Source organism: uncultured Stenotrophomonas sp. (assembly GCF_913778665.1).
Taxonomy (GTDB): Bacteria; Pseudomonadota; Gammaproteobacteria; order Xanthomonadales; family Xanthomonadaceae; genus Stenotrophomonas.
The window spans coordinates 275,889-332,368 of record NZ_CAJYVQ010000002.1; the positions used below are offsets into that span (position 1 = coordinate 275,889).

The 56,480-nt window shown below is 66.1% G+C and carries 52 protein-coding genes (2 of these 52 cut by a window edge); 32 read left to right on the forward strand and 20 right to left on the reverse strand.

The window, feature by feature from the left end; translation table 11 throughout:
• Positions 1-194, forward strand: the 3' end of a protein-coding gene (locus tag QZ853_RS02150; protein ID WP_295570366.1) for a GNAT family N-acetyltransferase. Its footprint begins 271 nt before the window's first position; 194 of the gene's 465 nt are visible here — the last part of the coding sequence; its start codon lies off the left edge, out of view; its stop codon occupies positions 192-194.
• Entirely contained in the window at positions 191-481 is a 291-nt protein-coding gene (locus QZ853_RS02155; RefSeq protein WP_295570367.1) for a hypothetical protein, read from the forward strand. The genes QZ853_RS02150 and QZ853_RS02155 overlap by 4 nt, the downstream gene beginning before the upstream one ends.
• Positions 482-563: 82 nt before the next feature.
• On the opposite strand, the gene QZ853_RS02160 is transcribed toward QZ853_RS02155, so the two are convergent.
• The 3 genes from QZ853_RS02160 to QZ853_RS02170 form a co-directional block, all read right to left on the reverse strand.
• A complete protein-coding gene (locus tag QZ853_RS02160; protein WP_295570368.1) occupies positions 564-4,148 on the reverse strand; it encodes a M1 family aminopeptidase in 3,585 nt (1,194 codons plus the stop codon).
• 12 nt (positions 4,149-4,160) lie between these two features.
• Complete coding sequence (locus QZ853_RS02165) at positions 4,161-5,063, reverse strand: ABC transporter ATP-binding protein (protein WP_295570370.1); 903 nt, start codon at positions 5,061-5,063, stop codon at positions 4,161-4,163.
• A gap of 130 nt (positions 5,064-5,193) precedes the next feature.
• Entirely contained in the window at positions 5,194-6,225 is a 1,032-nt protein-coding gene (locus QZ853_RS02170) for a LacI family DNA-binding transcriptional regulator (protein ID WP_295570371.1), read from the reverse strand.
• Positions 6,226-6,516: 291 nt separating this feature from the next.
• Between QZ853_RS02170 and QZ853_RS02175 the strand changes: the two genes are divergently transcribed.
• From QZ853_RS02175 to QZ853_RS02200, 6 genes are all read left to right on the forward strand, one after another.
• Positions 6,517-7,095: a single-stranded DNA-binding protein gene (locus QZ853_RS02175; protein WP_049430409.1), complete on the forward strand. Its 579-nt coding sequence runs from the start codon at positions 6,517-6,519 to the stop codon at positions 7,093-7,095.
• Positions 7,096-7,605: 510 nt separating this feature from the next.
• The gene (locus QZ853_RS02180; RefSeq protein WP_295570372.1) at positions 7,606-8,148 is read left to right on the forward strand and encodes a fimbrial protein; all 543 of its coding nucleotides are present in this window, start codon (positions 7,606-7,608) and stop codon (positions 8,146-8,148) included.
• An 81-nt stretch (positions 8,149-8,229) separates the two neighbouring features.
• Positions 8,230-8,985, forward strand: a complete 756-nt coding sequence (locus QZ853_RS02185; RefSeq protein ID WP_295570373.1) for a molecular chaperone — start codon at positions 8,230-8,232, stop codon at positions 8,983-8,985.
• A 70-nt stretch (positions 8,986-9,055) separates the two neighbouring features.
• Positions 9,056-11,557 carry a fimbria/pilus outer membrane usher protein gene (locus tag QZ853_RS02190; protein WP_295570374.1) on the forward strand — a complete coding sequence of 834 codons (2,502 nt, stop codon included), beginning with the start codon at positions 9,056-9,058 and terminating at the stop codon, positions 11,555-11,557.
• Positions 11,554-12,903 carry a fimbrial protein gene (locus QZ853_RS02195; RefSeq protein ID WP_295570376.1) on the forward strand — a complete coding sequence of 450 codons (1,350 nt, stop codon included), beginning with the start codon at positions 11,554-11,556 and terminating at the stop codon, positions 12,901-12,903. Before QZ853_RS02190 ends, QZ853_RS02195 begins: the two co-directional genes overlap by 4 nt.
• Entirely contained in the window at positions 12,893-13,609 is a 717-nt protein-coding gene (locus QZ853_RS02200) for a molecular chaperone (RefSeq protein ID WP_295570377.1), read from the forward strand. Before QZ853_RS02195 ends, QZ853_RS02200 begins: the two co-directional genes overlap by 11 nt.
• A gap of 6 nt (positions 13,610-13,615) precedes the next feature.
• Here QZ853_RS02200 and QZ853_RS02205 read toward each other — a convergent pair whose 3' ends face one another.
• A complete protein-coding gene (locus QZ853_RS02205) occupies positions 13,616-13,981 on the reverse strand; it encodes a hypothetical protein (RefSeq protein WP_295570379.1) in 366 nt (121 codons plus the stop codon).
• A 104-nt stretch (positions 13,982-14,085) separates the two neighbouring features.
• Between QZ853_RS02205 and QZ853_RS02210 the strand changes: the two genes are divergently transcribed.
• The 5 genes from QZ853_RS02210 to QZ853_RS02230 all read left to right on the forward strand — a co-directional run bounded on the left by QZ853_RS02210 (position 14,086) and on the right by QZ853_RS02230 (position 18,841).
• Positions 14,086-14,256, forward strand: coding sequence for a hypothetical protein (locus QZ853_RS02210; RefSeq protein WP_295570380.1), 171 nt, complete (start codon positions 14,086-14,088; stop codon positions 14,254-14,256).
• 642 nt (positions 14,257-14,898) lie between these two features.
• Positions 14,899-15,795: a TIM barrel protein gene (locus QZ853_RS02215; RefSeq protein ID WP_295570382.1), complete on the forward strand. Its 897-nt coding sequence runs from the start codon at positions 14,899-14,901 to the stop codon at positions 15,793-15,795.
• A 27-nt stretch (positions 15,796-15,822) separates the two neighbouring features.
• Positions 15,823-17,508 carry a GMC family oxidoreductase gene (locus QZ853_RS02220; protein ID WP_295570384.1) on the forward strand — a complete coding sequence of 562 codons (1,686 nt, stop codon included), beginning with the start codon at positions 15,823-15,825 and terminating at the stop codon, positions 17,506-17,508.
• Positions 17,508-18,083 (forward strand): gluconate 2-dehydrogenase subunit 3 family protein, encoded by a 576-nt coding sequence (locus QZ853_RS02225; RefSeq protein WP_295570385.1) that lies wholly within the window; start codon positions 17,508-17,510, stop codon positions 18,081-18,083. Before QZ853_RS02220 ends, QZ853_RS02225 begins: the two co-directional genes overlap by 1 nt.
• On the forward strand, positions 18,083-18,841 hold the full coding sequence (locus tag QZ853_RS02230; RefSeq protein ID WP_295570387.1) for a DUF1080 domain-containing protein: 759 nt from the start codon (positions 18,083-18,085) through the stop codon (positions 18,839-18,841). The genes QZ853_RS02225 and QZ853_RS02230 overlap by 1 nt, the downstream gene beginning before the upstream one ends.
• A gap of 10 nt (positions 18,842-18,851) precedes the next feature.
• Here the strand turns inward: QZ853_RS02230 and QZ853_RS02235 are convergent, their stop codons facing one another.
• From QZ853_RS02235 to QZ853_RS02255, 5 genes are read right to left on the reverse strand one after another with little or no spacing between them, the layout of a single operon-like run.
• Positions 18,852-19,148, reverse strand: coding sequence for a cytochrome c (locus tag QZ853_RS02235; RefSeq protein ID WP_295570389.1), 297 nt, complete (start codon positions 19,146-19,148; stop codon positions 18,852-18,854).
• Between the two features lie 19 nt (positions 19,149-19,167).
• Complete coding sequence (locus QZ853_RS02240; protein WP_295570390.1) at positions 19,168-20,034, reverse strand: sugar phosphate isomerase/epimerase; 867 nt, start codon at positions 20,032-20,034, stop codon at positions 19,168-19,170.
• A gap of 19 nt (positions 20,035-20,053) precedes the next feature.
• Positions 20,054-21,178: a Gfo/Idh/MocA family oxidoreductase gene (locus tag QZ853_RS02245; RefSeq protein ID WP_295570392.1), complete on the reverse strand. Its 1,125-nt coding sequence runs from the start codon at positions 21,176-21,178 to the stop codon at positions 20,054-20,056.
• Entirely contained in the window at positions 21,179-22,408 is a 1,230-nt protein-coding gene (locus QZ853_RS02250) for a nucleoside permease (RefSeq protein WP_295570394.1), read from the reverse strand. It abuts the gene before it with no gap.
• A gap of 27 nt (positions 22,409-22,435) precedes the next feature.
• Positions 22,436-23,488 carry a sugar phosphate isomerase/epimerase family protein gene (locus tag QZ853_RS02255; RefSeq protein ID WP_295570395.1) on the reverse strand — a complete coding sequence of 351 codons (1,053 nt, stop codon included), beginning with the start codon at positions 23,486-23,488 and terminating at the stop codon, positions 22,436-22,438.
• Positions 23,489-23,583: 95 nt separating this feature from the next.
• Between QZ853_RS02255 and QZ853_RS02260 the strand changes: the two genes are divergently transcribed.
• Positions 23,584-24,591: a LacI family DNA-binding transcriptional regulator gene (locus QZ853_RS02260; protein ID WP_295570397.1), complete on the forward strand. Its 1,008-nt coding sequence runs from the start codon at positions 23,584-23,586 to the stop codon at positions 24,589-24,591.
• 16 nt (positions 24,592-24,607) lie between these two features.
• On the opposite strand, the gene arsB is transcribed toward QZ853_RS02260, so the two are convergent.
• From arsB to QZ853_RS02275, 3 genes are read right to left on the reverse strand one after another with little or no spacing between them, the layout of a single operon-like run.
• Positions 24,608-25,633: an ACR3 family arsenite efflux transporter gene (arsB, locus tag QZ853_RS02265; protein ID WP_295570399.1), complete on the reverse strand. Its 1,026-nt coding sequence runs from the start codon at positions 25,631-25,633 to the stop codon at positions 24,608-24,610.
• 14 nt (positions 25,634-25,647) lie between these two features.
• On the reverse strand, positions 25,648-26,154 hold the full coding sequence (locus QZ853_RS02270) for an arsenate reductase ArsC (protein WP_295570400.1): 507 nt from the start codon (positions 26,152-26,154) through the stop codon (positions 25,648-25,650).
• 14 nt (positions 26,155-26,168) lie between these two features.
• Entirely contained in the window at positions 26,169-26,498 is a 330-nt protein-coding gene (locus QZ853_RS02275; RefSeq protein WP_295570401.1) for a metalloregulator ArsR/SmtB family transcription factor, read from the reverse strand.
• A gap of 17 nt (positions 26,499-26,515) precedes the next feature.
• Here QZ853_RS02275 and arsH point away from each other — a divergent pair, with 17 nt between their 5' ends.
• The 5 genes from arsH to QZ853_RS02300 all read left to right on the forward strand — a co-directional run bounded on the left by arsH (position 26,516) and on the right by QZ853_RS02300 (position 30,431).
• Entirely contained in the window at positions 26,516-27,247 is a 732-nt protein-coding gene (gene arsH / locus QZ853_RS02280; RefSeq protein ID WP_295570402.1) for an arsenical resistance protein ArsH, read from the forward strand.
• Positions 27,248-27,364: 117 nt separating this feature from the next.
• A complete protein-coding gene (locus QZ853_RS02285) occupies positions 27,365-28,417 on the forward strand; it encodes a sensor domain-containing diguanylate cyclase (protein ID WP_295570403.1) in 1,053 nt (350 codons plus the stop codon).
• A gap of 6 nt (positions 28,418-28,423) precedes the next feature.
• Complete coding sequence (locus QZ853_RS02290; protein WP_295570405.1) at positions 28,424-28,702, forward strand: hypothetical protein; 279 nt, start codon at positions 28,424-28,426, stop codon at positions 28,700-28,702.
• 138 nt (positions 28,703-28,840) lie between these two features.
• Entirely contained in the window at positions 28,841-29,866 is a 1,026-nt protein-coding gene (locus QZ853_RS02295; RefSeq protein ID WP_295570406.1) for an AI-2E family transporter, read from the forward strand.
• 133 nt (positions 29,867-29,999) lie between these two features.
• The gene (locus QZ853_RS02300) at positions 30,000-30,431 is read left to right on the forward strand and encodes a pyridoxamine 5'-phosphate oxidase family protein (RefSeq protein ID WP_295570408.1); all 432 of its coding nucleotides are present in this window, start codon (positions 30,000-30,002) and stop codon (positions 30,429-30,431) included.
• Between the two features lie 34 nt (positions 30,432-30,465).
• Here QZ853_RS02300 and QZ853_RS02305 read toward each other — a convergent pair whose 3' ends face one another.
• Complete coding sequence (locus QZ853_RS02305) at positions 30,466-31,485, reverse strand: DUF2867 domain-containing protein (RefSeq protein ID WP_295570409.1); 1,020 nt, start codon at positions 31,483-31,485, stop codon at positions 30,466-30,468.
• Positions 31,486-31,748: 263 nt separating this feature from the next.
• Here QZ853_RS02305 and QZ853_RS02310 point away from each other — a divergent pair, with 263 nt between their 5' ends.
• The 6 genes from QZ853_RS02310 to QZ853_RS02335 all read left to right on the forward strand — a co-directional run bounded on the left by QZ853_RS02310 (position 31,749) and on the right by QZ853_RS02335 (position 37,774).
• Entirely contained in the window at positions 31,749-32,216 is a 468-nt protein-coding gene (locus QZ853_RS02310; protein WP_295571125.1) for a DUF2975 domain-containing protein, read from the forward strand.
• The gene (locus tag QZ853_RS02315) at positions 32,216-32,440 is read left to right on the forward strand and encodes a helix-turn-helix transcriptional regulator (RefSeq protein WP_295570410.1); all 225 of its coding nucleotides are present in this window, start codon (positions 32,216-32,218) and stop codon (positions 32,438-32,440) included. The genes QZ853_RS02310 and QZ853_RS02315 overlap by 1 nt, the downstream gene beginning before the upstream one ends.
• Positions 32,441-32,483: 43 nt before the next feature.
• Positions 32,484-34,022, forward strand: coding sequence for a TerC family protein (locus tag QZ853_RS02320; RefSeq protein WP_295570412.1), 1,539 nt, complete (start codon positions 32,484-32,486; stop codon positions 34,020-34,022).
• A 103-nt stretch (positions 34,023-34,125) separates the two neighbouring features.
• Entirely contained in the window at positions 34,126-35,262 is a 1,137-nt protein-coding gene (locus tag QZ853_RS02325) for a metallophosphoesterase (RefSeq protein WP_295570414.1), read from the forward strand.
• A 160-nt stretch (positions 35,263-35,422) separates the two neighbouring features.
• On the forward strand, positions 35,423-36,436 hold the full coding sequence (locus tag QZ853_RS02330) for a hypothetical protein (protein ID WP_295570416.1): 1,014 nt from the start codon (positions 35,423-35,425) through the stop codon (positions 36,434-36,436).
• Positions 36,437-36,514: 78 nt separating this feature from the next.
• The gene (locus QZ853_RS02335; protein WP_295570418.1) at positions 36,515-37,774 is read left to right on the forward strand and encodes an MFS transporter; all 1,260 of its coding nucleotides are present in this window, start codon (positions 36,515-36,517) and stop codon (positions 37,772-37,774) included.
• 4 nt (positions 37,775-37,778) lie between these two features.
• Here QZ853_RS02335 and QZ853_RS02340 read toward each other — a convergent pair whose 3' ends face one another.
• The gene (locus QZ853_RS02340) at positions 37,779-38,726 is read right to left on the reverse strand and encodes a nucleoside hydrolase (protein WP_295570420.1); all 948 of its coding nucleotides are present in this window, start codon (positions 38,724-38,726) and stop codon (positions 37,779-37,781) included.
• Between the two features lie 155 nt (positions 38,727-38,881).
• Here QZ853_RS02340 and QZ853_RS02345 point away from each other — a divergent pair, with 155 nt between their 5' ends.
• Complete coding sequence (locus QZ853_RS02345; RefSeq protein WP_295570422.1) at positions 38,882-39,205, forward strand: hypothetical protein; 324 nt, start codon at positions 38,882-38,884, stop codon at positions 39,203-39,205.
• A gap of 126 nt (positions 39,206-39,331) precedes the next feature.
• Here the strand turns inward: QZ853_RS02345 and QZ853_RS02350 are convergent, their stop codons facing one another.
• Positions 39,332-41,524: a TonB-dependent siderophore receptor gene (locus tag QZ853_RS02350; protein WP_295570424.1), complete on the reverse strand. Its 2,193-nt coding sequence runs from the start codon at positions 41,522-41,524 to the stop codon at positions 39,332-39,334.
• 246 nt (positions 41,525-41,770) lie between these two features.
• Positions 41,771-43,459 (reverse strand): malate dehydrogenase (quinone), encoded by a 1,689-nt coding sequence (gene mqo, locus QZ853_RS02355; protein ID WP_295570426.1) that lies wholly within the window; start codon positions 43,457-43,459, stop codon positions 41,771-41,773.
• A 207-nt stretch (positions 43,460-43,666) separates the two neighbouring features.
• Here mqo and QZ853_RS02360 point away from each other — a divergent pair, with 207 nt between their 5' ends.
• Together QZ853_RS02360 and QZ853_RS02365 are read left to right on the forward strand one after the other, a co-directional pair.
• Complete coding sequence (locus QZ853_RS02360; protein WP_295570428.1) at positions 43,667-44,773, forward strand: PAAR domain-containing protein; 1,107 nt, start codon at positions 43,667-43,669, stop codon at positions 44,771-44,773.
• A 62-nt stretch (positions 44,774-44,835) separates the two neighbouring features.
• Complete coding sequence (locus tag QZ853_RS02365; RefSeq protein WP_295570429.1) at positions 44,836-45,258, forward strand: hypothetical protein; 423 nt, start codon at positions 44,836-44,838, stop codon at positions 45,256-45,258.
• A gap of 54 nt (positions 45,259-45,312) precedes the next feature.
• On the opposite strand, the gene QZ853_RS02370 is transcribed toward QZ853_RS02365, so the two are convergent.
• The gene (locus QZ853_RS02370; RefSeq protein ID WP_295570430.1) at positions 45,313-45,759 is read right to left on the reverse strand and encodes a GNAT family N-acetyltransferase; all 447 of its coding nucleotides are present in this window, start codon (positions 45,757-45,759) and stop codon (positions 45,313-45,315) included.
• Between the two features lie 91 nt (positions 45,760-45,850).
• Positions 45,851-46,756, reverse strand: coding sequence for a LysR family transcriptional regulator ArgP (locus QZ853_RS02375; RefSeq protein ID WP_005412604.1), 906 nt, complete (start codon positions 46,754-46,756; stop codon positions 45,851-45,853).
• Positions 46,757-46,894: 138 nt separating this feature from the next.
• On the opposite strand from QZ853_RS02375, the gene QZ853_RS02380 reads away from it, so the two are divergent.
• Both QZ853_RS02380 and QZ853_RS02385 read left to right on the forward strand, forming a co-directional pair.
• The gene (locus tag QZ853_RS02380; RefSeq protein WP_295570432.1) at positions 46,895-47,530 is read left to right on the forward strand and encodes a LysE family transporter; all 636 of its coding nucleotides are present in this window, start codon (positions 46,895-46,897) and stop codon (positions 47,528-47,530) included.
• A gap of 166 nt (positions 47,531-47,696) precedes the next feature.
• On the forward strand, positions 47,697-49,658 hold the full coding sequence (locus QZ853_RS02385; RefSeq protein WP_295570433.1) for a prolyl oligopeptidase family serine peptidase: 1,962 nt from the start codon (positions 47,697-47,699) through the stop codon (positions 49,656-49,658).
• 55 nt (positions 49,659-49,713) lie between these two features.
• On the opposite strand, the gene QZ853_RS02390 is transcribed toward QZ853_RS02385, so the two are convergent.
• Together QZ853_RS02390 and QZ853_RS02395 are read right to left on the reverse strand one after the other, a co-directional pair.
• Positions 49,714-51,468: an oligopeptide:H+ symporter gene (locus QZ853_RS02390; RefSeq protein WP_295570434.1), complete on the reverse strand. Its 1,755-nt coding sequence runs from the start codon at positions 51,466-51,468 to the stop codon at positions 49,714-49,716.
• A gap of 97 nt (positions 51,469-51,565) precedes the next feature.
• On the reverse strand, positions 51,566-52,714 hold the full coding sequence (locus QZ853_RS02395; RefSeq protein ID WP_295570435.1) for a heparan-alpha-glucosaminide N-acetyltransferase domain-containing protein: 1,149 nt from the start codon (positions 52,712-52,714) through the stop codon (positions 51,566-51,568).
• Between the two features lie 199 nt (positions 52,715-52,913).
• Here QZ853_RS02395 and QZ853_RS02400 point away from each other — a divergent pair, with 199 nt between their 5' ends.
• Together QZ853_RS02400 and QZ853_RS02405 are read left to right on the forward strand one after the other, a co-directional pair.
• Entirely contained in the window at positions 52,914-54,878 is a 1,965-nt protein-coding gene (locus QZ853_RS02400) for an oligopeptide transporter, OPT family (protein ID WP_295570437.1), read from the forward strand.
• Between the two features lie 199 nt (positions 54,879-55,077).
• Positions 55,078-56,480: the 5' portion of a S9 family peptidase gene (locus QZ853_RS02405; RefSeq protein ID WP_295570438.1), read on the forward strand. It continues 676 nt past the right edge of the window; the window shows 1,403 of its 2,079 coding nt (coding positions 1-1,403); its start codon is at positions 55,078-55,080; its stop codon lies beyond the right edge, outside the window.

Genomic DNA, 56,480 nt, shown 5'->3' on the forward strand with positions numbered 1-56,480 from the left:
GCGGTCGCGGTTTGGCCAGCGACTTGGTCGAGCAGGCGTCGGCGCAGGCCGCGCGGATGGGTGTTTCGCATCTGTACCTGCAGACGGAGGCGCTGGATGGTGGACTGTACGCGCGGCTTGGCTGGAAGCCGCTGCAGGAAGCCGAAAACCGCAGCTGTCGTGTATTGGTGATGGTGCGCAGGTTGGCCGCATGAGCGTCTCCACAGCACACCATTCCCGCTCCGCGTTGATCTTCCTGATCGCGGCCATCGTCGCTGCACTGGTGGCCATGCCGCTGCTGCGCGCGGTAGGCATCGCGCAATGGCCGGTGTTTGTCATCGCCTGGCTGATCAACCTGGGCGCAGCCTGGCATCTGGCGCAGTGGGCACGCCAACGGGGCCGCTCGGCGTGGGTGTTCGGGGTGTCGGCGGCGCTCGGCACCGTCGCCTCGATCGTGGTCTTCGTGCTGCTGGCGGTGCTGGGGCCGAAGGCCGCGCGCTGAGCCCGCGCGGCCCGCCCGGGCCCTATGCCGAGCATGGCCCGGCACTACAGCAGAGCCGAACCATGCTCGGCTGCTTTGGACCTCACATCGTCACCCTGCGCCGGTTGTCGTCGCTCACCCGGTCGATCAGCTTGTTGTACGGGTCGAAGCCCGCCTCATCCGGCTTTTCATCCACGGTCACCGTGATCTTCGGTTCCGCACTGGTGATGTGGTGGCGCTGCAGGTACAGCACCTTCTGGTCGCGTTCCTTGCCGGAAGGACCGTTGGCGAACACGCCGATCTCGATCCAGTCATCCATGCTGCCGTCGCTCTCCTGGCCCTTGCCGTCGGCGTATTGCTTGACGGCGTGCAGGTCCAGGGTCACGTCGTAGCGGCCGTCATCGCGCTTGCGGGCGCTGGCGGCCATCACCCGATTGTCGTAGAAGCTGATCTTCTCGAACAGGTCGGTGACCAGCTGCTGGCGCTCGGCCGGGGTCTCGGCGCGGATGTAGGCCAGCAGTTCGCGCGAGGTGGTGTAGGGCGGTTGCTGGTAGCCCTTGTCCTGCAGGAAACGCTTCAAGGCGCGGTTCAGGGCCTGCTCGCCGATCTCCTCGCGCAGGCGGTAGAACACCAGCGAACCCTTCTGGTAGTGGATGTACTGCTGGTTCTCCACGCGCTCCAGCGGCTGCTCCTCGATGGCCTCACCGCCGCGGCCGGACAAGTAGCCATCCAGTTCGCGCTTGAGGAACTGGCGCATGTGCTGGCGGCCGTATTCCTGTTCCATCACCATCAACGCCGAATACTGCGACAGCGACTCCGACAGCACGGTGGCACCCTGCACGTTGGCGCCGATCACCTGGTGCGCCCACCACTGGTGCGCGATCTCGTGCGCGGTCACGTAGAACACGTAGTCCACCTTGTCCGGATCACGCAGGTCGGCGATGAAGCCAATCGCTTCGGAATACGGGATGGTGTTGGCGAACGACTGCGCGAAGCGGGCATAGCCGGGGAATTCGATGATGCGCACCTGGCGATGCTGGTAGGGCGTGAAGTTCGCTTCGTAGTACGCCAGTGACTTCTGCACCGCTTCGATCATCCGGTCCACGTTGTAGCCGTGCGCCGGGTCGAAGTAGACCTCGATCGGGATGTCCTTGTACGTCGCCTTGCGCACGTCCCAACGCGCCGACAGGTAGGCGTAGAAGTTCAGCATCGGCCGGTCCATGGCATAGCTGAAGCAGCGCCGGCCATTGACCGTGGTCTCGTGCTGCAGGTAGCCCGGGGCCAGCGCGACCTGGTCCGGCGCAGTGCAGATGGTGGAGCGGAAATCGAGCCAGTCGGCATCGTTGGAGATGTAGGTGTTGGCGCGCGCCGCTTCGTCTTCCAGTTTGGGCATGCGCCGCGGCTCGCCGAGATCACGCTTGCGCCGCTCGTTGCGGTCGGTGATTTCGGCGCCTTCGTTGTAGCCGAACGACGGCAGCACGCGGCTGTTGAAGAACGTGCCGTTGTCCACGATGTTGCTCGGCGCCTGGCCGGCGGTGATGCCGTTGGGCCTCTGCGCTACCCGGAAATGCACGCTGCGGCTTTCGCCCGGTTGCAGCGGCGTGTCCAGCCGGTAGATGCGGTAGCCGAGATCCCTGTCGTGGAAGGTCAGCTGCTGTCCGCCAAGATCGGCCGCCAGCAGCTGCTTGTCGTCGCCCATCGAGACATGCAGTTCCTGGATGGGCTGCGCGTGCAGGTTGCGGATCGTCCAGTTCGCATCGATCACCATCGACTGCGATTCCGGGAACAGGTCCACGCGGTTGTCTACCGCCACGATGCGCGGCTGCGGCAGGTTGCGGTACTTCGACAATTCGCGCTCGTAGCGGGCCTGCAGGTCCAGCTGCTGGTCGGGCGATATGAATTCGTTGCGGATGTTGGTGCTCCAGTACAGCCAGCCGCCCACGCCGACGAACGCCACCGCTGCCACCGCCGCAACGGCCCCGGTCGGCCCGCGCAGGCGGCGGCCGGCCAGGACCAGGCGCTGGCGCAGCCCCTGGCTGACACCGCGCACCCAGAAGGCGGAGGCTACGCACATCAACGCGAGCAGGAACAATGCCCAGTAGCCCTGGAACGCCAGCTGTCCGGTGAGGAAGTGGCCGTAGCCATTCATGTCCGAATAGGGAGCGATCGGCCAACTGCCGAAGTTGTAGATGTTCTGCGTGTAGTCGAGCATGCCCAGCACGCCTTGGCCGATCATCACCACGATCAGCAACGCGTAGCCGACGAACTTGTTGTTGGTCAGCACCTGCAGCACCAGCGCCATGCCGCCCATCAGTACGTACACCACCGAATCCAGCGCCAGGCTGCGCAGGTACAGCAGGGGCTCCAGGTGGGTGTAGCCCTTGGCCAGCTGCACGCCCATCGCGGTGAGGGCGCCAGCGGCCTGGAAACAGGCGATCACCGCCATCAGCGCGGTGAACTTGGCCAGCAGCGGCACCCAGTTCGGCACCGGCATGGCATCGGTCACTTCATTGATGCGTGCGCCGCGTTCCTTCCAGACCAGCTCGCCTGCGAAGAACAGCACGATGATGATCAGCAGCCAGCTGAAGGCGCCCTGCAGGCCCATGATCATCTGCGAGGTGACCGGCCAGATCGAGGTGCCATACAGCGTCTGCCGGAACAGGGCGCTGGGCAGGAAGTTGACCAGCCCCAGCACCAGCAGCACGATGAACGGGACGCTGCGCAGCACGCCGCCGGTGTCGAAACGCACCTGGCGCAGGAACTGTTGCCATGCGGTGCTGCCGGTGAACGCCGGTACCACGTGCGGCAGGGCTGCGCGCGCAGGGCGGACGGTCACCGCATCGGCGACCGCCAGCGTCGGCTTGCGTCCCCAACGCCGGCGGCCGCTGCCAGTGCGTTCGGTGCGGAACAGCGCGAACGTGGCGGCGAACAATACCGCGGCCACGCCCAGCCACAGGGCACGGTTGGCCAGCAGGTAGCCGGTCAACGCCGGAATGCCGCTGTTGCGTTCGGCGGTGGACCAGTAGCGGATGGTGCGGCCCAGTGCACGCATGCCGAGCGGCTCACTCAGCACCGCGATCCAGGTATTGTCGATGTCGCGCAGCAGGGCTGCGCTGGCACCGTACAGGACCAGGTAGGCCACCAGGCCGATGTAGACCCACAGGATCGAGCGGGTCACTGCGGCCAGCAGCGACAGCAGCGCGGTGGTGAACAACAGGTTGGGAATGACGATGACCGCAAAGGTCCAGGCATAACCCTGCCAACTGATCGGGCCCATGCGTTCGGGATCGACCCAGGGCATGAACGGCGCCAGCCACAGGCCGAACGCGATCACCACGTAGACCAGCAGTCCGGCCGCCAGTGCGGCGCCGATGCGCCCGGCCAGATAATCGCGGCGCTTCACCGGGCTGGCGAAGATCAGCTCGGCGGTGCCCAGTTCGAAGTCACGCAGCAGTGCGTTGCTGACGAACAGCGCGGTGACCAGCATGCCGAGCAGGGTGAAGATGCCCAGCATCTGCGCGATCACGGTGGGCGCGTTGCTGTGCACGTTGCCGGTACCGCCACCGATCTGCACGGCGTCGCTGGAGGCGGCGGCGAAGGCAAGCAGGGCGAACAGCCCGGCCAGCAGCCACAGCAGCGGGGAGCGCAGCTGCTCGCGCAGCTCGAAGCGGAAGAAGTTGAGGATCATGGCGTGCTCCGCTCAGGCTGCCGCGCGGGTACGGGCCTGCAGGCGCAGACGCTGGAAGTACACGTCCTCAAGGTCGGGAGCCACGGCCGCGAAGCCGTCGCCGGGGTCGTCGGCGCTGTGCACGTGGATGACCGGACGGCCCCCGACCAGGCGCGTGGACAGCACCACGTAGCGCGCTTCGTGATCGGCCAGTTCGGAAGGGTCGACCTGCTTGCGCCAGACCTGCTGCTGCAGCGCGTCGATGGCATCGGCGGGGCGCCCGGTCAGCAGCACCTGGCCCTTGTTCATGATCGCCATGGTCGGGCACAGGTCGGTGACATCCTCGACGATATGCGTGGACAGGATCACTGCCACGTTCTCGCCGATCGCCGCCAGCAGGTTGAGGAAGCGGTTGCGTTCCTCCGGGTCGAGGCCAGCGGTGGGTTCATCAACGATCACCAGCCGCGGGTCACCCAGCAACGCCTGGGCAATGCCGAAGCGCTGGCGCATGCCGCCGGAGTACGTGCCAAGCTTGCGCTTGCGCGCGTCCCACAGATTCACCTGCTGCAGCAGCCCATCGACCACCTCGCGGCGCTGCGCGCGCTGGGTCAGGCCCTTGAGCACCGCGAAATGCTCCAGCAGGTCCAGCGCGCTGACCTTCGGGTACACGCCGAAATCCTGCGGCAGGTAACCCAGCCGGCGGCGCACCGCATCCTTGTCGCGCAGCACGTCGATCGGAGTTTCGCCGGGAATGCTGAGCACGGCCGAGCCGCTGTCGGCTTCCTGCAGGGTGGACAGGGTGCGCATCAACGAGGATTTGCCCGCGCCGTTCGGCCCGAGCAGGCCGAACATGCCACGCGGAATGTCCAGAGTGACCGCGTTCAACGCGTGCACGCCGTTGGCGTACGTCTTGGACAGCGAATCGATCTTCAGCATGCGACGTACACCTTTCCTTGAGCGTGTCTGCGCGTTATCCGCGCATCCGCGGCCGGGCGCATCCGCCGTTGGTCATGGGGGGGGAGAATCCCGCCGTCGTGCGTTGGCCGCGGCGCCAGCCCCCTGGCGCTCACCCTCGCAGCGACGATTCGCGTACCACCAGCTTCACTGGGATGCTCTGGCTGTCCACCGGCTGCCGGCCGATCAGCGCCAGCAGGCGTTCAACCAGCAGCTGCCCGGCCTGCTTGGTGTCCTGCTGCACCGTGGTCAGCGCCGGGGATACCGAGGCTGCCAGCGGGATGTCGTCGAAGCCGGTGACTGCCACGTCCTGCGGCACGCGCAGGCCGACTTCGCGCAGCGCACGCATCGCCCCGATGGCGATCAGGTCGCTGGCCGCGCAGATCGCATCGATGCGTTCGCCGCGTGCCAGCAATGCCTGGCAGGCTTCCTGACCAGAGGCCTCGGTGGTGATCGCATCGTGCTGCAGCGCCGGGTCGGCGGCGAGGCCATGCGTGCGCAGCGCCTCGACGTGGCCGCGGTAACGCTCCTGGAACTCCGGGTAGTGGCTGGAAGCATGGCCAAGGAAGGCGATGCGGCGGCAGCCCTGCTGCAGCAGGTGGGTGGTGATGTCATGCCCGCCCTGGAAGTTGTCGCTGCCGATCGAGACGCCGGGCTGGCCGGGTAGGGCAGCGCCCCAGCGCACGAAATGGGTGCCCTGTTCGACCAGCCGCTGCAGGCGGTCGCGCGACTCGTGGTAGTCGCCATAGCCGAGCAGGATGATGCCGTCGGCCTTGTTGCTGTCCTCGTAATCGGCCTGCCAGTCGGTGGACAACTGCTGGAAAGAGACCAGCAGGTCCTGCCCGTGCAGGGCGCAGGCACGGGTGATCGAGCCCAGCATCGAATGGAAGAATGGGTTGATCAGGGAATCGTCGTTGGTCGGGTCCTCGAAGAACAGCAGGGCCAGCGTGCCGGCGTTGCGCAGGCGCAGGCTGGAGGCGTTCTTGTCGACCTTGTAGTTCAGCTCGCGGGCGATGCGCAGGATGCGCTCGCGGGTTTCGGCATTGACCATCGGGCTCCCACGCAGGGCCCGCGACACGGTCGGCTGGGAGACCCCGGCCAGGTGGGCGATGTCCAGGGAGGTGGCTTTGCCTTTGATCGTCATGGGCACGCGGAAGAGACAGGGGGAAGGTGCCTGGGCATGATGCCATGGGCAGACGCGGATACCCCTGCAGGCGTCCGTCGCGGCGAGGGTAAGTCATTGCCGGACAAGGAAATCAGCCTGATCCTTCGATGCGTTCGGGATCTCCTGACCGGGCGGATGACGGCGGCAATGGTAAGATGCGTCGTTCTCGCATTCCCCCAAATTTCACCGGGGGCGACCCAGCGTACTGCACCCCGCCCGGGGCTGTGCTATCACTGGCGGTCTGCCCCTGGACAACGGACGAAGGTACCTATGGCGCGCGGCATCAACAAAGTCATCCTGGTCGGCAATCTCGGCAACGACCCGGACGTTAAGTACACCCAGGGCGGCATGGCGATCACCCGCATCAGCCTGGCCACCACCAGCGTCCGCAAGGACAAGGACGGCAACCAGCAGGAGCGCACCGAATGGCACCGCGTGGTGTTCTTCGGCAAGCTCGGCGAGATCGCCGGCGAGTACCTGCGCAAGGGCAGCTCGGTCTACGTCGAAGGCAGCCTGCGTTACGACAAGTACACCGGCCAGGACGGCGTGGAGAAGTACTCCACCGACATCATCGCCGATGAAATGCAGATGCTCGGCGGCCGCGGTGAAGGCGGCGGCGGTGGTGGCGGTGGTGGCAACTACGGCGGCGACCGCCCGCAGCGCCAGCAGGCCCCGCGCCAGGAGTACGGCGGCGGTGGCGGCGGCCAGCGTGGCGGCCAGGGCGGTGGTTACGGCAACCAGGGCGGCAACCAGGGCGGCGGTTACGGCAACCAGGGTGGCAACCAGCGCCCGCAGCCGCAGCAGGCGCCGCCGATGGACGACTTCGCGGACGACGATATTCCGTTCTGAAATAGACCTGTGTAGTCGATCGTTAGGCAAACCGTAGAGGAGCCCTTTTTGCAGGGCTCCTCTCTTTTTCAAACGATCGTTGGATTATTTTCGCCACACAAACGGTACGGCGAGAACCGGGGGTGGCATTTGCTGGGCAGCAAGGCGCCACTGAGGGTCTCCCGGCACGGCGTTCGTTTTACTGTCCGGCAAAGTGCTTCAAGGGTGAATGTGAACGCCCATTCCCTCGCGCAGCCGAAGGCGGCTGCAAAGGTGGTGTCCTGTGATTTCGATGCTTCCACATGAACTCGCCCGATCCACGAAGTGGGCATGATGCATCCCGGCGACACATGGGACGCCGGGGGTTGCCCTGCCGCCACTCCTGGGCCGTGGGCGGCGAGCCAAAAGCGAGGGGGGCACTACGTGGGGCACCTGGGAACCCAAAGGGCATTTTAAGGATCGTCTGAGTGACCTGAGAAGGCTTCTTCTGCATCTTATGTGCAGCCCTTCCCCCAGCCACAGGTCGCCGCAATGTACCTTCGCGCCATCGCTTTCGCAGCAGTTGCAATCCTGGCCGTTCCCGGCCCGGCCCTTGCGGCCAATACCATCACGTTCAGCGGTGAAGTCACCGACCAGACGTGCTCCGCAATTATTGACGGCAACACGGAACCCACGGTCGTCCTGCAGAGCGTCCCAGCCAGCCAGTTGACCGGCGGTGCAGGCAAGACCACGGGGGAGACGAGATTCACGCTCCGTCTGACCGGCTGTGCGCCGAGCGACACGGATGAGCAGTTCACGACCCTGTTCCAAGCGACCAACCCGACCTCGCTGGGCAATTTGACCAATACCGCCACCAGCGGCGCGACCGGTGTTGCTTTGCAGTTGCTTGACGCAACTGGCGGGAGTCCTGTGAACCTTGCAGGAGGTGCGGCAGTCAGCGCCGGCAAGATCGTGCTGACTTCAGGCCAGTCGTCCACGAGCCATGACTACGCCGTGCGCTACGTTTCCGAGGCTGCCACCGTGACCGCCGGTCCCGTCCTGGGTGCTGTCACCTATACCCTCCGCTACGAGTAAGCCGCCGCCGCGCAATCTGCTTCCTTTCCCGCAGCCGCCACGGTCACATCGTTCTTGACGGCTCGTATTCGAGGTATCGGGATGAACACTTGGCCACTTCGCCAACTCCGGCCGGCCATCGTTGCGTTTACCCTTACGCTTTGGTTCATGGTTGTTGCCACTGCGCAGGCCAGCGTAGTGGTGACCGGCACCCGCGTGATCTTCCGTGGCGATGCCAAGGAAGCAACGCTGCAGCTCACCAACGAGGATGCCTTCCCCAATGTGGTGCAGGCCTGGGTAGATGCCGGTGATTCTTCCTCCCTGCCGGACACCGCCAAGGCCCCGTTCCTGGTTAGTCCGGCAGTGTCGCGCCTGGCTCCCGGCAGTGGACAGTCTCTCAGGCTCATCTATACCGGTGCAGAACTGCCACAGGACCGCGAGTCGGTCTTCTATCTGAACGTGCTGCAGATTCCGCCGCGCAACATGGCCGACGCGGCTAGAAGCGAGATGCTGCTGATGTTGCGGAATCGACTCAAGCTCTTCTACCGCCCTGCTGCCATCGCCGGTAGCGTTGACCACTTGCCCGAACGGCTGCGCTTCAGTCTCGAGGGGCAGGGTGTGAGCTGGCATGTCCTTGTCGATAATCCAACAGGCTTTCATGCCTCGTTTGGAGCCGCGGTGATCACTATGGGCGGGCAGCAGATAAAGCTGCGCGCTACCATGGTGCCGCCCTACGGCACTGCACGCTGGACGCCCGAGGTCGCCGGAGTGCTCAAGGGAGGCGCTCCTGAACTCCAGGCGCAGCTCATTAACGACTATGGCGCTCGTGTCGGCATCACCCGTGCGCTGCAGCACTAGCCTGCGGTGCGTGTCTGTCCTGCTGGGCAGCCTTGCACTGATGGCAGTGCGGCCAGCCCGTGGAGAGAGCGTGTATCGCTTCGACGACAGCCTGCTGCAGGGCTCAGGATTGGCCAAGGGCAGCTTGGAGCGTTTCAACCATGCGCAGCAGGTCGATCCAGGCAGGTACGTGGTCGATGTGTATGCAAACACGCAGTATGTAACTCGAACTGAGGTGAGCTTTCGGCTGCAGGGTGACGTCGTCGAGCCCTGTTTGACCGACCAGTTCCTGCGTCAGTACCTCAACGTGCGCAAGTCCGACAGCCTGACCGGGCAAAGCAACGGATGCACGTTGCTTGCCGACCGCTTGCCGGGCGCCTCGTTCCGCTACGACTCTGCTCGCCTGCGCCTCGACCTTTCGGTACCGCAGTCGCTGCTCGACATCAAGCCGCGCGGCTATGTCGATCCGCAGGAGTGGGAGGCGGGTAACACGATGGGCTTCTTCAACTATGATGCGAGCCTCTACCACTCGCGCTATGAGGCCTCCGGGAATGAGGCAGCTGACTACGGTTACCTGGGGCTAAATACTGGACTGAATATAGGGTTGTGGCGTCTGCGTCACCAATCGAACTACAGTCATTCCAGGAGTGGCAGCACCGCTGTCGGTCATTGGAACAGCGTTCGCACTTCCGTACAGCGCGCTATCGTGCCATGGCGAAGCGAATTGACGCTAGGCGAAGGTTACACCGACGGCAACCTGTTCGGCAGTATCGGCTTCCGAGGTGCGCGCCTGGTCAGCGACGATCGCATGTTACCGGACTCTCAGCGACAGTACGCACCGCAGGTACGGGGTACTGCGGTGAGCAACGCGCGCGTTGTAATCGAGCAAAATGGCCGCAAAATATACGAGACCACGGTCGCACCTGGGCCCTTCGTCATAGATGACCTGTATGGCACCGCCTACAACGGTGACTTGGAGGTGCAGGTGATCAGCGCAGATGGAAGTGTCACGCGGTTCACCGTTCCATATGCAGCGGTGCCAGACTCCATTCGCCCCGGCATCTCGCGCTATAGTGCAATCGTTGGTGAGGTGGGCCAGACCAGTGCAGGCCGAGGGCCGGTGGCGGAGGCCACCTATCAGCGGGGCTTGACCAATTCGGTTTCCGCCAGCATCGGTGCGCGGGTGAGCGAGAGTTACCTGGCCCTCCTTGCTGGCGGCGTGCTGGGGACGCGGTACGGCGCATTCGGCTTCAGCAGCACGTTCTCCAGCGCCACTGTGGAAGACCGGCAACACAAGCAAGGCTGGCGCTTGGGGCTGAGCTACAGCCGTACGGTCCAGCCAACCGACACGACCGTCAACCTTGCCGGGTACAGGTACTCGACGCAGGGTTACCGCGACCTGGGCGATGTACTAGGTGCACGCCTCGCCTCCGGTCGAGGAGATGTATGGGACTCGACCAGCTTCAAACAGCGAAACCAGCTGACCTTGCTGATCAATCAGGGTTTGGGCCGCTACGGCAACCTGTACCTGTCCGGTTCGAGCAACGACTACTACGACGGTAAAAGCCACGACATCCAGGTCCAGTTCGGCTACTCCGGCACATGGCGCCAGTTCAGCTACAGTTTGGCGTACGCGCGGCAGAGCACCACCTGGTACCGGGACGCTGTGGCGAGCACCCTCCCAGCCTTCACGGGCGGAGCCGACATTCGGGACACTGTCAACAGCACCAATTCCTTGACACTCACGCTCACCCTGCCACTTGGCAGCTCCAGGCGGGCACCGAGCATGAGCTCGATGATGACGCGGCGCTCAGGGGATACCCAGGGCAGCAGCCTGCAGGCCGGTATCAGCGGTACGTTGGGCCCGCAGCGTGATACGAGCTACGCGCTCGCGGCCAGCCATGACAGTGCAGGCGGCGGAACGCATTGGACCAGCAATATCCAGGCGCAGACTCACGTCGCAACGGTGAACGGTGGGTATTCGCAAAGCTCCAACTACCAGCAGATCAATGCAGGCGTTCGTGGCGCGGCAGTGGTACATAGCGGCGGCATTACCCTGGGCCCTTATGTGGGAGACACGTTTGCGCTGGTCCGGGCGAAGGGCGCACACGGAGCCATCGTCAAGGGCGGGCAGGGAGCACGGGTGAATGCTGGCGGGTATGCGATTGTGCCCTCGTTGTCACCTTACCGGTACAACGCTGTCGGACTCGATCCCAGCGGTATGGGAGACTACGCTGAACTGCTCGAAACCGAGCGCAAAGTAGCACCCTATTCTGGCGCGGCCGTGCTGATGGACTTCAAGACGCTGGTCGGCAATGCTCTGTTGATCAAAGCCAGCTTGCCCGGTGGTGGACCGATTCCCCTGGCAGCCGAGGTCGTCGATGAAGAAGGCACGACTCTCGGAATGGTCGGTCAGGGAGGTCTGGTGTACGCGCGCGCCCACGCCGACAGCGGACGCTTGCAGATCCGCTGGGGCGACGCCGCGGACCAGCAGTGCCAGCTGCCCTATGACGTCAATAGTGCCAATGCGTTCGACAGCCAGGGGTTCATCCATCTGGAAAGCACATGTTCGTCCCAACAGGATCCCTTATGATGATCAGGCACTTGCTGCTGGCGGCCATGGCGCTCATACCCGCTCACCATGCCGCGGCGACCTGTTACAAGGTGACGTCGGTAGGGGCAGCCAATACCACGGCCACCACCGCTATCCGGCCGGGCGAAGGCACTGCCGGATCTTGGGCCGGCGCGTGTGATACGTGCAATGGCTCACTGGGTATTCCCAGCGTGATAAACGTCAGTGACCCTGGCTTTCAGCCCTACGGCTCCCTGATCGCGAGTTCAGTGGCACCATTTACCCAATACGGGTCAACGTCGGGTTACAACCCCGAGTATGTGTTCTTCCGCTGTGAAGCGAAGGATACGGTGTATGAGATGTTCTCCACGAACGGCGACGACGTGTACAGTGGCTGGTACCAGGGCGGCGACAGCGTTGGCAACAGCCTCGGAATACGCTCTGCCTACCGCACGGCTTGGCCCAACGTACTGTTGCGCCTGACTCATCTCGAAACGGGTCAGCTGTTCACGGACGTCTGGCAGCAGCGACCCCTGACAGGGCTGGATATCGATTCCCGGGGCTACCAGCTGGTGAAGGCGAAGAACCTGAGCGCCGTGCGTGCCGAGATATTCAGTGCACCCAAAGACCCCAGCTACAACTACTACAGCGATACCGCATCGTCGCAGCTCTACGCTTATTCGCAACCGGCGGCATACATCGCGATCAAAGGACCAGGCCTGTCCTACCCTACGGTTGGGCAGACGCAGTATGGAAACTGGAGCGGCTGGTATGGAAACTGGCCCGGTGCCATCGGCCTCTACAACAGGGTCACGCTCAAGCGCTATCCGACCTGCAGCGTCTCCAGTGTCACGCCGTACGTGGTGTTCCCCTCGATAAGCGTGAGTGAGATCAACGCTGGCAGTAGCCGGGTAATGCCTGTTCAGATCAGCATCCGCTGCCAGAGTGCCGCGGTAAGCAGCACCAGCGCCAACGGCACGGCCATTGGCATCAAGGCGTCTTCCGGTGCCTTGGCCGCGTCGTCCTCCTTAGGCCTGGTCAATGCCCAAGGCGGCCTGGCTTACCTCGTGTCGGATCGCTACGGTCAGTCGGGTATAGCCCAGGGGGTCGGTATCCGCTTGCTGAGAAATGGTACGTCCATCAACTTGCTTGCCAACGAAGATTCGGCCAAAGGCTCTGGCGCGGCGGGCCGGGGCTGGTATCCTGTGATCGGCAGCGCCGCCACGTTGACCAGTACGGTCAACGGCGTCAGCCAGTACACAGAAACCTTCCAGGCCCGCCTGGAAAAACTTTCCACTGGCACCATGCCGGCCGTATCGCCGGGCAAGGTCGAAGCTACGGCGCAGGTAGTCATACGTGTTCAGTAAGTTCGTGCAATGCCTCCTGCTGGTCGCCGCAGGGCTGAACTGCACGCTCGCCTACGCCGGTGTCACCGTCGAGCGTACCCGCGTCATCGTACATGAAGGCCAGCGCGAGACGTCGCTGGCGCTGGTCAACCAGAATGCCTATCCAGTCCTGATTCAAACCTGGATTGACAATGGCGATCTGGACGCTACTCCAGAAACTGCGAGTGCCCCCATCGTGCCGCTCCCAGCGGTTTTCAGGCTTGAACCCCAACAGCAACGAACGCTGCGCCTGGTCGCCACCGCGCAGCCTGTCGCGCAGGATCGGGAATCGCTCTACTGGCTTAATGTCTACGAGATTCCTCCCCGGCCTGACGAAGGGGGGGACGCGAACTCGCTACGACTGACCATCACCCTGCGGACGCAGCTGAAAGTCATCTACCGACCTCGGAAGTTGTCGCGCGAAGCAGAAAAAGCGCCGATGCGGATGGTCGTGAGGGCCGACGGGCACACCGTACAGTTGAACAACCCGACGCCGTTCTACATCACGCTCGCCAAGGCAGAGATCTGCGAGGGCGATCGATCCATTCCGCTGGGCGCAACCCTCCTGCCGCCATTCAGTACACAGCAGCAGACAGTAGACGGGACGCTATCCAATGGGGCTGAGTTCAGGTTTTCGTGGCTGGATGATGATGGCAACTCACAAGCGGCCAGGCTCCCGCTCTGGTGATGATGGTCAACGTGACGATTGGTTGTCGGGAGTGAACGCCTGGGATGGGACTTCGTGTTCTGCGGCATCGCCTTTCGCCAGCGGGCACAAGTTGAACACGGCAAGTCCCAACGGAGTGGCCTGGACGATTCTTCCACCGAACCACGCGCCCTTCTCATCCTTGAGCTTCTGGGACTTCAGCATTCTGTTCGAAACCAGTAATCTGAAACAGTGCTGGAGCTGGCCGCTGGAAAACCCGGGGATCGTTATCCTTGAAGGGCGTGTGCCAGGGACTGGCTTGGAGAAATAGATCAGCAGCGCCCTGCAGGCTGCGTAGTTTGAATTTTCGCCATTTTCGTGTGTAGCATTGCTTTCGCGGTTGTGGTGGTTCATTCGGGTTTCCACGCCGGAAGCGTGTTTTTGATCTGCAGGGGAAATGCCGTGATTGGATGCAGCAGGAGCGCCTGTCTGCGTCACGCAACTGGAAATCACATTGCATGTACTCGCTGAAGCAGGGCTTGCAGGTAAACAGTCGCCGCAATCCGCGCGCACAGTCTGCTGCTACGTTGCATGGCGATCATGGTGGAATCCGCCGAGACTGCGCGCTGTTCTGCATTTCCGATTTCGCAATGAAAGCATCAAGGCCTCGCCTCAAAGCGCGCACCTGATTACTTGCCAGTGTGGGTCCGATCGCTCAATTTGCTGGTGCGCAGGATAAACTTTCGCAGCCATTGCCAATTCATGGGAATGTACAGGTGTGACAATAATCAGCCACCCGTCTCGATGTAATAAGACAATTCTTAAATCGTCGGATAAGGCCTTTCCGTGACGTCTTCGGATAAGCCACTGACCAGGGATGCTCCCTTGTCAGAACGTGCTGCGCCGTGCATGGCTTCTCTCTGCCACCATCCTCTGCATGCACGTGTGCGGCTGCGATAAGGGCTGCACGTGGCACAGGCATGTCCGCGACCAACGCTGCTGAAAGAGATGGGGGCGCTGGAACGCGCCGGCGAAGCGCTCCTGTGTGATCGCCTCCGGGTTCCGAGTCTCCAACCCGCGGAAGCAAGGCCCGGTGAACACGCATTGGTGCAGCAAACTACGCGCTGCGCGGCAGTGTGCTGGCTCTGTGGGGCGTCTTGGGCGCCATGGGGTACTGGCCAAGGTCAGGGAGTGAGGCGGATCGTTGTGCCTCGCAGCATCGGTTTTCATGCACCGCAACTTGCAAACGCACAACGGCCTCCCCTAAGGTGCAATCGATTGCATTGCTTTGAATCGTTGCGTTTGATGCCGGTTGGGAGGCCGGGAAGTGGATGTCGATCCATTCCATCGAACTGGCGCCTGCGCCGGGGCTCACGCGGCGTGATGCGCTGCGCATGGCGGTCGCCGGCAGCCTGGCGCTGGCAACAGGGGGCGTTGCACCCGCGTTCGCCGCCGACGCACCGCTGAAGGGCCACCTGAAGCATTCCGTCGCGCGCTGGACCTTCCCGAAGTTGTCGGTCGCCCAGCTCTGCCAGACGGTGAAGTCCCTCGGCTTCGCCGCCATCGATCTGGTCGGCCCCGAGGACTGGCCCACGTTGAAGGCCCATGGCGTGGACAGCTCGATGTGCAACGGTGCGGAGCTGGGCCTGACCAAGGGCTTTGCCGGTCGCGAGTTCCACGATGAGCTGGTGGCGCGTTACACGCGGCACATCGATCTGGTCGCCGACGCAGGCTATCGCAACCTGATCTGCTTCTCGGGCAACCGCAACGGCATGGACCCGCAGGAGGGCATTGCCAATGCCGCGGCCGGTCTCAAGCGCATCCTCGGGCACGCCGAGAAACGCGGCGTTGTGCTGGTGATGGAGCTGCTGAACTCCAGGGTCGATCATCGCGACTACCTGTGCGACCACTCGGCCTGGGGCGTGGAGCTGTGCCAGCGGCTGGGATCGGACCACTTCGGCCTGCTCTACGACATCTATCACATGCAGATCATGGAGGGTGACATCATCGCCACCATCGGCAGGCATCACGCGTTCTTCAAGCACTACCACACCGCAGGTGTGCCGGGCCGGCACGAGATCGGTGACCAGCAGGAACTCAATTATCCGGCCATCTGTCGCGCGATCCGCGACACCGGTTTCGATGGGTATCTGGCGCAGGAGTTCATGCCTGCTGCGCCCGATCCCGTCGGCTCGCTGCGCGAGGCGATCCGCCTCTGCGACGTCTGAAACGATATCCACCCAGGTGAAATACCCATGGCAGACAATCACTACGACGCCATCGTTGTTGGTTCGGGAATCAGTGGCGGTTGGGCGGCAAAGGAGCTGACCGAGAAGGGCCTGAAGGTCCTGATGCTGGAACGCGGGCGCAACATCGAGCACGTCAAGGACTACGTCAATGCGATGAAGGAGGCGTGGGATTTCCCGCATCGCAATCGGCCGACGCAGGCGATGAAGGCCGACTTCCCGGTGCTGATGCGTGACTACGGCCTGGCCGAGAACCTGGAAGGCATGTGGGCCAACGAACAGGAATCGCCCTATATCGAGACCAAGCGGTTCGACTGGTTCCGCGGCTACCACGTGGGCGGTCGCTCGCTGATGTGGGGCCGGCAGAGCTATCGTTTCTCCGACCTGGACTTCGAGGCGAACCTCAAGGACGGCATCGCCACCGACTGGCCGATCCGCTATGCCGACATCGCGCCGTGGTACGACCATGTCGAGAAGTTTGCCGGCATCGCCGGCACGCGCGAGGGACTGGACGTACTGCCGGACGGCGAGTTCCTGCCGCCGATCCCGTTGAACATCGTCGAGAAGGATGTGGCCGCACGTATCAAGAAAGCCTTCGGCGGAACGCGGCACATGATCCACTCGCGTACGGCCAACATCACCAAGCCGATGCCCGAGCAGGGCCGCGTCAACTGCCAGTACCGCAACAAGTGCATCCTCGGCTGCCCCTTCGGCGCCTATTTCTCGACGCAGGCGGCGACGCTGCCGGCAGCGATGAAGACCGGCAACCTGACCCTGCGGCCGTTCTCGATCGTCAAGGAAGTGCTGTACGACAAGGATCGCAAGCGTGCGCGCGGCGTGGAGGTCATCGACGCGGAAACCGGACAGACCTACCAGTACACGGCCAAGGTGATCTTCCTCAACGCGTCGTCGTTCAACTCGACGTGGCTGCTGATGAACTCGGCCACCGACGTCTGGGACGGCGGGCTGGGCTCCTCGTCCGGCGAGCTTGGGCACAACGTGATGGACCATCATTTCGGTGCGGGAGCCTCGGGCCGGGTCGAGGGCTTTGAGGACAAGTACTACTTCGGCCGCCGTCCCTGCGGCTTCTACATTCCGCGGTTCCGCAACGTCGCGGCCGACAAGCGTGGCTACCTGCGCGGCTTCGGTTATCAGGGTGGCGCCAGCCGCACCGGTTGGTCACGCGAGATCGCCGAGCTGAACATCGGTGCCGACCTGAAGGAGGCGTTGACCGTGCCCGGTGATTGGCGGATCGGCATGACCGGTTTCGGCGAGATGCTGCCGCACCACGACAACACCATCCGCCTGGACCGCGAACGCAAGGACAAGTGGGGGTTGCCGGTGCTGGCGATGGACGTTGCCATGCGCGCCAACGAACTGGCCATGCGCAAGGACATGGCCGCCGACGCAGCCGAGATGCTGGAGGCGGCCGGTGTCAAGGACGTGAAGATGCACGACAACGATTACGCGCCGGGCAAGGGCATCCACGAAATGGGAACCGCGCGGATGGGGCGTGACCGCAGGAGTTCCGTATTGAACGCACACAACCAGGTCTGGGATGCACCCAACGTCTACGTCACCGACGGTGCCTGCATGACCTCCAGCGCCTGCGTGAATCCTTCGTTGACCTACATGGCACTGACGGCGCGCGCTGCTGATCACGCCGTGCGCGAACTGAAAGCGGGGAACCTGTGATGGATCGTCGCGAACTGTTGAAGATGATCGTGGCCGCCACCGGCGCGGCCATGGTCGGGTTGCCGGCACTGGTGGAGGGCAAGGCGCCCGCGGCTGCCGCGATGCCTGCATTCTCCGACGCCGATATCGTCTTGCTGGACGACATTGCCGAGACCATCCTGCCGCGCACCACCACGCCGGGTGCGAAAGACGCCGGCGTCGGCGCATTCATGGCGACCTTCGTCACCGACTGCTACACCGCCCGGCAGCAGGCGGCATTCCGCACCGGCCTGGTGGCTGTCGAGACGCGTGCCGGTGGTCGCTTCGCATCGCTCGCGCCGCAGGCCCGCACCGAGCTGCTGCGCGCCCTGGATGCGGAGGCGAAGGCGCATCGTGTTGAGGTGACCGAGACCGGCACCGCCGAGGACGGCGACGCCGTGCCGCATTACTTCACGATGCTCAAGCAGCTGGCCATCTTCGGCTTCTTCACTTCAAAGGTCGGCGCGACCGAGGTGCTGCGTTATGTTGCGGTGCCGGGCCGCTACGACGGGGATCTGGCCTACACCCCCGGTACGCCTGCGTGGGGGACCGGCTGATGGAGTACAACAGGATGATCACGCCACTGCTGATCGCAGCCGCTGCGCTGGCCGTGGCTCCCGCGTTCGCGCAGGCCAGCCTCGACCCCGCGCGCGATCCGAAGAAGACCGAGGTGTGGACGCCGGTGCCGGCGGTTGTGGCGACGCCGCCAGATGCGGCACCCTCCGATGCGATCGTGCTGTTCGATGGCAAGGATGCCTCCGCGTGGGAGGCGGAGCAGGGGGGGCGCGTGCCGTGGACCGTCGCCGACGGCGCCATGACCGTGGTGCCCGGCAGCAAGGGCATCCGTACCCGGCAGCGTTTCTGCGATATCCAGTTGCACGTCGAGTGGCGCACACCGGTCGAAACCCAGGGCTTCGACGGCCAGAACCGCGGCAACAGCGGCATCTTCCTGCAGGAGCTGTATGAGTTGCAGGTGCTCGACAGCTACAACAATCCGACCTACGCCAATGGCCAGGCTGGCTCGATCTACAAGCAGGCCATGCCACAGGTGAACGCCTCGCGCGCACCGGGCCAGTGGCAGGTCTACGACATCATCTGGAAGGCGCCGCGCTTCTCGCAGGGCGGCGGCCTGGCCTCGCCCGCGCGCATCACCGTGCTGCACAACGGCGTGCTCGTGCAGGATGACACCGTGCTGGCGGGGAAGACGGAGTACATCGGTGCGCCGTCGTATGCGCCTCACGCGTGCGCGCCGCTCTATCTGCAGGAGCATGACTCCAAGGTCAGCTACCGCAACATCTGGGTGCGCGAGCTGTAACGCCGCGCGACTACTTCGCCAGGTAACTGGCGATGTCGTCGATCTCCTGCTGCGAAAGCTGGGGAAAGGGCGGCATCAGGCCGCCGCCCTTGCGGATCTTGTCCTTGATCTCTGCCGCATCCAGTCGCTTGCCGATGTCGGTCAGCGCCGGGAACGCGCCCGGCATGCCGGCACGGTCGGCACCATGGCAGGCGGTGCAGTTCGCGCTGTAGAGCTTGGCGCCGGCGGCGGGATCATCCTTGCACCACGCGCTGGTCGCCAGCGTCGCGCCATAGGCCATCACGGCCAGTTTCAGCATCGTCTTCAAGAAAGGGCTCCTTTGCGGGCTAGGGCTGTGCGGTGGCGGGCAGGCTGACGGTCAGGTGTCCGCGCAGGTAGTCGGCGCCGGTCTGGATCACCTTGGCCGGATCGCGCGGCTGGTCGTGTTCGAGGATGTACCAGTGCACGCCCGCAGCGGCCGCAGCCGGGAGGATCGCATTCCAGTCCAGTACGCCCTGGCCGACGGCGGCGAATCCGCCTTCGTCTTCGGCCTGGCCCGTCGCGGCGTTGTCCTTGGCATGTACCGCGAACAGGCGGCCGCGGAACTTGCCGAGCATCAACGCCGGGTCGTGGCCGGCGCGCGCGACCCAGGCCAGGTCCAGCTCGGTCTGCAGGTCGGGCCCGGCAGCGGCGAACAGCAGTTCCAGGCCGGTCTTTCCGTCGATGTCGACCAGTTCGAAGTCGTGATTGTGGTAGGCCAGGCGCATGCCCTTTGCGCGCACCTGCCTCGACAGCCGGCCCAGCTCCTGGCCCAGTGCGGTCCAGCCCGCCGCATCGGTCGGCCTGTCCTTCGCATCCAGGTAAGGCACCACCAGCGTGGTGTTGCCGATCGAGCGGTTGAACGCCACCACGCCATCCAGGTCTTTGCGCAGCTCGGCCAGCGCCACGTGCGACGAGATCGCACGGATCGAATACCGGTCCAGCAGCTGCTTGAGTTCGCTGGCGCTGACGCCCTGCGTGCCCACCGTTTCCACCGCGTGCACGCCGGCGTCGTGGACGATCTTCAACTGCTGCTCGAGCGATCCAGCATTGCGCAGCGAGTACATCTGCACCGCGATTGGCTTCTGCGGCGCAAGGGCGCCTCCGGCAAAGGCGGGCAGGGCCGCGAGCAACAACAGTGCCAAGGCCGTCATTCTGCGAACTGGGGTCTTCATCATGCGTTCCTCAAGGAGTTCAACCGATGGTGGTCCAGGCGCGGGTCCTGGCCGATGCGATGACGCGGTCGACGATGCGTGCCGAGCGCACGCCGTCGGTGAAGGTGGGCAGGCCCTCGGGTCGCTCGTCGTCGATCGCGCGATAGCTGTCGGCGACAAACGCCTCGAAGCAGTACCCGTAGCCCTGTGCGTGCCCGGCCGGCAGCACCGATAGCCGGCGTTGTTCGGCACTGCCCGCACCGGGACCACGCACGAAGACGTCCTCGCGCTGGTCGGGCCGGCCGATCCACAGCCGTTCGGCGTCTTCCTGGTTGAAGGCCACGCTGGCGCGGGCGCCGTCGATCTCGAACCAGAGGCGATTGTGCCGGCCTGCCGAGACCTGGCTGACGGTCAGCGAGGCCAGCGTGCCGGCGCCGGTGCGGAACATCGCCGCCGCAACGTCCTCGCTGGCGACGGCCTGCATCGCGCTGGCTGCCGTGGGCGTGCTGAAGCTCTGCGCGCTGCCGGTGCCGCGCTCGGCGATCACGGTGGCGAATACCGCACTGACCTCGGCGAAACGCTCGCCGCTGATCCATTCCACCAGGTCGCACCAGTGCGAGCCGATGTCGGCGAACACGCGCGACGTGCCGCCCAGGGCCGGGTCCACGCGCCAGTTGTTGCTGGCCGGGTCCAGCAGCCAATCCTGCAGATAGCTGCCGTGGATCAGGTGCAGCGGCCCCAGCTCACCCAGCGCGATGCGTGCACGCGCCTCGCGCAGCACCGGGTGGTAGCGGTAGACGAAGGGTACGGTGGCCACAAGGCTGCGCGAGGCGGCTAGCGCAGCCAGGGCCTCGGCGTCCTCCAGCGTGGTGGCCAGCGGCTTCTCGCAGATCACGTGCTTGCCGGCTTCGAGTGCGGCCTGTGCCATCGGCCGGTGCAGATGATTGGGCGTGCAGACATGCACCACCTGCACCTGTGGATCGGACACGAGCTCCTCGATGTCCCGATAGGCGCGCGCGACATTCCAGGACTGCGCCACCTCCTGTGCGCGCTGCGCGGATGAGGCGGCCACGCCGCGGATCTGCGCACCGGCCAGCAGTGCCGCGCGACGATGCACCGCACCGATCATCCCGGTGCCGACGATGGCGATTCCAAGCGCAGCCATCTACGGGATCCCCCGCGACGCGGACGGCGCGGTGGCGGCCTGCGGGCGGTCGCGGAACAGCAACAGGAACGCGATCAGCACGAGCAGGGCGACGCCGGCCGGGAACAGCCAGATCTGTTGCCAGTCCGGCCCCGCCGCGGTGGTGAAGTGTTCCACCACCGCGCCGGACAGGAAGGTACCGATCAGCATGCCCACGCCATACGTGGCCAGGGTGATGAAGCCCTGGGCGCTGCTGCGCGCGTCGGGACCCGCGTGCGCGTCGGTGTAGATCTGGCCGGTGACGAAGAAGAAGTCGTAGCAGATGCCGTGCAGCACGATGCCGATCACCAGCAGCGAGAAGCCGCTGCCGGCATCGCCGAAGGCGAACAGGGCATAGCGCAGCACCCACGCGCCCATGCCGACCGCCAGCATGGTCTTCACCCCCAGCCGCACGAACAGGAACGGCATCGCCAGCATCAGCAGCACTTCGGACACCTGGCCCAGCGACTGCAGGCCGGCAGCGCCGCGGACGCCCAGATCGTTGAGGTAGGGGTTGGTGAAGTTGTAGTAGAACGCCAGCGGAATGCAGATGGCGATGGAGGCGAGGAAGAACACCAGGTACGAGCGCGACTTCAGCAGCCGCAGCGAATCCAGCCCTAGGATCCGCCCGAGCTTGGCGTCGCGCTGCTGCGCCAGCGGCGGCGTGTGCGGCAGGGTGAACGCGTACAGCCCCAGCACCAGTGACGCCACCGCCGCCATCTTGAAGGTGAGTTCGAGCCGATGCGCCTGTTCCCAGCCCAGCCAGCCGATCAGCACGCCGGCCACGATCCAGCCGACGCTGCCAGCCACGCGCACCAGCGGGAACTGCTTCTCAGGCGATTGCATGTGCCGCATCGCCACGCTGTTGGCCAGCGCCAGCGTCGGCATGAACAGCAGCATGTAGGCCATCACGCAGGCGGAGAACGTGCTGAAGCTGCCCGCTGTGGAGGCCAGCCACAGCAGCACCGCGCCGGCCAGGTGCAGCACCGCCAGGATGCGCTGCGCGGCGAAGTAGCGGTCGGCGATCAGGCCGACCAGGAAGGGCGCGACGATGGCGCCGATGGACTGGCTGAGGAAGGCCGTTGCGACCTGGCTCGCGCTGGCCTGCAGCGGCCCCTGCACCAGGTAGGTACCCAGGGTCACGAACCAGGCGCCCCAGATGAAGAACTGCAGAAACATCATCGCGCCCAAGCGCGACATCGCGTGCGTCATGGCTTGCCCTCCCAGGGCAGTATCGGCTCAGAGTCCCAGCATGCGGTGCAGTGATGCGGCGTCGGTACCGCTGTCGGCGAAATCGTCGAAGGCACGCTCGGTCACCCGGATGATGTGGTCGCGGATGAAGGTCGCGCCCTCGCGTGCGCCGTCTTCCGGATGTTTCAGGCAGCACTCCCACTCCAGCACCGCCCAGCCCGGGAAATCGTATTGCGCGAACTTCGAGAAGATCGACTTGAAGTCGATCTGGCCGTCGCCGAGCGAGCGGAACCGCCCAGGGCGATCGATCCAGTCCTGGTAGCCGGCATACACGCCGCTGCGCGCGCTGGCGCGGTACTCGGCATCCTTGACATGGAAAATGCCTATGCGCGCGTGATAGCGGTCGATGAAGCCCAGGTAGTCCATCTGTTGCAGCAGCAGGTGGCTGGGGTCGTACAGGATCTTGGCGCGCGGATGGTGGTCGACTACATCGAGGAAGCGCTCGAAGGTCGCGCCGTCGTGCAGGTCCTCGCCGGGGTGGATCTCGAAGCACAGGTCCACGCCGCAGGCGTCGAACGCATCCAGGATCGGGCGCCAGCGGCGGCCGAGTTCGGCGAAGGCTTGCTCGACCAGGCCAGGCGGGCGCTGCGGCCAGGGATAGAAGTAGGGCCACGCCAACGCGCCGGAGAAGGTGGCATGTGCGGTCAGCCCGAGGTGCTGGCTGGCCTTGGCCGCCAGCAGCAGCTGTTCGACCGCCCAGGCCTGGCGTGCGGCCGGGTTGCCACGCATGTCCGGCGGTGCGAATCCGTCGAACAGGCTGTCATAGGCGGGATGGACCGCGACCAGCTGCCCCTGCAGGTGGGTGGACAGTTCGGTGATCTGCAGGCCATGGCCAGCCAGCATGCCGGCGATGTCGTCACAGTAGGCCGGGCTGCGTGCGGCCTCGGCCAGGTCGAAAAGGTGGGGCGCGCTGGTCGGCACTTGTACGCCAGAATAGCCCAGGCCCGCGGCCCAGCCGGCCAGCGTGTCCAGCCGATCAAAAGGAGCTGTGTCGCCGATGAACTGCGCCAGGAACAGCGCTGGACCCTTGAGCGTCTTCAACGTGATTCGCCCTCGATGCAATCGATTGCATTATCCTAGCAGGGGCGCACGCAGGACCTGTTGTGCACTGCACAGCGGACAGGAGAACTAACGCCATGGCCACCATCTACGACATTGCAAAGCATGTCGGCGTCTCCGCCGGCACGGTGTCGCGCGCGCTTTCGAGGCCGGACAAGGTGCTGCCGGCCACGCGCACCCGCATCGAACAGGCCGCCGCCGCACTGGGCTATGTGCCCAACACGGTCGCCCGCACGCTGAAGACCCAGCGCAGCGGCAAGATCCTGGTCACCGTGCCGGATATCGCCAACCCGTTCTTCGCGCAGATCCTGCAGGGTGCCGAAGACGCCGCGCAGGCGGTCGGCTATGCGGTGCTGCTGGGCGATACCCAGGACCAGCCCGACCGCGAGGAGCGCTACGCGCAGATGCTCCGGCGCAACGAGGCCGACGGCATGATCGTGCTCGGCCACCGGCTGCCACCGACGGCGCGCGAGATTGTCCAGCAGAGGGGGGCCGCCGCGCCGGTGGTCAACGGATGCGAGTTCGACCCCGCGCTGGGCCTGCCCAGTGTGCATATCGACAATGCCGCCGCCGCGCGCGCGGTCATGGAGCATCTGTACGCCCTGGGCCACGAACGCATCGCCGTGGTCGGCGGGCCGCCCGACAATCCGCTGCACCAGCAGCGCCTGCAAGGGGTGCGGGCCGCCGGCAGGGCGCGTGGCCGCCTGCGCCAGCTGAGCGTGGTGCCTGGCGATTTCTCGGTGGAAGCCGGGCACGCCGCAACGGTGGCACTTCTGGCCGATGGGGCGGCACCGACCGCCGTGTTCTGCTTCAGCGACCAGATGGCGCTGGGGGCGCTGGCGGCCTGCCGTGAGCTGGGCATCTGCGTGCCGGATGACCTGTCCATCGTCGGTTTCGATGACCTGGCGTCATCGCGTTACCTCACGCCACCGTTGACCACCATCCGGCAACCGATGCGCGAGATCGGTGAGCGCGCGGTCAACCTGTTGCTCTCCATCATCGATCATGTCGACGTGCCGCTTCAGCAGACGCTGGAGTTCAGCTTGATGGAGCGGGGCTCGACGGCGGCGCCGCGGCGCGGGTGAGGGCGGCGCGGCGCGATCATCGTCTGCGTTCGTACCAGCCTTGCGACGCGTTGACGAAGCGGACTACCGACAGCATCACTGGCACTTCGATCAGTACGCCGACCACGGTGGCAAGCGCCGCGCCGGAGTGCACGCCAAACAGGCCGATCGCGGTTGCCACGGCCAGCTCGAAGAAGTTGCTGGCGCCGATCAATGCAGAGGGGCCGGCTACGCAATGGGCAACGCCCAGGCGTCGGTTCAACAGGTAGGCCAGCCCCGCATTGAAGTACACCTGGATCAGGATCGGCACCGCGATCAGGGCGATGATCCGTGGCTGCTGCACGATCTGATGGCCCTGGAAACCGAACAACAGCAGCAGGGTCAACAGCAGCGCGGCCAGTGACAGCGGGGAGAGCCTGCGCAGCACGCGCTGCAGGCCGGCCTCGCCGGAGCGCGCCAGCAGCCAATGCCGGATCATCACCGCCACGACCACCGGAACGATGATGTACAGGCCCACCGACAGGATCAGCGTATTCCACGGCACGCTGATCGCCGACAGGCCCAGCAGCAGTGCCACCACCGGCGCATACGCCACCACCATGATCGCATCGTTCAGCGCCACCTGGCTCAGCGTGAAGTTTGCATCGCCGCGGCACAGGTTGCTCCACACGAACACCATCGCCGTGCACGGTGCCGCTGCCAGCAGGATCAGGCCGGCGATGTAGCCGTCGGCCTGGCCGGGCGGCATCCACCCGGCAAAGACATGACGCAGGAACAGCCAGCCCAGCAACGCCATCGAGAACGGTTTGACCGCCCAGTTGATGAACAGCGTCACGCCGATGCCCTTCCAGTGCTGGCCAACCTGGCGCATCGCGCCGAAGTCGACCTTCAGCAGCATCGGGATGATCATCAGCCAGATCAGCACGGCCATCGGCAGGTTGACCTTGGCCATTTCGGCACGGGCCAGCGTCGCAAACACCGTGGGCAGGAAGTGGCCCAGCGCGGTGCCCGCCACGATGCACAGCGCGACCCACAGGGTCAGGTGGCGTTCGAAGTGTCCCATTGGAGCGGCGCTGCTCAAGTGTTCTGGTCTGCGGGCTGGACGAAACCAATCCGGTCAAGCGCGTGTTTCAGCGCATCGCGGTCGTTCCAGGTAGCGGCCGGCAACGCCAGCAGGGCGAGCAGTCGCGCTTTCACGATTGCGTGGGCTCGCGCAAACGCCCGAGCCTTGTCGGCGGTGCTGCCTTCGATCGCGGCCGGATCCGGCAGGCCCCAGTGCGTGCGCAGGAAATCGCCGAACACCACGGGGCAGGTCTCCGCCGCTGCGGCATCGCAGACGGTGATCACCAGGTGCATGGGCGCAGCGTTGGCGAATTCATCCCAGGACTTGCTGCGCAGTCCGGCGGTGGCGATGCCGTCGGACTGCAGCTGCGTGATCGCGAACGGATTGATCTGGCCAGTGGGTTGGCTGCCAGCACTGAACACCTCGAAACGGTGGCCGGCCCACGCCCGCAGGGTGGCTTCGGCAAGGACACTGCGCGCGGAATTACCAGTGCACAGGAACAGTACGCGTTGCTTGCTCACAGAACGGTCTCCGATCAGCAGGCACGGCGGGTGACGCCGGGAGTGCAGCCCGGTGCCGCAGAGCCGGCGCAGCAGTTGTGGGTGAGGTAGTCGATCAGGCCGGTCATGGCGCTGAAGTTGGCGCGGTAGCACACGTTGCGGCCCTGGTTCTCGCTTTCCACCAGGCCAGCCTGGAGCAGTTCCTTCAGGTGAAAACTCAGGGTGGCCGGTGGCACCTGCAGGAGCGAGGCGATGTCGCCGGCCATGCGCCCGGCGGGCCCGGCCTCGACCAGCAGGCGGAAGGCGGCCAGCCGGGTGGCATGGCCGAGCGCAGTCAGGGCGGCGATTGCATTCTTCGTTTCCATATTTCTAGAATAATCGAATGAACAATCCGATCTCAAGTACCCCGTTGCCGAACCTGATCGGCGCCGCGCTGCCCCCGCCTGATCGCGCCCTGCTGGCAACCGCGGACGACCAGCCGCCGCGGATTCTGTTGCTCTACGGCTCGCTTCGGCCGCAGTCGTTCAGTCGAAAGCTGGCCCTGGAGGCCGAACAACTGCTGCGCCACCTGGGCTGCGAGACGCGGGTGTTCGACCCGCATGGGCTGCCGATGCTCGACAGCAGCGACAAGCTGCACCCTGAAGTGCAGCGCCTGCGCGAATGGTCGCAATGGGCGGAGGGGCATGTGTGGGTCAGCCCGGAGCGGCACGGTACGGTCACCGGCGTGTTCAAGAACCAGATCGACTGGCTGCCGCTGGAAGACGGCAGCGTGCGCCCCACCCAGGGCAAGACGCTGGCGGTCATGCAGGTATGCGGCGGCTCGCAGTCCTTCAATACGGTCAATACCCTGCGCGTGCTGGGGCGCTGGATGCGCATGCTGGCCATCCCCAACCAGTCGTCGGTGGCCAAGGCCTGGCAGGAGTTCGATGACGACGGGAGGATGAGGCCATCACCGTTCTACGACCGTGTCGTGGACGTAATGGAGGAGCTGGTGAAATTCACCCTGCTCACGCGCGGTCGGTCGGACTATCTGGTCGATCGCTACAGCGAACGCAAGGGCGATCAGGAGGCAGCCGCGCTCGCCAGGGCGTCGGGCGCAGTGGTGGCGCGATGACCGGTGCCTGCGAGCGCCACCAGGCTGGTCCCGGACAGACTGAAAGCTGTCAGACTGGCCGCAGAGGGTTACGGCGCGGGGCGTAGAAGAAGGTGTGATCGTGCAAGGGGGGCGGCAATGCCATTTCTGAATGACCCGACAGAGGTCGCGGGCGAAGGCATCGGCGCGGCGCGTCGTATCGGCTGGATGCGCTTCGTCGGCAACGGGTTGGGCGCCGTTCCCATCATCTCGATCATGCTCGAGCGCCACGATGGCGCGCTGCCCTGGATCCTGCTGCTGCTCAATGCACTGGCGTGGCCGGCGCTGGCACTGCTGCTGACCCAGCGCTCGCGCCAGCCTGCCGTGGTCCAGTTCCGCTGCATGGTGGCTGACTCCTTGTTCGGCGGTGGCTGGATTGCTTTCATAGGCCTGAGCGCCGTGACCAGCGCGCTGTTCGCGGCGTTGCTGGTGGCCGACAAGATCGCCGCCGGTGGCGTACGACTGGCAGTGCGCGCAACCCTGGCGCTGCTGCTGGGGTTCGCGCTCACCTGGTGGGCGCTCGGGTTCCCGTATCAGCCGGTGTCCTCGCAGCGCACGATCGTGCTCAGCATGCCGTTCCTGTTCGTCTACGGCATCGGGCTGAGCATCCTCAGCTGGCAGCTGGCACGGCGGGTGAAAACGCAGAACCGCCAGTTGCAGCGCCTGAGCCGGATGGACCCGCTGGTCGACCTGGCCAACCGCGGTTTTCTGATCCTGCGCGCACAGCAGGCGCTGGACAAGGCGCAGGGCCATGGCGGCTTCGCCTGCCTGCTGATGCTCGATGTGGATGACTTCAAGCACATCAATGATTCGCACGGGCACCGCGCCGGCGACGAGGTGCTGCGGCAAATCGCCTCAACCCTGCGCACCTTCGCCCGGCCCGGCGATACACCGGCCCGCCTCGGCGGTGACGAGTTCGTGGTGCTGCTGCACGACTGTGCGCCAGTGGACGCGATGCATGTGGCCGAACGGGTGCGCCTGCACCTGCTCGAGGCTGCCCGCCAAGCCACACCGGGCATCGAGTTCAGCGTGAGCATCGGCATTGCCTCGACGCCGCGCGGTGGCAGCGTGGAAGACTGGCTGGCGCAGGCCGACCGCGCGCTGTACCACGCAAAGCGGCAGGGCAAGAACACCGCCAGCTACGGCGAGTGAATCTGCGTGGCTTCCCTGGAACAGGCCAGCAGCAGCGCGGTGATCGGCATGCCCCGTTCCAGTGCAACGCCGGTGGTGCCGGTGCAGCGCCTGGCCGAACTCGACTACCGCCTGGTGATCATCCCCTCGGATCTGCAACGGGCCGCGATCCGGGCCATGCAGCGCACCTTGCAGGAGATTGCGCTGACCGGTGACAGCGGGCGCATCGCTGATGAACTGGCCAGCTTTGGCGAACGTGAGGCGATCGTGCGTACGGCGCGGTACCTGGCATTGGACCGGGTCTGATGTGATCCGGGCACGGTGGGGGTCCGCTGCGCGATGGACCACCGCCGCTGTAATCAGGGCGCAACAGCCGTTCATCCAGCACGCGGAATCGTCGCCACCAATCCTCTACCATGGGCCACCCCGCCCGGACGTGCCCCCATGCAAGACGCCCTCGTTGCCCAGCCCAAGCCCCCCACTGCGAGGATCGCGGCCTGGTTGATGATGCTGCTGGGCATGTGGCTGGCGCTGAAACTGGGGCTGGTGGTGACCTTGTTGTCAGGCCTGCTGGTGTTCCAGCTGACCCACGTGCTGGCCTCCACCGTGGAAGGCAGGCTGCCGCCCGGACGTGCGCGGGCGGTCGCGGTCATCGTGCTGTCGGCGGTGATCATCAGTGCGCTGGTGATGGCCGGCATTGGCGTCGCCTCGTTCTTCCGCACCGAGACCGGTGGCCCGGATGCGCTGCTCGGGCACCTGATGGACATCCTCAACAGCTCGCGCCATCAGGTGCCGGCGCTGCTGCAGCCGTATATTCCCGAGGACATGCCGGCGCTGCGCGTGGCGCTGAACGACTGGGCGGCAGAGCACCAGCGCCAGCTGGGCGTGGCCGGCACCTCGGCGGTGCAGATTGGCGTACGGGTGCTGATCGGCATGGTGCTGGGCGCGATGATCGCGCTGTATGACGAACTGCCGCTGCCACAGATGGGACCGCTGGCGCAGGAGCTGATCGGCCGTACCAGCCGCCTGGCCACCGCGTTCCGCCAGGTGGTGTTCGCGCAGGTGAAGATCTCGCTGCTCAACACCGTGTTCACGGCGATCTTCCTGCTGGGCGTGCTGCCGCTGTTCGGCGTGCACCTGCCGTTGTCGAAGACGCTGGTGCTGATCACCTTCATCGCCGGCCTGCTGCCGGTGGTCGGCAACATCATCTCCAACACCATCATCACCATCGTCGCGCTGTCGGTCTCGTTCTACGTGGCGGTGGCCGCGCTGCTGTACCTGATCGTGATCCACAAGCTGGAATACTTCCTCAACGCGCGCATCGTTGGCGGCGAGATCCAGGCCCGTGCCTGGGAGCTGCTGCTGGCCATGCTGGTGATGGAGGCGGCCTTCGGCCTTCCCGGCCTGGTGGCGGCGCCGGTGTTCTACGCCTACGTGAAGCGCGAACTGGTGGACCAGCGCTGGATCTGAGCCCGGCCTGATCGCCCCGCAGTGGCGCCGGGCCATGCCCGGTGCGGGCGTGAAGGCGGCGCCATCACCACTGCACGCGCTGGTCACCGTGGACGGAAGACGCTTGCTCTACTTTTCCGCACGGATTACGCGCATGACCACACTGACCCTCCCCGAACTGGCGAAGAAGATGGCCGGCATCGATTTTGCGATGCTGCAGACCCACGCGGCCGGCGAGATCGACGGCCGGCCGATGAGCAACAACGGCGACGTGGACTACGACGGCGACAGCTGGTTCTTCGCGCTGGAAAGCGCCGACATGGTGCGGCAGATCGAGGCCGACCCGAAGGTTGCGCTGGGCTTCACCGGCAGCAAGTCGCTGCTGGGCAAGCCACCACTGTTCGTCCATGTCCGGGGCCGGGCAGAGATCATCCGTGAACGCGCGGTGCTGGCTGAACACTGGGTCGATGAGCTGGAACGCTGGTTCGAGCAGGGCGTGGATACGCCGGGACTGGTGCTGATCCACGTGCACGCACAGCGCATCCAGTATTGGGATGGCGAGGACCATGGCGAACTGACGGTCTGAATGCCTGCGCTGGCGCCGGGCCATGCCCGGCGCTTCAGCCCGCCGCAGGCAGGCCGTCTTCCACCCTGTCGGCCAGCTCCGGCGCCAGTGCATGTTCCACCCCACGCTGCAGCAGCGCCGGGGCGATGCAGTAGCGGTGTACGGCATCGATCATCGCCATGTACAGGCGGCCGAAGCGGTTGTGGGTTTGCACGCGCGAGCCCAGGCTGACCTGCACGCTGCCGTCGTCGCCGAGCTGCACGCGCACGCTGCTGCGGACGCGCAGGTGGCGGTCGTCGGCACCGAGCGGCACTTCGGCATTGCGGTCCTGCCCGTCGACGCGCGCGTCCAGCACCGGGAAACGGCCGGCGAACAAGCGGTTGCGGTCGGTGGACAGCAGCGACGACACCGGGCAGCCCAGCGGCGAGGTCCGCAGGCGCAACGGTGCGACCAGGCGATTGCGCAGGAAACCGTCCAGCATCTCGGCCAGCAGGCCCTGCGCGTCGGGACGGTCGCTGTGCACCGGGCAGTGCGGCGTGCTGCGTTCGACGAACCCGCGCAACGGCCGCAGGTTGATCCGCCGCAGCGGGCCCAGCAGTGAACGGGTCTGTGCACACGGCCGCACGCACAGGCTGGGCGGTGCGGCCTGCAGTGACCGTTGCAGCATGGGCGCGGTGGCCAGCATCGCCGCACTCGGCCAATGCGGCTCCGGCAGCACTTCGGTCAGGTTGGGGATGTCGGCACTGTCGGCCTGCACCTGCGCGCGGGTGCTCTCGCTCATGGCCCCGGCCAGTTCATTGCTGGGGCACGACAGCGCGAACAGGGCAGGGGGGGCGGCATGGCTGGAGGCGAACGGGTGCCAGGTGCCTCCACCGGAGCGCACGGCGAACAGGCAGTCCGGCGGAATGCGGATGCGCCGAAGCCTGCGCAGGAAGGCGGCCGGGTCGGTGGCCAGCTGCGCATCGGCACCGATGCCGAACTGGGCGATGAGGGTGATGTCGATGGGGCCGGCGCCGTCCTGTGCGGGCAGTTGGACACCTGGAAACGAACGGCTGCTGCGGGTCGAACCAGGCATCGTCGCGCTCCTTGTCAGCGGGCAGGGGACTTGATGCGCCCTGGTTGATGGCTGGCCTGCTGCTGCCCGTGCTGGCGGCAGCGCAGCCGACGCGTGCGATTCATCCACCGCGTCCGGATGTGATATATCGTTTATCGATAAATTCATCCCGGGCGGCGAGACCGCCCCACGCCGGAGGCCGCTTGACCGCTCGTCCCGCCCGCGCCGAACCCGCGCGAGGCCTGTTCACCCTGGCCCAGGCCGCCGTGCAGGCCGTACGGGCAATGTGCTGGCTGGGCATCCTGGCCGCGCTGCTGGCCGTTCCCCTCGTGGCCTACGATCGTCGCTGGCTGCTGGACAGCGTGCATGACGCGCACGCCGCGGCCGTCCACGGCAGCGATCTGTTCCTGCATTTCTGCATCGGCCTGGGCAGCATCGTCGCCCTGCTGGTGCTGTGCCTCGTGTTCCTGCGGCACCTGTCGCGCCTGCTGCGCTCGGCCGCAGGCGCTCGCCCGTTCACCCATGCCAATGCGAAGCGCCTGCAGCGCATGGCGTGGCTGATGCTGGCGATGGAAGTGCTGTCGATCATCATCGGCATGTACGCGTCCTGGATGGGCCCGGATTTCGCCTGGATGGAAGTCGGCGGCGGCATGTCCATCACTGGCCTGATCGCCGTGCTGATGCTGTTCGTGCTGGCGCGCGTGTTCGCCGCCGGTGCGGCCATGCGTGATGACCTCGACGGTGTCATCTGATGGCGATCGTCATCACGCTCGACCGCATCCTGCAGGAACGGGGCATGACCCTGTCCGAGCTGGCCGGGCGCATCGACATCACCTTGGCCAACCTGTCGATCCTGAAGACCGGCAAGGCGCGCGCCATCCGCTTTTCCACCCTCGATGCGATCTGCCGCGAGCTGCAGTGCACGCCGGGCGACCTGCTCGGGCATGACCCGACGCAGCCGCAGGATGGCGACTGAATGCGAGCTTTCTTTCCTTAACTACTGACGAAACGGAACTGAAATGGAATGGTTGGCTGACCCCTCGATATGGATGGGCCTTGCAACCCTGGTCGTGCTGGAGATCGTTCTCGGCATCGACAACCTGGTGTTCATCGCGATCCTGGCCGACAAGCTGCCACCGCACCAGCGCGACCGCGCGCGCGTGATCGGCCTGACCCTGGCGTTGCTGATGCGGCTGGTGCTGCTGGCGGCGCTGGCCTGGATCATGAAACTGACCGAGCCGCTGGTCACGTTGCTCGAACACAGCTTCTCCGGCCGTGACCTGATCCTGCTGGGCGGCGGCCTGTTCCTGCTGTTCAAGGGAACGATGGAACTGCACGAGCGGCTGGAAGGCCGCGAGCACCATGAAGACGGCAAGAAGGTCTATGCCAGCTTCGCGATGGTGGTGGCGCAGATCGTGGTGCTCGACGCGGTGTTCTCGCTGGACTCGGTGATCACCGCGGTCGGCATGGTCGACAACCTGGGCGTGATGTACGCCGCGGTGACCATCGCGATGGCGCTGATGCTGATGGCCAGCAAGCCGCTGACCCGCTTCGTCAACAAGCATCCCACGGTGGTGGTGCTGTGCCTGGGCTTCCTGCTGATGATCGGTTTCAGCCTGGTGGCCGAGGGCCTGGGCTACAAGATCCCGAAGGGCTATCTGTACGCGGCCATCGCATTCTCGATCCTGGTCGAAGCCTTCAACCAGTGGGTGCGCTTCAACCGCGAGCGCAACGAGCGCCGCCAGCCGTTCCGCCAGCGCACCGCCGATGCAGTGCTGCGCATGCTGGGGGCACGCCCGGCCAACGGCCACGATGACGACGGCGAGGACGCACACGCCGATGCCGAAGAACGGCTGCAGCCGGCCGAGCACGAGATGATCCGCAGCGTGCTGGGACTGGCCGACCGCCCGGTGTCGAGCGTGATGACCGTGCGCGCCGACGTGCAGTGGATCGATCTGGCGCGCGGCCAGGACGACGTGGTGGCACGCTTGGTGGCATCGCCGCATACACGTCTGCTGGTGGGCGAGGGCGACCTGGACAAGCTGCGCGGCGTGGTCCAGAGCCGTGACCTGTTGGCCGATCTGCTGCAGGGCAAACCGCTGCAACTGGAAGGCAACCTGCGCGAGCCGCAGTATGTGCTGTCCAGCGCCAGCGCACTGCAGGCGCTGGAACTGATCCGCCAGCACCCGGTGCCGCTGGCGGTGGCCGTGGACGAGTACGGCAGCGTGGAAGGCCTGGTCACCGCCAACGATCTGCTGGCGGCGATCGCCGGCGACCTGGTCGACACCCAGGACGAACGCTACGGCGTGGTGGCGCAGGGCGAGGGCCGCTGGGAGGCCGACGGTGCGCTGACCTTGGATGACCTGCAGCGGCTGGCCGGTATATCGCTGCCGCGCAGTGCCGACTACATGACCATCTCCGGCCTGGTGCTGGAGCAGTTGGGGCGCCTGCCCGACGTTGGTGACGCGGTGGAGATCGCGGATGTACGCATCACCGTGCTGGCGATGGAAAAGCGCCGCATCGCCCGCCTGCGGGTGGAACGGCTGGGCAATCTGTAGCGTCGAGCCCTGCTCGACGGCTTCCCGAGCAGCCGAGCATGGGCTCGGCTCTACACAACACGGCTGGCAGTCGTCACCATGGAGGGCCCGCTTTCTTTCCTGGATGGTCGCAGTGCTGAGTACGATCGGTTTGTTGATGGGCCTGTATGTGGCCTGGCGCCTGTTCTGGCCGCTGCGCATGCCCACCTGGCTGAAGGTCGTGCTGTCGCTGCTGCTGGTGGGCGTGGGCGTGCAGCTGCGCATCGTTGCCACCTTCTGGGGCACGATGGCCTCGCCCGAGATTCCGAAACTGGCCATCGCCACGCTGGCGACCGGCTCCACGGCGGTGTTGCTGTTGGCGTTGCTGATGCTGGCGCTGGATGTGGGCCTGCTCGCTTCGCGCCTGCTGCGCTGGCCACGTGCGGTAGCCGCACTGCGCACGCGGAGTCTGCGACCGGCGGCCGGCATGCTGGCCCTGCTGGTCAGTGGTTACGGCGTCAGCCAGGGCATGGCGGTTCCCAAGCCCCGGCAGATCGAGGTGAGCATCGCCGGGCTGCCTGCTGCATTTGACGGCTATCGCGTGCTGCAGTTGACCGACATCCACGCCAGTCGCCTGCTGACCGGCGACTGGGTGCGCAAGGTGGTGGAGGAGAGCAACGCACTGACGCCGGACCTGATTGTTATCACCGGCGATCTGATCGATGGCAGCGTCGAAGCCCGTCGCGATGACGCGCGCCCCTTGGCGGATCTGCATGCGCCGGACGGTGTCATCGCCATCACCGGCAACCACGAGTACTACGCGCAGTACCAGCACTGGATGCAGGCGTTCCGCGCGCTGCACATGCAGGTGCTGGAAAACAGCCACCTGCAGGTACGCCGCGGCGATGCCGCGCTGATCATCGCCGGGGTGACCGACCCGGTGGCGGCGCGCTATGGCCTGCCGCTGCCGGATCTCCAGGCTGCACTGGCCGGTGCCGATCCGTCCGCACCGGTGATCCTGCTCGATCATCGCCCACGCAATGCGCGTGAGGCCGCTGCGCGTGGTGTGAAGCTGCAGTTGTCCGGACATACCCACGGCGGGCAGATCATCGGCATGGACCAGCTGGTGAAGCGGGCCAATGGTGGCTATGTTTCCGGCCGCTACGACGTCGATGGCATGACCTTGTATGTCAGCAACGGTGCCGGTCTGTGGGCGGGCTTCCCGGCGCGGCTCGGCGTACCGTCCGAGATCACCCTGATCACGCTGCGCTCCGCCCCGTAGCACGAGGTGGAACAGATATGGCGCTGGCCCTGGCCCATCGGTGCGCGCCGATGGAACGGCCGATCCGCGCCATGCGCCGGGGTAGTCCCCATCGGATGTCCTTGCAGCCCCTGATCGGCGATCATCCATGCTTGATGCAGGAGTGAAAAGGAAGCACGCAATGCAGGCACGCCATCCTTCAATCGGGCACGCATGCCGTATCGCGCTGCTGATCAGCGCCGGGTTGCTGCTGGCCTGCCAGCGCTCGCCGGACGTACCGGCCGAACACACGCCTGCAGCCCCACCGGCGGTGATGCCGACCGCCAGCGTCGACCTCTCCCCGCTGTTGGATGCGCTGCCGACCTGTGCGCTGGACGGTTGGTACATCGACCTTCAGACCGATCGCCCGGCCCATCCCTGGCTGGCCGCGAACGCGCCGAAACCCTGCAGGGTGGACGAAGAGAACGAGATCGCCACGTTCTGCGTGCGGGGGCACTGGAAGGGATTACCGGTGGAGGAGGTGATCCTTCCGACGATGACGTTCGTTTCGTTCCGTGGGGCGAAGATCGGCCTGCGGCTGGAGAAGGCGCGCTCGATCGTCCGCGATCAGTTCGGACAGGATTTCCCGGGGGGTGCGGCCTACGAGGCGGGCCGCGAGGCGAAGCTGATGGCCGATCCCGAGGATGCGCAGCGTTCCTGGCTGCTGTGCAGCACGCCGGAACCGGGAGACAACCTGGGCATCCAGGCAGGCGTGAGCTATTCCGGCATGAACCTTCCCTACGACCACGACGGGTGCAGCTATCGCTACAGCCCGGTCGATTTCTGCGACGCGCAGCACGTGGCGCGCATCGAGGAAGCCCTCAGGAACGCGACACCCAACTTCGACAAGCACTACCTGCTGGTGCAGGTCGATGATCGCCCCGAGTTCTTCCAGCGCTCGGTGCTACTGGTCGACACCCGCACCGGACGCGCCACGCCATTGCCGATCGATGCCTTCACCGGGCCAGCGGAGAAGGGCGGAGACGCCATCCGCTATGGAACCCTGTACACAGGCGTGGACCAGCAGCAGTTCTGCCTGGATGGCGCGTTGCTTGTCTATCGCGCGCTTGAGGAGGGGCGGTTCTGCTTCGGCTTTGACGGTGAGCGGTTCACCGGACATGAAACCCAGTACATGCAGCCGATGGATGGCCGATGACCGGTACTTCACCCCGGTCATGCCACCCTGCCCGGCAGTTGCACCCACGGGAACGACGCTGTTGAAGGCGAACAGGCAATGACCTCAGCACGGCAGCGCTCGATGTGGGTGGCCGGCCTGTCCACGGTAGTGGAGTGGTACGACTTTACCCTGTACCTGTATTTCGCCACCGTGTTGTCGCGGGTGTTCTTCGGTGGCGGCGAGCAGGCGATGCTGGTCACGCTGGCGGGCTTCGCCGTCTCCTACCTGATGCGGCCGCTCGGCGCACTGTGCTTCGGCCATCTCGGTGATCGACTCGGCCGGCGCTGGATGCTGCTGGCCTCGATGGCGCTGATGGCCGCGGCGATGCTGGCCACCGCATTGCTGCCGACCGCGGCGACGGCAGGCACCACGGCCGGCGTGCTGCTTCTGGTCCTGCGCTGTGTGATGGCTTTTTCGGTGGGCGGCGAATACACCGGCGTGGTCGCTTACCTGCTGGAAAGCGCACCGGCCCGCCGTCGCGGCCTGGTCACTTCGCTGGCGTCGGCGGCCAGTGAGGTGGGTGCGCTGCTGGCGGTGGCGATTTCCGCGCTCACCGTCGCGCTGCTGCCGTCGCCGCAGCTGGACAGCTGGGGCTGGCGGATTCCGTTCTTCGTCGGCGCCGCACTGGCACTGGTGATCCTGGTCGCACGCTCGGGCATGCACGAGTCGCCGGAGTTCGAGCGCCAGCGCCGCGAGGGCAGCATCCCCGCTACGCCGCTGCGGCATGTTCTGCGCAACCATCCCGGCGCAGTGGCGCGCACCTTCGCGATCTCCGCACTTGGTTCGATCACCTACTACGTGGGCATCACCTATGTACCGGCGTTCCTGCACGCGCGGGGGCACGATGAAGGCGATGCGCTGTGGTTGTCGACGATCGCGGCGGTGGCGGTCATTGCGATTACGCCGCTATGCGGACTGCTATCCGATCGCTTCGGGCGGCGGCCGATGCTGCTGGGCCTGACCGTGCTGGCGGCGCTGCTGCCGCTGTCGCTGTTCGCGTGGATGGCGCAGGCCTCCGCATGGGGCATCGCGCTGGCGGCGGTGCTGCTGGCCTGCGTGGCGGGTGGTGTGAGCGCGGTCGCGGCCCCGGCCACGGCCGAACAGTTCCCGGGCGAGGGCCGGGTGAGCGGGCTGGCACTGGGGGTGACCATGGCCACGGCGGTATTCGGCGGCGCGACACCGTGGCTGGCGCAATGGTGGGTGGAACGCAGCGGCTGGGCGGCGGCGCCGGGCGCGATGATCGCGCTGGTGGCGGTGCTGGTGCTGCCGGTGCTGTGGACCCTGCCCGAGACGGTCCCGGGCAGGGGCAAGCGCTAGGCGATCAGACTGCCAGGGTCTGCTCGATGTCGGCCAGGACGGCCGGGGCATCCACGCCGATGGCGATCGACTGCAGCACGTGGCCATCCCACACGCTGGGGCCGAAGGCCAGGCCGTCCGGCTTGGGAATGGTCATGCCGCGGGCCACACCGTCGGTGGCCACGCGCACGCTGGCGCGCTCGAACTGGAACAGCTCCGGGCGGGTCAGGGCGATGCAGGCGCAGCAGTCGTGCACGACCATGCCCTTGTGCCCGGCCTGCAGGTAGAAGTCCACATAGTCCTGCGAGAGAGCGCGCACCAGTTCGGCGTCGGCACCGCCGATGGCAGCCAGCGTGTCCAGGCCATCACGGTCCATCTCCACGCGGGTGGTGACGTCCAGGCCGATGGCGGTGACCGGCCACTGCGCGGTGAACACGATGTCGGCCGCTTCGGCGTCGCCCCAGATGTTGGCCTCGGCGGCCGGGGTAATGTTGCCGTTGACGTGGAAGGCGCCTCCCATGAGGACCACGCCGCGCACCAGGCCGGCGATGTCCGGCGCCTGCTGCAGGGCCAGTGCCAGGTTGGTCATGCGGCCCACGGCGACCAGGGTCACTTCGCCCGGATGGGCGCGGACCAGGTCGATGATCAGCTGCGCGGCCGAGCGCCCATCAGCGGCCACGTCCAGATCGGCCGGCACCGGGTGGTTGCCCAGGCCGTTGTGGCCGTGGATGTGCACCGGCCAGGCCTCCGGGGTGGCTTCCGGCTGCAGCGGGCCGGCGGCGCCGCGCGCGACCGGTGCGGCAAAGCCCCAGGCCTGCTTCAGGTACAGCGCGTTGTGGGTGGTCGAATCCACCGAGGCATTGCCGAAGGTGGTGGTGACGCCGATCAGGTCGATCTGCGGGTGCTTGTGCAGGTACAGCAGCGCCAGGGCGTCGTCGACGCCCGGGTCGGTATCGAAAATGACTTTCAGCATGTTGTTGTTCTTCTTCTTCCGTGTGGTGCAGGGGGGCTGGCGGGCCCCAAGGGTCCGGGCCAGCGCGCCCTACATTGTCCCATCTTCATGACAGGCAGGGCCAATGCGGGGACGCCGGGCCATAATGGCCCCACGTCCAGGCACGGAGCTGCCGCATGCTGATCCTCGCCCTTCTGCTGGTCCTGCTGGTGCTGAGCCTGAACGTGGTGGCCACCGTGGTGATCATCAGGCGCGACGGGCTTTCGGCGGGTGGCCGGGCGGTGCAGCTGCTGCTGGTCTGGTTGCTGCCGCTGGTGGGCGCGATCCTGTGCGTGGCGGTGGCCACCGCCGATGGCTCGAGCAGCCGCGGGGAGGGGGGCACAAGCTACGACAGCTCCGGAGGGTATTCCGGCGACAGCCACAGCCATCACAGCTACAGCAGCTTCGATTGTGGAAGCGACGGCGGCAGCAGTGACGGTGGCGGCAGCTGCAGCGATTGAGATTTCTGTAGAGTCGAGCCATGCTCGACTGCGCTTCGCTCCAACGCCGCGGTGCCTGATCGAAAGGCAGTCCAGCATGGCTCGACTCTACAAGGTGCCGGGCGCAGCCCGGCAATCCTGCCTGCCTCAGAACTTCCAGCGCAGGCTGGCCGACACGAAGCGCGGCTCGCCGTAGTTGTTGTAGTCCAGGTTCGCCCAGTAGCTCTTGTCCAGCGCGTTGCGCACGCTCAGCGTCGCGGTCCAGTTGTCGCTGATGCGGTAGTTGGCGTTGAACTGCACCAGCGAGTACGCCGGCTGGCTCACCGTGACCGTCCCACCCAGCGGATAGGCGATGTTGTAGCCCTGCACCTTGCTCTGCCACTGCACGCCGCCGCCGATGCTGAGGCGCTCCAGCGCGCCGCGCAGCTGCAGCTGGGTATTGAGCTGCAGCAGGTCTTCGGGCGGGTTGGCGTACAGCAGGTCGGTGGCGGCACGGGTGACCTTGACGTGGGTGTAACCGGCGTTGATCGTCCAGCCCGGCATGATCTCGCCGTTGACGTCCACTTCCCAGCCGCGCGCCTTGGTGCCGTTGATGCCGATATAGGCCGAGCTGCCATCGCTCAACGTGCCTTCCGGCACGCTCATGTCACGTACCGCGTAGTTGTCCTGCTTGGCCTCGAACACGGCGGCATTGGCGGTCAGGCGGCCATCGAACCACTGCGTCTTGACGCCCGCCTCCAGGTTGGAGCCCTGCACCGGCGCCAGCAGGTTGTCATTGCGGTCGCGGTAGTTCTGCGGATTGAAGATCTCGGTATAGCTGGCGTAGGCCGACACATTCGGGGTGATGTCATAGACCAGGCCTACATACGGAGTGACTTCGTCGCTGACCTTGTAGGCGCCGCTGGTGCCGGTATAGGCGCCGGCCGCGTTGTAGGAGCGGCTCAGGGTCTGCCAGCGGCTCAGGCGCGCACCGGCAATCAGCGAGAGCGGATCGGCCAGGTGCAGGCGGGTCGCCAGGTAGACGCCACTCTGCGTGGTCCTGGCCACGCGGCGCGCGCCGGTGCGGGTGTAGGTCACCTCGGAGATATCGCCATCCCAGCTGAAGACGTTGGGAATGTAGTAGCAGCGCTCGCGACCGCAGGTGGCCCAATCGCGCGGGTAGTTCAGCGCCAGCGTATTGGTGGTGCCTTCAAGGTCCGACCACTGCGCACCGACCGTCAGGTCATGGTCGCGGCCGAACAGCGGGAACGTGCCGGTCAGGTAGGCGTCGACGTTGCGGCGGGTGTCCTTGGAATCTCCGGCGGCGGCGCGCAGGTAGATGCCCGAGCCGCTCACCGGGTCCGGGTTGCCGGTGCCGTACAGGCGTACGTTCTGCACGTTGCCACGAGTGTAGGCGGTGTTGATCTTCAGCAGCCAGTCGTCGCCGAAGCGCTGTTCCAGGTTGGCGAACGCGGTATTGCTCTCGCGCTTCCAGTAGCTCCACTTCGGCGACAGGTTGGTCGAGCGCGCCAGATGCGCGAAGTTGCCCTGGTTGTCGAAGAATGCCACGGTGCCCCAGGTGGAGCCGGTCGGGTTGTTGTCCTGACTCTGGTAACCGAGGGTGATCGTGGTGCTGTCGGTGACGTCGCCTTCCAGCACCGCCATGCCGGCCATCTTGTTCTCGTCGTAGCGGTCGTAGTACAGGCCACGATCGGTATAGGCGGCGACCACGCGGCTGCGGAAGCGGCCGTCATCGGTCAGCGGCGCGGTCACGTCCGCTTCCATGCGGCGATAGTCCCAGCTGCCCGCGCTGACCGCGAACGAGGCATCGAATTCCTTGCCCGGACGCTTGCGCAGCAGGTTCACCGTGGCCGACGGCACGCCGGCGCCACTGAGCAGGCCGTTGGCGCCGCGGATCACTTCGATGCGGTCGTAGAAGGCAGTGTCGTACTCCTGGTTGGTTGAACCGCTGTAGGTCGGGATGCCGTCGACCTGGAAGTCGGTGATGGCGAAGCCGCGCGCGTAGTACAGCGGGCGCTGGGTGTCATAGAAGGACACGCTGACGCCGGTGACGGTGCGCAGCACATCGTTGATGCTGAACAGGGATTCGTCCTGCAGGCGCTTCAGGCTGATCGCGGTGGCGGACTGCGGGGTTTCCTGCAGGGTGATCGGCAGGCGCGTGGTGCTCGACGGCGGTGCGGACTGTTCGGCGCGAACGCTGACCCGGTCCAGGGTCTTGGCATCGGTGGCGCCATCGGCCGCAGCGAATGCACCGGGTGCGGCCAGCAGGGACAGCGACGAGAGCAGGGCAGCCGGCAGCAGCGCGCGGCGGGGCAAGCGGTTACGCAGGGTCAGGGACATGAGGGGCTCGAGGCTCGGAAGCGGGGAAGGGCGGCAACAGTCGTCCAGCACCCGGGGCGGCGGCTTCGGGCACATCAGGTCCATCTGGATGGGGCGCAGTCACCGCGCAGGATCTAAATGTAAATAATTCTTAACAACATTACAATTCTCGCTATGGGCAATCGGCCCTACGGCACGGAGCGGTCCCCAAACGCGAACGGCCACCCGTAGGTGGCCGTCCGTCTGCATCGCAAGGAACGCGCAGGCTTACAGCGCCTGCAGTTCCTCGTTGGCGTTGCGCTTCTCCTTGGCCGGCGCCGGAATCACGGCGGGAGCCGGCGCTGCCGCATTGGCGTCCACCGGCACTTCCAGGTACGGCAGGTGCAGGGTCTGGCTGGTCAGCGTGCGGATCTCGTTGGTCAGCGCGGCGCTGTCGTTGAGCTTGCGCCCGTACGACGGCACGATCTCGCGCAGGCGCGCTTCCCAGCCGGCCTTCATCTGGTCGGGGAAGGCCTTGGCCATCAGGTCCAGCATGATCGGCGGCGAGGTCGACGCGCCCGGCGAAGCGCCGAGCAGGGCGGCGAGAGTGTGGTCCTTGTCGGTCACGATCTCGGTACCGAACTGCAGCACCGCGCCCTTCAGCGGATCACGCTTGATGATCTGCACGCGCTGGCCGGCGGTCACCAGCTTCCAGTCGCCCGGCTTGGCGTTGGGGAAGTACTTGACCAGCTCGGCCTGGCGATCGGCATCGTTCAGGCGCGCCTGGCCCATCAGGTACTGCACCAGGTCCAGGTTGTCCTTGCCTACTTCCAGCATCGGGCCGACGTTGTTGTGGGTGACCGAGGAGTACAGGTCCCACCACGAGCCGTGCTTGAGGAACTTGGTGCTGTACAGCGCGAACGGCCCGAACAGGACCACCGGCTTGCCGTCCAGCTTGCGCGCATCCAGGTGCGGTACCGACATCGGCGGCGACCCGGTTTCGGCCATGCCATAGGCCTTCACGCCGTGGCGCGAGGTCACGTCCTGGCCCTGGAAGGCCAGGAATTGACCGCCGACCGGGAAGCCGGCGTAATCCTTCGACTCCGGAATGCCCGACATCTGCAGCAGCTTCAGCGCGGCGCCACCGGCACCGATGAACACGAAGCGGGCGTGGGTGGTGGACTCGGTGCCGGCCTTGAGATCCTTCACCGTCACGTTCCAGCTCTTGTCGGCGTTCTGTCGCAGCGCGCTCACTTCGTGGTTCAGGTGCAGGCTGAAGTTCGGGCTGCGTTGCAGCCCGGTGGTCAGCTGGCGGGTGATCACGCCGAAGTTGACGTCGGTACCGAGCGGCATCCAGGTCGCGGCAACCTTCTGCTTCGGGTCACGGCCTTCCATCAGCAGCGGGGCCCACTGCCTGATCTGCGCCGGATCTTCCGAGTACTGCATGCCGTAGAACAGCGGGTTCTTCACCAGGGCCTGCTGGCGCTTGTGCAGGTAGGCGATGTTGTCATCGCCCCAGACGAAGCTCATGTGCGGGGTCGGGTTGATGAAGTCGCTGGGCTGGCTCAGCCGGCCTTCCTTGACCTGGTGCGACCAGAACTGGCGCGAGACCTCGAACGATTCGGCGATGCCGACCGCGCGCTTGGTCTCGATGCTGCCGTCGGGCAGTTCCGGGGTGTAGTTCAGTTCGGCGAACGCCGAGTGGCCGGTGCCGGCATTGTTCCAGCCGTCGGAGCTTTCACCGGCGACGCTGTCGAGGCGTTCGTAGACCTGGATGTTCCAGTCCGGCTGCAGTTCCTGCAGGTAGGTCGCCAGGGTGATGCTCATGATGCCGGCGCCGACCAGCACAACGTCGACGGGCTTGTCGTTGCTGGCGGCGGGCACCGAGCGCTGGGTCAGCGGCCAGTACAGGAACAGCGCGGCGGCCAGCAACAGCAGCACGAGCAGGGCGAGCAGAGCCTTGCCAAATTTCTTCATGGGGGCGGGATCGTTGGCGGAGGGGAGGAGTTGAGGATGCGCATGGAGCAGGGAAAGGGCGTGAAGAAACAACGCCTTGCAGCATCCTGGCGATGATTCTAATCGGAATCGGCCCTGCTTTTGTGCAATGCATCATCCTGTTGCCGGAGCTGTCCGGGTAAACTGCCGGGCTGTTCACGCACAGGTACACGGCCACGGAGGGGCCGGATGACGATGTCACGGATGCTGATCGTGGTAGGTGACGCCCTGCAGACGGGCGGTTCGGTACTGACAGGTTCCCCGCACACCGACATCGAAGGCCGCGCCGTGGCACGCGTCGGCGACCGGGTGATCTGCGCCCGCCACGGGCCGGGTTCCATCGTGTCCGGTGACAGCACTCTGGTCATCGACGGCCAGCCGGTTGCACGCGATGGCGACAAGGCCAGTTGTGGCTGCGCACTGATGGCCGGCAAGCAGGCGCGGGCGCACGTGGTGGGTGGCGGTGGCGGTGGTGGTGGTGGCGCGGCCTTGGCCGCGGTGGCATCGGCGGCCAAGGCCCTGCTGAAGAAGCCGCAGCTGCAGACACCGGGCTTCGCGCCACCGGGCACCCAGGCGCCGCAGTGTTGGGTGAAGGATCATTCCACCCACGTGTCGCAGTCGCCGGACGGACGCTATTTCGAGGCCCATGCGCCCGATGGCACGCAATACGAGTACGAGCTGCACGCCAGCTTCCGCATCGACGTGCCGCTCAAGAGCGGGGGCGACATCGTGGTCACCAGCCGCTTCCGGGTAACCACCCATGGGCGCGTCAGTGCCGCTCAGGTGGCCGAGGCGAAACGGCGCCTGCGCGACGGAATCAACCGGCACTGGAACAACCAGTTCACCATCACCGTGGCCGATCCCCAGTGTGGCACGCGGTCCTTCCCCGTGCGTTATGACATCGATTTTGTCGACAGCGGGCAGGACTACTCGGTGCTGCTGCACGATGTCTACGAACGCGAGATGGTCAGCGGCAGCGTCATCCATGCGTCGGTGGACACCACGCCGTGGACCTACGCACATGAATATGGGCACTGCCTGGGTCTGCCGGACGAGTACGATGATGCGGCCGTGGAAAACGATGCCATCGTGAAGTTCTTCCTCCCCAGCGGTGCGCTGGATACCGAAGAGGTGCATGCGCCGGAATTCCGCGAGGACACCGACCCGCTGGCGACCATCATGTCCAGCGTGGACTGCAGCGTGACGCGGCCGCGCCACTGTTACAACATTGGACGCGAGGTACAGGAACTGCTGACCCGCGAGATCGCCAGGGAGATCACATGCACCGTCTCATGATGCCGCTCGCCCTCGTGCTTGCCGCCATGCCATTCACCGCATCCAGCCAGGAAACGCCCGCCATGATCGAACTCCACGTGCGCTGCATCGACAACGCCGCCTGCCACTTCCTCGGCGAGGACATCCGCGTGGAACTGGAGCTGCACAATGCCGGCAGCGCGGACGTGCAGGTGCCGGCTGAGTTCTACCGTCGGCGCGGCCCCAGCGTGAAGCTGGTGGACCGTCATTCCGGCAAGGAAACGTCGCTGGCCATCAACCCGCCCGATGCGCGCCTGCTGAAGTCGCCGCAGACGCTGCGGCCGGGGCAGTCCTTCCGTTTCCCATGGCGCATCCTGCCGTCGGAGATCAGCCGTTTCGCCCTGCGCCCGATCGACGTGTCGGCGGTGTTCAGCATCAACCTGACACCCGGTGTACGCGGCGGTCAGGCCCGCATCGTCAGCAGCGAACTGCACATCACCGACCCGGCCGGCAGCCCGCCGCGCTGAGTCGGCCGCCGGCGTTCTCCAGGCACGTTGCTTCGACCAACCGGCCAGCGGGTATCAAGGCAGCTGCAGTATTTCATCGCCGGCGTCATCGAGCTCGCCGGTGGGTCGCCAGCCCAGCCGGCGGTAGAAGCCGTGCGAGCGCGAGCGCGGATCGGCCGAACAGGCCAGGAACAGGCGCTGGTGCCCGGCATCGCGGGCCCGGCTGACCACTTCCTGCAGCAGCTGACGGCCGATGCCGCGGCCTTCGTAGTCCGGCAAAAGGGCCAGCACCAGCACCTCGCCGCTGTCGCGGTCGGCGAAGCAGTAGCCCACCATGCGTTCGCCCTCCCAGGCGACGCGGCCGATCGAAGCGCCCTCGGCGATGCCCGCGGCCCAGCTTTCAGGGGTGATGCCCAGCTCCGCCAGCTGCGCGGCATCGAAGGCGTTCTCGCGGGTACGCCCGCGCAAGTCGATGCACGCAGCGGCATCCTCGGGGCGGGCAGCGCGCACGGCTATGGGCATGCCGGACATCCTTGTAAAGATCGGCCCACCAGTATCCTCATCGGGCATGGAACCGGTGTGGAGGCTTGATGGAGATTGGATGGAGCGCCGCTCAGCGCTTGCGCCGGATCAACGCCGAGGAGGCATCCAGCACCGCGCGGGTCAGCAGGGCCATGGTCTGCACGTCGCCCTTCCAGTGCTGCCAGTACAACGGCACATCCTCCCACGCGCGCTGCCGCACGTAGACCAGGCGGCCGGCGTCCAGGTGCCGCTTCACCAGCGGCAGGGGGTTCATGGTCCAGCCCATGCCGCCCAGGTTGGCCTGCACGAAAGCGCGGGTGGACGGGATCCACCAGGTCGGCGCTGTGCTGGGCAGGTCGTCGCCGGCCATGCGCCGGGCAAAGCGCGACTGCATGTCGTCCTTGCGGTTGAACACCAGCACCGGGGCCTGCGCCAGCGCCTGCGCGGTCACGCCCTTGGCGAAATGGCGCTCGCGGAACTCAGGGGTGCAGGTCGCCGCATAGCGGATGCTGCCCAGCGCGTGGATCTGGCAACCCTGCACCGGCTCGTCCAGCGTGGTCACCGCGCCCAGCACCGTGCCCTGGCGCAGCAGCTCCACCGTGTGGTCCTGGTCTTCCACGCGCAGGTCCAGGGTAGTGCCCGTGGTCTGCGCGAACTGGTAGGCGGCCTGCGGAAACCAGGTCTCCAGGCTGTCGTGGTTCACTGCCACCGGGATGCTGGCCTGGGGCAGGTCCTCATCGGCCAGGCCCATGCGGTGCAGCGCATCGTGTTCCAGCAGGGCGGTCTGCTCGGCCAGCTGCACCAGCAACTGGCCCTCGGCGGTGGCGGTGGCCGGGGTGCCACGCTTGACCAGCAGGCGGCCGATCCGGTCCTCCAGCGCCTTGACCCGCTGCGAGATGGCCGAGGGCGTGACATTCAGGGACTGCGCGGCGCGGTCGAAGCTGCCTTCGCGGATCACCGCGGCCAGGGCGCGCAGCTGGGCATGATCGATGCGCATCGAATTAAGCTCCACTAATGTTGGTTTAGGAAGTTTAGCTCGTCTTTTCCATGTTGCGGCGCGACAATGGCGCCCGTTCCGGTGCTGTCCGCCTTCGCGAGGCACCGTCCCCCCAAGCAATACAAGGCAGTGAATCCCATGTTCTCGGTCATCTCCGCCAGCACCGGCCTCGGTGCCTGGTTCTCTGGTGCAGCCACCGGCATCGGCCTGTTCGCCGTGGTCGGCGCCCAGAGCGCCTTCATCCTGCGCCAGGGCATCCTGCGCAAGCACATCGTGCCGGTGGTCGCCACCTGTGCGGCCATCGATGCGATTTTCATCTTCGCCAGCGTCGCAGGCCTGCGCACGCTAACCTCGGCGCTGCCGTGGCTGACCACCGCCGTGCTGTGGACCGGTGTGGCGTTCCTGGCCTGGTACGCGATGAAGTCGGCGCGCCGCGCGATCGCCGGTGGTGGTGGCATGGGTGAGGTCGACAGCGACGACGGCAGCCGCCGCGCGGTGCTGATGGCCGCGGTCGGCTTCTCGCTGATCAACCCGCACTTCTGGCTGGACATGATGGTGATCGGTTCGATCGCCGAGAACTTCGGCAACGCCCGCATGGCCTTCGCTGCCGGCGTGGTCACCGCCAGCTGCCTGTGGCTGACTGCGCAGGGCCTCGGCGCGCGCCTGCTGGCGCCGCTGTTCACCAAGCCCAGTACCTGGCGCGTGCTCGACGGCACCATCGCGGTGATCCTCAGCATCCTGGCCCTTACGTTGGCGGTGCGTGGGGTCCACTGACCCGGCGCACGCCCCCCGAACCCACGTCCTGACTCTCTCTCCAAGGTAGTGGTAACGACGGCACCGGCAACGGTGCCGTCGGATTTTGTGCGCCACTGGCGGACGGGGCGGCAGCCTGCCTAGAATCGGCCAGCCGGGACAAGGGGGCCAGGCAGGGGGAAGTAGGATGCACAAGCGCTGGCTGACCGCCATCATCGTGGCGGGATTGTGGTGTGGAACGGCTGCTGCGATCGATCTGGGCGCCTATGTGCGAGCGGACAAGTTCGGCGATGTCATGCTGTCTCCCGGGGGCGACTATCTGGCCGCGACCGTGCCTGCGGACGGCTTCACCGCTGTGATCATCCTTCGTACGGACGACAACACGCCGGTGGGTAACCTGCGCCCACCACTCAATTCGCATGTCTTCAACATGCACTGGGTCAACAACGATCAGGTGATGTTCGGTCTGGCGCAGAAGTTCGGCACACGTGATGCGCCCTGGGCCACCGGCGAGCTTCTGACACTGGATGCGCGCACCGGGCGACCGGAATTACTGGTGGGCTACCGCGATCTTGGCCTGCGCGTGCGGCCCAAGTACCGGACGTCGGCTGCGGCCTTCCTCAGTGACGCCTTGCCCGGCGATGATGCCCACGTGGTCATCGCGGTGGGTGGATCGCGGCTGGACGCCAATGGCTATGCGGCCCAGCTTGAACTGGCAAGCGGCAAGCAGCGCCTGCTGGCCCGCGCGCCGATGCCGGGTGCCTCCTATGTGGTGGATGCCCGAGGCGACGTGCGTTTCGTCCAGGGCGTCGGTACCGATAACGTCCGACGGCTCTACCACCGCAACGGTGGCGACTGGGTGCTGGTCAATGATGAGAAACGCAGTGGTCGCGGCGAGGCGGCGCTGGGCTTTTCCGCCGACGGTCAGCTGGCCTACCTGCTCAGCGAGCAGCCCAGCGGCCCCGATGCCATCGTCAGCTGGAACCCAGCCACGCAGGAGCGCAAGGTCGTGCTGCGCGACGAGGTCGTCGATCCGGCGCGACTGATCCACCGCCCGGGCAGCACCGTGCCGGTCGGCGCGCTGTTCCTGGGAAACACTGCGCATACCCGGTTCTTCGACGAAAACTCGGACGAGGCGCGGTTGTACCGCAGCCTGGAAGCGGCCTTCCCTGGGCGTGCAGTGTTCGTTACCTCCAGTACCCGAGACGGTCGCCGCCTGCTGGTGGAAACCGGGTCCGGTTCCAATCCGGGTGAGTTCTACCTGTACGACCGTGACCGCAACCAGGCGCGCTTCCTGATGGCGCGCAGCGAATGGATCGACCCGCAGACCACGGCGTCGGTGCGGCCGGTCCTGCTCAAGGCGCGCGATGGGTTGCAGCTCCATGGATTCCTGACAGTCCCACACGGCAGTACCGGCCGGGATCTGCCGATGGTGGTGGTGCCGCATGGTGGGCCGATCGGGGTGTTCGACAACGGTAGTTTCGATCACGAGAACCAGTTGCTGGCCGCTGCCGGCTACGCCGTGCTGCAGATCAATTTCCGCGGCTCCGGCAACTATGGCCGTGCCCACAGCCACGCAGCACAGAAACAGTGGGGCCGGGCAATGCAGGACGATGTCACTGATGCCACCCGTTGGGCCATTGCTCAGGGCATCGCCAACAAGGACCGCATCTGCATCTATGGTGCCAGCTACGGTGCCTATTCGGCGCTGATGGGCGCCGCGCTCGAGCCGGGCCTGTACCAGTGCGCGGCCGGCTATGTGGGCGTCTACGACCTGCCGCTGATGTTTGCTGACGGCGACATCCAGGACCGCGCGGCGGGCATGACCTACCTGCGCGAGTGGCTGGGTGATCCGGCCACGCTGGCTGCGGTCTCGCCGGTGAACCTGGCGGATCGGATCAAGGTGCCGGTGTTCCTGGCGGCCGGTGGTCAAGACAAGCGCGCGCCGATCCTGCACTCCGAGCGCATGGAAGCGGCGCTCAAGCGTGCCGGTACGCCGGTGGAAAGCCTGTACTACAAGACCGAAGGGCACGGCTTCTATACCGAAGCCCATCGCAGCGAGTACTACGGCAAGCTGCTGGCGTTCCTGTCGCGCAGCCTCGGCGGCAAGACGGCGACGGCAGCGGGCAGCAAGGGCAAGGCGCCGTAGCGCAAAGAGCGGCGGATGCTTCATCCGCCGTGCCGGCTCCCGCCTGCGTTTGGGCTTACTTGACCCCGTGCATCATCCGCTTCAGCAGCGGTGCCGCGATGAAGGCGGCCAGCGCGCAGCCCAGGCCGATCCACATCAGCAGCCAGAACAAGTGCGCGTAGGCACCGGCCGCGGCCACCATGTCCAGTGATTCGCCCTCCGGCACCTCGATCGCGGCCAGCTTGCCGAACAGCGCGGCCAGCGTTTCCGAGAACGCGGTGGCCAGGAACCAGGTGCCCATCATCAGGCTCATCACCCGCGGCACCGCCAGCTGGGTCACCGCCGACAGGCCGACCGGCGACAGGCACATCTCGCCACTGGCCAGCAGGAAGTAGGCCAACACCAGCCACCACACGCTGGCCATCTCGCCGGTGGCGCCCACCTGCTGAGCCGCCAGCGCCAGCGGCACGAACGACAGCGCACCGATCACCAGGCCCCAGGCCGATTTCACCGGCTTGCCCGGCTCCCAGCCGCGGCGATCCATCCACGTCCACAGTGCGGCGAAGGCCGGCGCCAGGAGCACCAGGAACAGGCCACCAAGATAGGTGAGCGAGCCAGCGGTCTGCGGAATCACCAGGCAGTCACGCACCAGCAGCACCAGCATCAGCACGACGATGGCGGCAAAGAAGGTGCGCGGCGCCGACGAACCCGGACGGCGCTCGGACAACCGCGCGCTGACCACGAAGCCCAGTGGGGCCAGCAGCAGCGAGATGATCGACCACGGCAGCGGGGTGCCACCGGTGATCACCAGCGCCGGCACGATGTCCTTGGTCAGCAGGCGATCGGTGAAGGTCACCCACGAGCCATAGGACTGCTCGTACATCGTGAAGAACACCAGCGCCATGAAGATCAGCACCATCAGCGCGATCATCTGCTGGCGCTGCACCGGCGTGCATTTCGTGCCGGTGAACCAGGCAAACCAGACCAGCACGCCGCCCAGCACCACCAGCATCAGCATCAACGCCAGGCTGATTTCGCCGCCCAGTGCGAACGCGCCGTTGCCGGCCGCCCACATCAGCCACGCCACCGGCAGCACGCCGAGCACCGCGCACAGATAAATGAGCCATTCGCGCGGCAGGCCGAGCACCTTCTGCTTCAGCGCAGCCGGCTGTGGCGGTTCGGCGTGGCCCTGCAGGTACTTCTGGCCCCACAGGAACATCGCCAGGCCAGCCAGCATGCCGATGCCTGCGGCACCGAAGCCGTACTTCCAGCCATAGGCCTCGCCGAGGAAACCGCACACCAGCGAGGAAAACAACGCGCCCAGGTTGATGCCGGCGTAGAACAATGAGAAGCCCGAATCGCGGCGCGGATCGTCCTTGGCGTACAGCTTGCCGACGATGGTGGAGATGTTCGGCTTCAGGAAGCCCACGCCCACGATGATCAGCGCCAGCGACAGGTAGGTCACCGCCAGCGCCGAGGTATCACGCACCACTTCACCGTTGACCCGGTACGCCGCGTGGCCCTCGAAGGCCATGCCGAGGTGGCCAAGCACCAGCAGGATGCCGCCGAACAGCACCGCCCGGCGCATGCCCAGCCAGCGGTCGGCCAGCATGCCGCCGAATACCGGGATGCAGTAGACCAGGCCGCCGTAGGCACCGAGCAGGTCCAGGCCGGCCTTGTCGCCGAACAGGTGGTACTTGGTCAGGTACAGCAGCAGCAGCGCCTTCATGCCGTAGAAGGAGAAGCGCTCCCACATTTCGGTGAAGAAGCAGACGTAGACGCCTTTCGGGTGGCCGAGGAAGTCGTCGGAAGCAATCGCGGTGGAATCCATCGGCGGATTATAGGCGCGTGCCGCAGGCACGCGCCGGGCAGCGCCGGGCCATGCCCGGCGGCACTACGCAACGCCGGGCATGGTCCGGCGCTACCGTTTACAGGTACCGCAGCCAGGCCAGATCGCGCCGGCGCGCCTTGAACCGGCCGAACAGCAGCGTCGGTGGGTACATCGCCACCGCCAGCGCACAGGCCACCAGCAGCAGGCCGGCCACCGAATCCAGCGCATACAGGCTGCCATGAGTCGGCCCCCAGGTCGCCAGCGCGACCAGGTACAGCAGCTTCAGCACGTACAGATGCAGCAGGTAGAAGAACATCGGCGCTGCACCGATATCGGCCAGCGGTTGCAGGGCGCGGGCCAGCGGCGCCCACTCATACAGGCGCAGCAGCACCAGACCGATGCCCAGGGTCAGCAGCAGGAACTGCAGCGACGGTGGGTACTTAGTCACGTTGAACACGCTCATCCAAGTGCGCAGCGCACTGTCCTGGTACTGCCACGGCGCTTCGCCATAGCCGTTGGCCAGGCGCAGCAGGGCGAACGCGGCCAGCGCACCCAGCCCGGCCCACAGCAGCCAGCGCTGGCGCTGCGCCGGGTCGCGGTCGCGGGCGAACCACGGACCCATCAGGTAGCCCAGCACGATCACCCCGATCCACGGCAGCACCGGATAGGAGGTGCGCAGGCGCATCACCCCTGCGTCGATCCAGTCGCGCTGGTGCAGCACCTTCCACAGCACGGCCAGTACGCCATTCCCTTCCACCCGCACCCCATCGAACAGATTGTGGCCGGCCACCAGCAGCACGCCCAGCACCAGCAGGACCGGGCGCGGCAGCCACAACAGGCCGGCCAGCGCGATCATGCTCAGCCCGATGGCCCAGATCACCTGCAGGTACAGCGTGTCCGGCGGGAACTGGAAGGTCCAGGCGAAGCTCACCAGGGTCAGTTCCAGCACCACCAGGAACAGGCCGCGCTTGAGCAGGAAGGCGGCCGTGGCCCGGCGCGGGTCGGCCTGGCGCTGGCCGTACAGCCACGCCGACAGGCCGGTGAGCAGCACGAATACAGGCGCGCACAGATGCGCCAGCAGGCGGCAGGCGAACAGGGCAGGGGACACGCTGGCCGCGTCCATCGGGTCACCGACCTGGTGCTGCAGGAAGAAGGTCTCACGCACGTGGTCGAGCAGCATCAGCAGCATCACGGTGCCGCGCAGCTGGTCGATGGAGGCCAGCCGGAGGGAGGGGGAAGGGGGCATGCGGAGCAACGGCTGGATACAACATAAAGATATAACATATCATTTGCGGGGCAGCCAGTCCGGCTTTGCTGCATCGGCCGGTTGCCTGTGCACGCCCGCGGCCGTTGCACTGCAGCAGCCGACCCCATCCTTTGGCACGCTGGACTTGCTCTGCCCTGAACGCTAGCGTGGCAGGGATTTTTTGCCAGCAGGGGCTTCCATGAACCACGACGCTGCGCCCAAGCAGCTCACCTTCCGCGCAGTGGCCCTGGCCATCGTGCTGGCGGTGGTGCTGTCGGCCGCAAACGCCTACCTCGGTCTGTTCGCAGGCCTGACCATCGCCACCGCCATTCCCGCCGCGGTGATTTCCATGGGCGTGCTGCGCCTGCTGGGCGGTGGCTCCATCCTTGAAAACAACATCGTGCAGACCGGCGCCTCGGCCGGTTCGTCCATCGCCGCCGGTGTCATCTTCACCATCCCGGCGCTGGTCATCATGGGCTACTGGCCGGACTTCAAGTACTGGTGGGTGCTGGGCATCGCCGGCCTGGGTGGCCTGCTGGGCGTGCTGTTCTCGGTGCCGCTGCGCCGTTCGATGATCGTTGAAGACCCGCTGCCGTTCCCGGAAGGCAAGGCCGCGGCCGAAGTGCTCAAGGCCGGTGAGAACCCGGGCCCGGGCCTGAAGATCCTCGGCCTGTCGGCGGTGATCGGTGCGTTCGTGAAGCTGGCCGCGGAAAGCGGCATGCGCCTGATCCCGGACGCCTGGGCCACCTCGGCCTATGTCGGCAGCTCCAAGGTCACCGCCTTCATCGGCACCAACCTGTCGCCAGCGCTGCTGGGCGTGGGCTACATCGTCGGCCTCAACGTCGGCATCGTGGTGGTGTCCGGCTCGATCCTGACCTGGCACATCGCCATCCCGATCTACCAGGCGTTCTTCATGAACACCGATCCGGCGCTGGCCGCATCGGTGGCCACCGCTTCGTCCACCGAAGCCGCGTTCGCCATCTGGGGCGCGAAGATGCGTTACCTGGGCGTCGGCGCGATGCTGATCGGTGGCATCTGGACCCTGATCTCGCTGCGCAAGTCGCTGCTCAACGGCGTCAAGAGCGGTTTTGCCGCGGCCCGCAAGAGTGGCGGCCCGGTGCTGGCCCACACCGAACGCGACCTGCCGATGAAGTGGATGCTGGTCGCGCTGGTGGCCTTCGTGCTGCCGCTGCTGGCCCTGTACCAGGCCATCGTCGGCCAGTGGCACGTGTCGATCCCGATGACCCTCATCATGATCGTCGCCGGCTTCCTGTTCGTGTCGGTCTCGGCCTACCTGGCCGGCCTGATCGGCTCGTCCAACAACCCGGTCTCGGGCATCACCATCTCCACCATCCTGTTCGCCTCGGCCGTGCTGGTCGTGCTGCTCGGCGCAGATGGCCTGAAGCCGGTCGGTGCCGGCGGTGCGCCGCTGGGGGCGGTGGCCGCGATCATGATCGGCGCGGTGGTGTGCTGCGCCGCCGCGGTCGGCGGAGACAACCTGCAGGACCTCAAGGCCGGCTACATCGTCGGTGCCACCCCGTGGAAGCAGCAGCTGATGCTGGGCATCGGCGCGTTCTCGTGCGCGCTGATCATGGCCCCGGTGCTGAACCTGCTGGCCACCGCCTACGGCATCGGCGTCAAGTCCGAGCTGCACCCGAACGCACTGGCCGCGCCGCAGGCCAACCTGATGGCCTCGGTGGCCAAGGGCCTGTTCGGTGGCGAACTGCCGTGGACCTTCATCGGCATCGGTGCCGTGGTCGGCGCCGCCATCATCGCCATCGACAGCTGGCTGAAGGCGCGCAACGCCCGCTTCCGCGTGCCGGTGCTGGCCGCCGCCATCGGCATCTACCTGCCGCTGGAGCTGATGGTGCCGATCTTCCTCGGTGGCCTGATCGCCTACCTGGTCGAGCGCTTCCACAAGGTGCGCGCCGATGACGAAGAGGGCCGCGACCGCGTGCACAAGCCGGGCGTGCTGTTCGCCGCCGGCCTGATCACCGGCGAGGCGCTGATGGGCATCGCCATCGCGATTCCGATCGTGGTCAGCAGCCGCGCAGACGTGCTGGCCGTACCGTTCCACCTGCCCGGCGCACAGTGGATCGGCCTGGCCGTGCTGTTCCTGGTCGGCTGGCTGATCTACCGCACCGGCAAGCGCGCCGTGGCGTAATGCCAAGGGGGCGGATCCCTTTCCAACGGGTAGTGCCGGCCAGCGGCCGGCACTACCGTCCCCCCGCAAACCCCGCTCCGGCGGGGTTTGCTCGTTCTGGCGGCGGAGCCACCCTCCGCGGGTGGCCATGACCGATGGCCTTGGCAGCCCCAGCCGCACGGGCCTAACATCGGGCTTTTGCCGTCCTGCGGAGACCCCGATGAAACTGCGTCATGCCCTGCTGCCACTGAGCCTGCTGGCCGCCCTGCCCAGCGTTGCCGCTGCCCGTGGTCTGGAAGTCCGCGACATGGTGGCGATGGACCGCGTCTCCGCGCCGGTACTGACCGCTGATGGCGGCACCGTGGTGTTCGCCAAGCGCAGCGTCGATGCCAACCTGAAGGCCTCCACCGCACTGTTCGCGCGCAACCTGCGCACCCGTGACGCGGCCCCGCCGAAGCAGATCACCCCGGCCGGCTGGAGCGTCAATTCGGCCTCGCTGTCGGCCGATGGCCAGACCGTGTATTTCCTCAGCGCCAAGAACGGCAGCCAGCAGCTGTACGCCCAGCCGCTCAACGGCGGCACGCCGCGCCAGCTGACCGATTTCGCGGTCGACGTGGACAGCTACCACGTGTCGCCGCAGGACGACCGCGTGCTGTTCAGTGCCGGCGTGTTCCAGGCCTGTGCCTCGGACCTGGCCTGCACCGAGAAGAAGCTCAAGGACGTTGCCGGCGCCAAGGCCAGCGGCAAGGTCTTCGATTCGCTGTTCGTGCGCCACTGGGACACCTGGAACGACGGCCGCCGCAACACCCTGTTCGTGGCGCCGCTGCCGGCCGCCAAGGCCGGCCCGGTCAAGGGCGCTTCGGCGCTGAGCGCCACCATTGATGGTGATGCGCCGTCCAAGCCGTTCGGCGGCAATGACGATTTCGTGTGGTCGCCGGATGGCGCCAGCGTGGTGGCCAGCATCCGCGTGGCCGGCAAGCAGGAGCCGTGGTCGACCAACTTCGACCTGTACCGCTTTGACGCTGCCGGCAAGCAGGCGCCGGTCAACCTGACCGCGTCCAACCCGGCCTGGGATGCCGGCCCGGTGTTCAGCGCCGACGGCAAGACCCTGTTCTACCGTGCGATGAAGCGCCCGGGCTTCGAGGCCGACCGCTTCGGCCTGATGGCGATGGACCTGGCCAGCGGCAAGACCCGCGAGATCGCCCCGCAGTGGGACCGTTCGGCCGGTGGCATCACCCTGTCCGCCGACGGCGCCAGCATCTACACCACCGCCGATGACCTCGGCGAGCACCCGTTGTTCCAGATCGACGTGGCCAGCGGCAAGGCCACCAGGCTGATCGGCGACGGCAGCGTTACCGCAGTCGACGTGGCCGGCAACAGCGTGGCGATCACACGCAACAGCCTGAAGAGCAACGACCAAGTGCTGGTCGGCCTGCTCCCGGCCGCGGGCCAGCCGATCGGCGAGCTGCGCGCGCTGACCCCGGCCGCTGGAGACGTGCTGAAGGACGTGTCTTTCGGCGACTACGAGCAGTTCGAGTTCAAGGGCTGGAACAATGACACCGTGCACGGCTACGTGGTCAAGCCGCACAACTACCAGGAAGGCAAGTCCTACCCCGTGGCGTT

What these genes read in the sequence shown, in the direction of transcription:
- QZ853_RS02155 (WP_295570367.1), top strand. Translation starts at nt 191, where the DNA reads ATGAGCGTCTCCACAGCACACCATTCCCGCTCCGCGTTGATCTTCCTG.
- QZ853_RS02160 (WP_295570368.1), bottom strand. Translation starts at nt 4,148, where the DNA reads ATGATCCTCAACTTCTTCCGCTTCGAGCTGCGCGAGCAGCTGCGCTCC.
- QZ853_RS02165 (WP_295570370.1), bottom strand. Translation starts at nt 5,063, where the DNA reads ATGCTGAAGATCGATTCGCTGTCCAAGACGTACGCCAACGGCGTGCAC.
- QZ853_RS02170 (WP_295570371.1), bottom strand. Translation starts at nt 6,225, where the DNA reads ATGACGATCAAAGGCAAAGCCACCTCCCTGGACATCGCCCACCTGGCC.
- QZ853_RS02175 (WP_049430409.1), top strand. Translation starts at nt 6,517, where the DNA reads ATGGCGCGCGGCATCAACAAAGTCATCCTGGTCGGCAATCTCGGCAAC.
- QZ853_RS02180 (WP_295570372.1), top strand. Translation starts at nt 7,606, where the DNA reads ATGTACCTTCGCGCCATCGCTTTCGCAGCAGTTGCAATCCTGGCCGTT.
- QZ853_RS02185 (WP_295570373.1), top strand. Translation starts at nt 8,230, where the DNA reads ATGAACACTTGGCCACTTCGCCAACTCCGGCCGGCCATCGTTGCGTTT.
- QZ853_RS02195 (WP_295570376.1), top strand. Translation starts at nt 11,554, where the DNA reads ATGATGATCAGGCACTTGCTGCTGGCGGCCATGGCGCTCATACCCGCT.
- QZ853_RS02205 (WP_295570379.1), bottom strand. Translation starts at nt 13,981, where the DNA reads ATGAACCACCACAACCGCGAAAGCAATGCTACACACGAAAATGGCGAA.
- QZ853_RS02210 (WP_295570380.1), top strand. Translation starts at nt 14,086, where the DNA reads ATGTACTCGCTGAAGCAGGGCTTGCAGGTAAACAGTCGCCGCAATCCG.
- QZ853_RS02215 (WP_295570382.1), top strand. Translation starts at nt 14,899, where the DNA reads ATGTCGATCCATTCCATCGAACTGGCGCCTGCGCCGGGGCTCACGCGG.
- QZ853_RS02220 (WP_295570384.1), top strand. Translation starts at nt 15,823, where the DNA reads ATGGCAGACAATCACTACGACGCCATCGTTGTTGGTTCGGGAATCAGT.
- QZ853_RS02225 (WP_295570385.1), top strand. Translation starts at nt 17,508, where the DNA reads ATGGATCGTCGCGAACTGTTGAAGATGATCGTGGCCGCCACCGGCGCG.
- QZ853_RS02230 (WP_295570387.1), top strand. Translation starts at nt 18,083, where the DNA reads ATGGAGTACAACAGGATGATCACGCCACTGCTGATCGCAGCCGCTGCG.
- QZ853_RS02240 (WP_295570390.1), bottom strand. Translation starts at nt 20,034, where the DNA reads ATGAAGACCCCAGTTCGCAGAATGACGGCCTTGGCACTGTTGTTGCTC.
- QZ853_RS02245 (WP_295570392.1), bottom strand. Translation starts at nt 21,178, where the DNA reads ATGGCTGCGCTTGGAATCGCCATCGTCGGCACCGGGATGATCGGTGCG.
- QZ853_RS02250 (WP_295570394.1), bottom strand. Translation starts at nt 22,408, where the DNA reads ATGACGCACGCGATGTCGCGCTTGGGCGCGATGATGTTTCTGCAGTTC.
- QZ853_RS02260 (WP_295570397.1), top strand. Translation starts at nt 23,584, where the DNA reads ATGGCCACCATCTACGACATTGCAAAGCATGTCGGCGTCTCCGCCGGC.
- arsB (WP_295570399.1), bottom strand. Translation starts at nt 25,633, where the DNA reads ATGGGACACTTCGAACGCCACCTGACCCTGTGGGTCGCGCTGTGCATC.
- QZ853_RS02275 (WP_295570401.1), bottom strand. Translation starts at nt 26,498, where the DNA reads ATGGAAACGAAGAATGCAATCGCCGCCCTGACTGCGCTCGGCCATGCC.
- arsH (WP_295570402.1), top strand. Translation starts at nt 26,516, where the DNA reads ATGAACAATCCGATCTCAAGTACCCCGTTGCCGAACCTGATCGGCGCC.
- QZ853_RS02285 (WP_295570403.1), top strand. Translation starts at nt 27,365, where the DNA reads ATGCCATTTCTGAATGACCCGACAGAGGTCGCGGGCGAAGGCATCGGC.
- QZ853_RS02295 (WP_295570406.1), top strand. Translation starts at nt 28,841, where the DNA reads ATGCAAGACGCCCTCGTTGCCCAGCCCAAGCCCCCCACTGCGAGGATC.
- QZ853_RS02300 (WP_295570408.1), top strand. Translation starts at nt 30,000, where the DNA reads ATGACCACACTGACCCTCCCCGAACTGGCGAAGAAGATGGCCGGCATC.
- QZ853_RS02305 (WP_295570409.1), bottom strand. Translation starts at nt 31,485, where the DNA reads ATGCCTGGTTCGACCCGCAGCAGCCGTTCGTTTCCAGGTGTCCAACTG.
- QZ853_RS02310 (WP_295571125.1), top strand. Translation starts at nt 31,749, where the DNA reads ATGTGCTGGCTGGGCATCCTGGCCGCGCTGCTGGCCGTTCCCCTCGTG.
- QZ853_RS02315 (WP_295570410.1), top strand. Translation starts at nt 32,216, where the DNA reads ATGGCGATCGTCATCACGCTCGACCGCATCCTGCAGGAACGGGGCATG.
- QZ853_RS02320 (WP_295570412.1), top strand. Translation starts at nt 32,484, where the DNA reads ATGGAATGGTTGGCTGACCCCTCGATATGGATGGGCCTTGCAACCCTG.
- QZ853_RS02325 (WP_295570414.1), top strand. Translation starts at nt 34,126, where the DNA reads ATGGTCGCAGTGCTGAGTACGATCGGTTTGTTGATGGGCCTGTATGTG.
- QZ853_RS02330 (WP_295570416.1), top strand. Translation starts at nt 35,423, where the DNA reads ATGCAGGCACGCCATCCTTCAATCGGGCACGCATGCCGTATCGCGCTG.
- QZ853_RS02335 (WP_295570418.1), top strand. Translation starts at nt 36,515, where the DNA reads ATGACCTCAGCACGGCAGCGCTCGATGTGGGTGGCCGGCCTGTCCACG.
- QZ853_RS02340 (WP_295570420.1), bottom strand. Translation starts at nt 38,726, where the DNA reads ATGCTGAAAGTCATTTTCGATACCGACCCGGGCGTCGACGACGCCCTG.
- QZ853_RS02345 (WP_295570422.1), top strand. Translation starts at nt 38,882, where the DNA reads ATGCTGATCCTCGCCCTTCTGCTGGTCCTGCTGGTGCTGAGCCTGAAC.
- QZ853_RS02350 (WP_295570424.1), bottom strand. Translation starts at nt 41,524, where the DNA reads ATGTCCCTGACCCTGCGTAACCGCTTGCCCCGCCGCGCGCTGCTGCCG.
- mqo (WP_295570426.1), bottom strand. Translation starts at nt 43,459, where the DNA reads ATGAAGAAATTTGGCAAGGCTCTGCTCGCCCTGCTCGTGCTGCTGTTG.
- QZ853_RS02360 (WP_295570428.1), top strand. Translation starts at nt 43,667, where the DNA reads ATGACGATGTCACGGATGCTGATCGTGGTAGGTGACGCCCTGCAGACG.
- QZ853_RS02365 (WP_295570429.1), top strand. Translation starts at nt 44,836, where the DNA reads ATGATCGAACTCCACGTGCGCTGCATCGACAACGCCGCCTGCCACTTC.
- QZ853_RS02370 (WP_295570430.1), bottom strand. Translation starts at nt 45,759, where the DNA reads ATGCCCATAGCCGTGCGCGCTGCCCGCCCCGAGGATGCCGCTGCGTGC.
- QZ853_RS02375 (WP_005412604.1), bottom strand. Translation starts at nt 46,756, where the DNA reads ATGCGCATCGATCATGCCCAGCTGCGCGCCCTGGCCGCGGTGATCCGC.
- QZ853_RS02380 (WP_295570432.1), top strand. Translation starts at nt 46,895, where the DNA reads ATGTTCTCGGTCATCTCCGCCAGCACCGGCCTCGGTGCCTGGTTCTCT.
- QZ853_RS02385 (WP_295570433.1), top strand. Translation starts at nt 47,697, where the DNA reads ATGCACAAGCGCTGGCTGACCGCCATCATCGTGGCGGGATTGTGGTGT.
- QZ853_RS02390 (WP_295570434.1), bottom strand. Translation starts at nt 51,468, where the DNA reads ATGGATTCCACCGCGATTGCTTCCGACGACTTCCTCGGCCACCCGAAA.
- QZ853_RS02395 (WP_295570435.1), bottom strand. Translation starts at nt 52,714, where the DNA reads ATGCCCCCTTCCCCCTCCCTCCGGCTGGCCTCCATCGACCAGCTGCGC.
- QZ853_RS02400 (WP_295570437.1), top strand. Translation starts at nt 52,914, where the DNA reads ATGAACCACGACGCTGCGCCCAAGCAGCTCACCTTCCGCGCAGTGGCC.